Annotated in this window: 61 protein-coding genes, 4 tRNA genes and 1 pseudogene (1 of these 66 running past the window's edge); 57 read left to right on the forward strand and 9 right to left on the reverse strand. The window is 55.7% G+C overall.

Annotated elements, in window-relative coordinates:
* Positions 1–151 precede the first annotated feature (151 nt).
* The 49 genes from birA to bfr all read left to right on the forward strand — a co-directional run bounded on the left by birA (position 152) and on the right by bfr (position 35,472).
* Complete coding sequence (gene birA / locus RYA97_RS04820) at positions 152–1,111, forward strand: bifunctional biotin--[acetyl-CoA-carboxylase] ligase/biotin operon repressor BirA (RefSeq protein ID WP_005781957.1); 960 nt, start codon at positions 152–154, stop codon at positions 1,109–1,111.
* Complete coding sequence (locus RYA97_RS04825; RefSeq protein WP_016982029.1) at positions 1,101–1,850, forward strand: pantothenate kinase; 750 nt, start codon at positions 1,101–1,103, stop codon at positions 1,848–1,850. The genes birA and RYA97_RS04825 overlap by 11 nt, the downstream gene beginning before the upstream one ends.
* A 7-nt stretch (positions 1,851–1,857) precedes the next feature.
* Entirely contained in the window at positions 1,858–2,286 is a 429-nt protein-coding gene (locus tag RYA97_RS04830) for a hypothetical protein (protein WP_005745989.1), read from the forward strand.
* Positions 2,287–2,428: 142 nt separating this feature from the next.
* Positions 2,429–2,513: transfer RNA gene (locus RYA97_RS04835), tRNA-Tyr, on the forward strand.
* Positions 2,514–2,537: 24 nt separating this feature from the next.
* Positions 2,538–2,611 (forward strand) — tRNA-Gly (locus tag RYA97_RS04840).
* 26 nt (positions 2,612–2,637) lie between these two features.
* A tRNA-Thr gene (locus RYA97_RS04845) sits at positions 2,638–2,713 on the forward strand.
* A gap of 165 nt (positions 2,714–2,878) precedes the next feature.
* Positions 2,879–2,954: transfer RNA gene (locus RYA97_RS04850), tRNA-Trp, on the forward strand.
* Positions 2,955–3,000: 46 nt separating this feature from the next.
* Positions 3,001–3,369 carry a preprotein translocase subunit SecE gene (gene secE, locus RYA97_RS04855; protein WP_002555502.1) on the forward strand — a complete coding sequence of 123 codons (369 nt, stop codon included), beginning with the start codon at positions 3,001–3,003 and terminating at the stop codon, positions 3,367–3,369.
* Between the two features lie 9 nt (positions 3,370–3,378).
* Positions 3,379–3,912: a transcription termination/antitermination protein NusG gene (gene nusG, locus RYA97_RS04860; protein WP_002555501.1), complete on the forward strand. Its 534-nt coding sequence runs from the start codon at positions 3,379–3,381 to the stop codon at positions 3,910–3,912.
* 118 nt (positions 3,913–4,030) lie between these two features.
* Positions 4,031–4,462: a 50S ribosomal protein L11 gene (gene rplK, locus RYA97_RS04865; protein WP_002555500.1), complete on the forward strand. Its 432-nt coding sequence runs from the start codon at positions 4,031–4,033 to the stop codon at positions 4,460–4,462.
* Positions 4,462–5,157 carry a 50S ribosomal protein L1 gene (rplA, locus tag RYA97_RS04870; protein WP_002555499.1) on the forward strand — a complete coding sequence of 232 codons (696 nt, stop codon included), beginning with the start codon at positions 4,462–4,464 and terminating at the stop codon, positions 5,155–5,157. Before rplK ends, rplA begins: the two co-directional genes overlap by 1 nt.
* Positions 5,158–5,358: 201 nt before the next feature.
* Positions 5,359–5,859 carry a 50S ribosomal protein L10 gene (gene rplJ, locus RYA97_RS04875; protein WP_002555498.1) on the forward strand — a complete coding sequence of 167 codons (501 nt, stop codon included), beginning with the start codon at positions 5,359–5,361 and terminating at the stop codon, positions 5,857–5,859.
* A 79-nt stretch (positions 5,860–5,938) separates the two neighbouring features.
* On the forward strand, positions 5,939–6,304 hold the full coding sequence (rplL, locus tag RYA97_RS04880) for a 50S ribosomal protein L7/L12 (RefSeq protein WP_002555497.1): 366 nt from the start codon (positions 5,939–5,941) through the stop codon (positions 6,302–6,304).
* 221 nt (positions 6,305–6,525) lie between these two features.
* Positions 6,526–10,599, forward strand: a complete 4,074-nt coding sequence (gene rpoB / locus RYA97_RS04885) for a DNA-directed RNA polymerase subunit beta (RefSeq protein WP_024659930.1) — start codon at positions 6,526–6,528, stop codon at positions 10,597–10,599.
* A 64-nt stretch (positions 10,600–10,663) separates the two neighbouring features.
* Entirely contained in the window at positions 10,664–14,863 is a 4,200-nt protein-coding gene (gene rpoC / locus RYA97_RS04890; protein ID WP_117139730.1) for a DNA-directed RNA polymerase subunit beta', read from the forward strand.
* A gap of 198 nt (positions 14,864–15,061) precedes the next feature.
* Positions 15,062–15,433: a 30S ribosomal protein S12 gene (rpsL, locus tag RYA97_RS04895; protein ID WP_002555494.1), complete on the forward strand. Its 372-nt coding sequence runs from the start codon at positions 15,062–15,064 to the stop codon at positions 15,431–15,433.
* 122 nt (positions 15,434–15,555) lie between these two features.
* Positions 15,556–16,026 (forward strand): 30S ribosomal protein S7, encoded by a 471-nt coding sequence (rpsG, locus tag RYA97_RS04900; protein WP_002555493.1) that lies wholly within the window; start codon positions 15,556–15,558, stop codon positions 16,024–16,026.
* A gap of 30 nt (positions 16,027–16,056) precedes the next feature.
* Positions 16,057–18,162, forward strand: coding sequence for an elongation factor G (gene fusA, locus RYA97_RS04905; RefSeq protein ID WP_004666356.1), 2,106 nt, complete (start codon positions 16,057–16,059; stop codon positions 18,160–18,162).
* A gap of 31 nt (positions 18,163–18,193) precedes the next feature.
* Entirely contained in the window at positions 18,194–19,387 is a 1,194-nt protein-coding gene (tuf, locus tag RYA97_RS04910; RefSeq protein WP_003369027.1) for an elongation factor Tu, read from the forward strand.
* Between the two features lie 141 nt (positions 19,388–19,528).
* The gene (rpsJ, locus tag RYA97_RS04915; RefSeq protein ID WP_002555491.1) at positions 19,529–19,840 is read left to right on the forward strand and encodes a 30S ribosomal protein S10; all 312 of its coding nucleotides are present in this window, start codon (positions 19,529–19,531) and stop codon (positions 19,838–19,840) included.
* 81 nt (positions 19,841–19,921) lie between these two features.
* Positions 19,922–20,557, forward strand: coding sequence for a 50S ribosomal protein L3 (gene rplC, locus RYA97_RS04920; protein WP_002555490.1), 636 nt, complete (start codon positions 19,922–19,924; stop codon positions 20,555–20,557).
* Between the two features lie 12 nt (positions 20,558–20,569).
* Positions 20,570–21,172: a 50S ribosomal protein L4 gene (rplD, locus tag RYA97_RS04925; protein WP_002555489.1), complete on the forward strand. Its 603-nt coding sequence runs from the start codon at positions 20,570–20,572 to the stop codon at positions 21,170–21,172.
* Positions 21,169–21,468, forward strand: coding sequence for a 50S ribosomal protein L23 (gene rplW / locus RYA97_RS04930; RefSeq protein ID WP_002555488.1), 300 nt, complete (start codon positions 21,169–21,171; stop codon positions 21,466–21,468). Before rplD ends, rplW begins: the two co-directional genes overlap by 4 nt.
* Before the next feature lie 14 nt (positions 21,469–21,482).
* Entirely contained in the window at positions 21,483–22,307 is an 825-nt protein-coding gene (gene rplB, locus RYA97_RS04935; protein ID WP_003317104.1) for a 50S ribosomal protein L2, read from the forward strand.
* Between the two features lie 16 nt (positions 22,308–22,323).
* Positions 22,324–22,599, forward strand: coding sequence for a 30S ribosomal protein S19 (gene rpsS, locus RYA97_RS04940; protein WP_002555486.1), 276 nt, complete (start codon positions 22,324–22,326; stop codon positions 22,597–22,599).
* A gap of 13 nt (positions 22,600–22,612) precedes the next feature.
* Positions 22,613–22,945 (forward strand): 50S ribosomal protein L22, encoded by a 333-nt coding sequence (gene rplV / locus RYA97_RS04945; protein ID WP_002555485.1) that lies wholly within the window; start codon positions 22,613–22,615, stop codon positions 22,943–22,945.
* A gap of 13 nt (positions 22,946–22,958) precedes the next feature.
* Complete coding sequence (gene rpsC / locus RYA97_RS04950) at positions 22,959–23,645, forward strand: 30S ribosomal protein S3 (protein ID WP_003176422.1); 687 nt, start codon at positions 22,959–22,961, stop codon at positions 23,643–23,645.
* A gap of 12 nt (positions 23,646–23,657) precedes the next feature.
* Complete coding sequence (rplP, locus tag RYA97_RS04955; protein WP_002555482.1) at positions 23,658–24,071, forward strand: 50S ribosomal protein L16; 414 nt, start codon at positions 23,658–23,660, stop codon at positions 24,069–24,071.
* A complete protein-coding gene (rpmC, locus tag RYA97_RS04960) occupies positions 24,071–24,262 on the forward strand; it encodes a 50S ribosomal protein L29 (RefSeq protein WP_002555481.1) in 192 nt (63 codons plus the stop codon). The genes rplP and rpmC overlap by 1 nt, the downstream gene beginning before the upstream one ends.
* A 2-nt stretch (positions 24,263–24,264) precedes the next feature.
* Positions 24,265–24,531: a 30S ribosomal protein S17 gene (gene rpsQ, locus RYA97_RS04965; protein ID WP_002555480.1), complete on the forward strand. Its 267-nt coding sequence runs from the start codon at positions 24,265–24,267 to the stop codon at positions 24,529–24,531.
* A gap of 23 nt (positions 24,532–24,554) precedes the next feature.
* Positions 24,555–24,923, forward strand: coding sequence for a 50S ribosomal protein L14 (rplN, locus tag RYA97_RS04970; protein ID WP_002555479.1), 369 nt, complete (start codon positions 24,555–24,557; stop codon positions 24,921–24,923).
* 11 nt (positions 24,924–24,934) lie between these two features.
* Positions 24,935–25,249, forward strand: coding sequence for a 50S ribosomal protein L24 (gene rplX / locus RYA97_RS04975; protein WP_002555478.1), 315 nt, complete (start codon positions 24,935–24,937; stop codon positions 25,247–25,249).
* A 20-nt stretch (positions 25,250–25,269) separates the two neighbouring features.
* Positions 25,270–25,809, forward strand: a complete 540-nt coding sequence (gene rplE / locus RYA97_RS04980) for a 50S ribosomal protein L5 (RefSeq protein ID WP_002555477.1) — start codon at positions 25,270–25,272, stop codon at positions 25,807–25,809.
* A 13-nt stretch (positions 25,810–25,822) separates the two neighbouring features.
* The gene (gene rpsN / locus RYA97_RS04985) at positions 25,823–26,128 is read left to right on the forward strand and encodes a 30S ribosomal protein S14 (protein WP_002555476.1); all 306 of its coding nucleotides are present in this window, start codon (positions 25,823–25,825) and stop codon (positions 26,126–26,128) included.
* A 214-nt stretch (positions 26,129–26,342) separates the two neighbouring features.
* Entirely contained in the window at positions 26,343–26,735 is a 393-nt protein-coding gene (rpsH, locus tag RYA97_RS04990) for a 30S ribosomal protein S8 (protein ID WP_002555475.1), read from the forward strand.
* A gap of 12 nt (positions 26,736–26,747) precedes the next feature.
* The gene (gene rplF, locus RYA97_RS04995; protein WP_316891973.1) at positions 26,748–27,281 is read left to right on the forward strand and encodes a 50S ribosomal protein L6; all 534 of its coding nucleotides are present in this window, start codon (positions 26,748–26,750) and stop codon (positions 27,279–27,281) included.
* A gap of 10 nt (positions 27,282–27,291) precedes the next feature.
* Positions 27,292–27,642 (forward strand): 50S ribosomal protein L18, encoded by a 351-nt coding sequence (rplR, locus tag RYA97_RS05000; RefSeq protein ID WP_002555473.1) that lies wholly within the window; start codon positions 27,292–27,294, stop codon positions 27,640–27,642.
* Between the two features lie 3 nt (positions 27,643–27,645).
* A complete protein-coding gene (gene rpsE / locus RYA97_RS05005) occupies positions 27,646–28,146 on the forward strand; it encodes a 30S ribosomal protein S5 (RefSeq protein ID WP_003317099.1) in 501 nt (166 codons plus the stop codon).
* Positions 28,147–28,148: 2 nt separating this feature from the next.
* Positions 28,149–28,325, forward strand: a complete 177-nt coding sequence (rpmD, locus tag RYA97_RS05010) for a 50S ribosomal protein L30 (protein WP_002555471.1) — start codon at positions 28,149–28,151, stop codon at positions 28,323–28,325.
* 3 nt (positions 28,326–28,328) lie between these two features.
* The gene (rplO, locus tag RYA97_RS05015) at positions 28,329–28,763 is read left to right on the forward strand and encodes a 50S ribosomal protein L15 (RefSeq protein ID WP_002555470.1); all 435 of its coding nucleotides are present in this window, start codon (positions 28,329–28,331) and stop codon (positions 28,761–28,763) included.
* Positions 28,764–30,098, forward strand: coding sequence for a preprotein translocase subunit SecY (secY, locus tag RYA97_RS05020; RefSeq protein WP_002555469.1), 1,335 nt, complete (start codon positions 28,764–28,766; stop codon positions 30,096–30,098).
* 28 nt (positions 30,099–30,126) lie between these two features.
* Positions 30,127–30,243, forward strand: coding sequence for a 50S ribosomal protein L36 (gene rpmJ / locus RYA97_RS05025; RefSeq protein WP_002555468.1), 117 nt, complete (start codon positions 30,127–30,129; stop codon positions 30,241–30,243).
* 130 nt (positions 30,244–30,373) lie between these two features.
* Entirely contained in the window at positions 30,374–30,730 is a 357-nt protein-coding gene (gene rpsM, locus RYA97_RS05030) for a 30S ribosomal protein S13 (RefSeq protein ID WP_002555467.1), read from the forward strand.
* A gap of 30 nt (positions 30,731–30,760) precedes the next feature.
* Complete coding sequence (rpsK, locus tag RYA97_RS05035) at positions 30,761–31,150, forward strand: 30S ribosomal protein S11 (protein ID WP_002555466.1); 390 nt, start codon at positions 30,761–30,763, stop codon at positions 31,148–31,150.
* Between the two features lie 18 nt (positions 31,151–31,168).
* A complete protein-coding gene (rpsD, locus tag RYA97_RS05040; protein ID WP_002555465.1) occupies positions 31,169–31,789 on the forward strand; it encodes a 30S ribosomal protein S4 in 621 nt (206 codons plus the stop codon).
* Between the two features lie 22 nt (positions 31,790–31,811).
* Entirely contained in the window at positions 31,812–32,813 is a 1,002-nt protein-coding gene (locus RYA97_RS05045) for a DNA-directed RNA polymerase subunit alpha (protein ID WP_002555464.1), read from the forward strand.
* Between the two features lie 41 nt (positions 32,814–32,854).
* The gene (gene rplQ, locus RYA97_RS05050; protein WP_002555463.1) at positions 32,855–33,241 is read left to right on the forward strand and encodes a 50S ribosomal protein L17; all 387 of its coding nucleotides are present in this window, start codon (positions 32,855–32,857) and stop codon (positions 33,239–33,241) included.
* Between the two features lie 166 nt (positions 33,242–33,407).
* A complete protein-coding gene (locus tag RYA97_RS05055) occupies positions 33,408–34,853 on the forward strand; it encodes a catalase (RefSeq protein WP_316891974.1) in 1,446 nt (481 codons plus the stop codon).
* Positions 34,854–35,007: 154 nt separating this feature from the next.
* Entirely contained in the window at positions 35,008–35,472 is a 465-nt protein-coding gene (gene bfr, locus RYA97_RS05060; RefSeq protein ID WP_002555461.1) for a bacterioferritin, read from the forward strand.
* A 94-nt stretch (positions 35,473–35,566) separates the two neighbouring features.
* On the opposite strand, the gene uvrA is transcribed toward bfr, so the two are convergent.
* Entirely contained in the window at positions 35,567–38,401 is a 2,835-nt protein-coding gene (gene uvrA, locus RYA97_RS05065; RefSeq protein ID WP_316891975.1) for an excinuclease ABC subunit UvrA, read from the reverse strand.
* Between the two features lie 129 nt (positions 38,402–38,530).
* Between uvrA and RYA97_RS05070 the strand changes: the two genes are divergently transcribed.
* The gene (locus tag RYA97_RS05070) at positions 38,531–39,925 is read left to right on the forward strand and encodes an MFS transporter (protein ID WP_316891976.1); all 1,395 of its coding nucleotides are present in this window, start codon (positions 38,531–38,533) and stop codon (positions 39,923–39,925) included.
* A gap of 9 nt (positions 39,926–39,934) precedes the next feature.
* Complete coding sequence (locus RYA97_RS05075; protein WP_002555458.1) at positions 39,935–40,498, forward strand: single-stranded DNA-binding protein; 564 nt, start codon at positions 39,935–39,937, stop codon at positions 40,496–40,498.
* 475 nt (positions 40,499–40,973) lie between these two features.
* Here the strand turns inward: RYA97_RS05075 and RYA97_RS05080 are convergent, their stop codons facing one another.
* Positions 40,974–42,005 (reverse strand): TauD/TfdA family dioxygenase, encoded by a 1,032-nt coding sequence (locus RYA97_RS05080; protein ID WP_316891977.1) that lies wholly within the window; start codon positions 42,003–42,005, stop codon positions 40,974–40,976.
* Between the two features lie 403 nt (positions 42,006–42,408).
* Between RYA97_RS05080 and RYA97_RS05085 the strand changes: the two genes are divergently transcribed.
* From RYA97_RS05085 to RYA97_RS05105, 5 genes and pseudogenes are all read left to right on the forward strand, one after another.
* Positions 42,409–43,242 carry a hypothetical protein gene (locus RYA97_RS05085; protein WP_316891978.1) on the forward strand — a complete coding sequence of 278 codons (834 nt, stop codon included), beginning with the start codon at positions 42,409–42,411 and terminating at the stop codon, positions 43,240–43,242.
* Positions 43,243–43,246: 4 nt separating this feature from the next.
* Positions 43,247–43,531, forward strand: coding sequence for a hypothetical protein (locus tag RYA97_RS05090; RefSeq protein ID WP_316891979.1), 285 nt, complete (start codon positions 43,247–43,249; stop codon positions 43,529–43,531).
* A gap of 137 nt (positions 43,532–43,668) precedes the next feature.
* A pseudogene (locus tag RYA97_RS05095) lies at positions 43,669–43,731 on the forward strand (hypothetical protein); the annotation flags it as partial.
* 117 nt (positions 43,732–43,848) lie between these two features.
* A complete protein-coding gene (locus RYA97_RS05100; protein ID WP_316892013.1) occupies positions 43,849–46,578 on the forward strand; it encodes an ATP-dependent helicase in 2,730 nt (909 codons plus the stop codon).
* Between the two features lie 182 nt (positions 46,579–46,760).
* Positions 46,761–47,021: a hypothetical protein gene (locus tag RYA97_RS05105; RefSeq protein WP_057458062.1), complete on the forward strand. Its 261-nt coding sequence runs from the start codon at positions 46,761–46,763 to the stop codon at positions 47,019–47,021.
* A gap of 288 nt (positions 47,022–47,309) precedes the next feature.
* Here the strand turns inward: RYA97_RS05105 and RYA97_RS05110 are convergent, their stop codons facing one another.
* Genes RYA97_RS05110 through RYA97_RS05140 form a run of 7 tightly spaced genes read right to left on the reverse strand, consistent with a single transcriptional unit; the run spans position 47,310 to position 54,129 of the window.
* Positions 47,310–48,422 (reverse strand): endo-1,4-beta-xylanase, encoded by a 1,113-nt coding sequence (locus RYA97_RS05110; RefSeq protein WP_005745978.1) that lies wholly within the window; start codon positions 48,420–48,422, stop codon positions 47,310–47,312.
* Positions 48,422–49,165: an inositol monophosphatase family protein gene (locus RYA97_RS05115; RefSeq protein WP_003431801.1), complete on the reverse strand. Its 744-nt coding sequence runs from the start codon at positions 49,163–49,165 to the stop codon at positions 48,422–48,424. The genes RYA97_RS05110 and RYA97_RS05115 overlap by 1 nt, the downstream gene beginning before the upstream one ends.
* Positions 49,162–49,923 (reverse strand): glycerophosphoryl diester phosphodiesterase, encoded by a 762-nt coding sequence (locus RYA97_RS05120; RefSeq protein WP_057452757.1) that lies wholly within the window; start codon positions 49,921–49,923, stop codon positions 49,162–49,164. The genes RYA97_RS05115 and RYA97_RS05120 overlap by 4 nt, the downstream gene beginning before the upstream one ends.
* A gap of 6 nt (positions 49,924–49,929) precedes the next feature.
* Positions 49,930–51,036 carry an ABC transporter ATP-binding protein gene (locus RYA97_RS05125; protein ID WP_005745976.1) on the reverse strand — a complete coding sequence of 369 codons (1,107 nt, stop codon included), beginning with the start codon at positions 51,034–51,036 and terminating at the stop codon, positions 49,930–49,932.
* Entirely contained in the window at positions 51,033–51,926 is an 894-nt protein-coding gene (locus RYA97_RS05130) for an ABC transporter permease subunit (RefSeq protein WP_005745975.1), read from the reverse strand. Before RYA97_RS05130 ends, RYA97_RS05125 begins: the two co-directional genes overlap by 4 nt.
* Positions 51,923–52,816 carry a carbohydrate ABC transporter permease gene (locus RYA97_RS05135; RefSeq protein ID WP_005745974.1) on the reverse strand — a complete coding sequence of 298 codons (894 nt, stop codon included), beginning with the start codon at positions 52,814–52,816 and terminating at the stop codon, positions 51,923–51,925. Before RYA97_RS05135 ends, RYA97_RS05130 begins: the two co-directional genes overlap by 4 nt.
* Positions 52,813–54,129, reverse strand: coding sequence for an extracellular solute-binding protein (locus tag RYA97_RS05140; protein ID WP_004667316.1), 1,317 nt, complete (start codon positions 54,127–54,129; stop codon positions 52,813–52,815). Before RYA97_RS05140 ends, RYA97_RS05135 begins: the two co-directional genes overlap by 4 nt.
* Before the next feature lie 165 nt (positions 54,130–54,294).
* On the opposite strand from RYA97_RS05140, the gene RYA97_RS05145 reads away from it, so the two are divergent.
* On the forward strand, positions 54,295–55,307 hold the 5' portion of the coding sequence (locus tag RYA97_RS05145) for an ROK family transcriptional regulator (protein WP_005745972.1). It continues 118 nt past the right edge of the window; the window shows 1,013 of its 1,131 coding nt (coding positions 1–1,013); it begins with the start codon at positions 54,295–54,297; its stop codon lies beyond the right edge, outside the window.

The raw sequence follows: 55,307 nt of genomic DNA on the forward strand, positions 1-55,307 counted from the left end.
TCAAGATTAAATTCCAGAAACCCTCATCGCTTACGCGTTGAGGGTTTTTGTTTTTCTGCTGCACAAAAACTGCCATGAAAATACGTTTTCGTTTCTATGCAGCATGCCTCTGCGTGGCTATTATGCGTGCCTCATTGCCGGGCGACTCCAAATGCTGACCTTGTTAAAGCTTCTTGCCGATGGTGCATTTCATTCTGGACAGGTATTAGGCAATGCCCTCGGCATAAGCCGCAGTGCGGTCTGGAAGCAGCTTCAGCAGCTTGAAGCTGACCTGGGCATAGAGGTGCATAAAGTGCGCGGACGGGGTTATCGACTGGCAACGCCTATTTCGCTTTTAAGCCCCGCTGGCATAGCTCAGTGCGGATTCCCCGCCAGCTGGTCTGTACGCACTTACGACACTATCGACTCAACCAATGCAGAGGCCACGCGTCTGATTGCTCGCGGGGCTCCCATGCCTTTACTGGTGGTGGCCGAGCAGCAAACCTCGGGAAGGGGGAGGCGGGGTCGAAAGTGGGTAAGTCCATTTGCCGAGAACCTTTATTACAGTCTGGTCCTGCGCATTGATGGTGGAATGCGTCAGCTGGAAGGTCTCAGCCTTTTGGTCGGATTGGCTGTGATGAACGTACTGCGCGACATTGGGGTTCAAGGCGCGGGCCTGAAATGGCCTAATGATGTGCTGGTCGGAAGACAGAAGATTGCTGGCATTTTGCTCGAGCTTGTTGGGGATCCGGCAGACGTTTGTCATGTGATCATCGGAATAGGGGTGAACGTGAACATGCGGTCATCGAGCGAAGTGGATCAGCTATGGACGTCGATTCGACTCGAAACGGGCAGCCTTGCTGATCGGAATCGGATTGCAGCCCTTATAAGCAGTCAGCTTGAGTCTCTTCTGGCAGTTCATCGCAAAGAAGGCTTCGTGGCTTTTCAGGATGAGTGGGAGCGCGGACATTTGTGGCAGGGAGCTGCTGTCAGATTGCTTTCAGGCGCTGAGGCAGTTGAAGGGGTAGTGTTGGGGGTCGACTCGCTTGGAGCGTTGCGTTTGGAAGTGAATGGGGTAGAGAAGAGCTTTAGTGGTGGCGAGCTCAGCCTGAGGTTGCGAGATGATTCTTGAGCTCGACTGTGGCAACAGCTTCATCAAGTGGCGGATAACTGCGAAGAACGATGCGGCAGTGATTAGCGGCGGCGTTGTGGACTCCGATGCTGCCTTGCTGATGCACTTGAGTAATCTGCCTGACACATCATTCACTGACTGCCGTCTGGTGAGTGTGCGTAGTGCCGAAGAAACGGCGAGGCTTGTCTCTTTGCTGGCTGACACCTTTTCCGTTGCGCCTGTCTGCGCCGAACCTGCTCAAGAGCTTGCTGGCGTGATAAATGGCTATGACGACTTCGCGCGTCTGGGGCTGGACCGCTGGCTGGCTTTCGTAGGGGCTTACCATCTCGCCAGAAGCGCGTGCCTGGTGATTGATCTGGGAACTGCTGTGACGTCTGATTTTGTCGGCGCCGGTGGTGCGCATCTCGGTGGCTTTATCTGTCCTGGAATGCCCTTGATGCGCAATCAGTTGCGTACCCATACCCGTCGCATCAGATATGACGACACAGAGGCTGAAAAAGCCCTTGCCCGTCTTGTTCCCGGGCGTGCAACTGCAGAGGCTGTAGAGCGCGGCTGCTCGTTGATGCTTCGTGGGTTTGCATTGACTCAGATTGAGATAGCACAGGGGTACTGGGGCAACGATTTTGCTATTTTTGTGACTGGCGGGGATGCTGCGCTGGTTGCGGATGTACTGCCGGGGGCTCGTATTGTTCCTGATCTGGTCTTCGTGGGTCTGGCTCTGGCTTGCCCTTTGCGTTGAGGTCTCTATGCGTTGGTTATTTCTTCTGCTGTTGATGCTTAATGCCTTTTATTACCTCTGGCATCAGCAGGAGGCTCCGCTCAGGGCTAAAGAGGTCATGCCATTGTCGTTGCATCGCGCTCCCCAGCAGGATATTCGCCTGCTTAGTGAGTCGGATGCGGGGCGCATGTCGCATGATGCCGACACGAAGTGCCTGTATGTCGGTGGCTTTGCGAGGCAAGAGGATGCTCGCCTGGTGGAGCAGCGCTTGAACAGTCTGGATATCCAGTCTCAATTTCAGTCGCTGCAAACGAATGGGGCGACGGCCTACTGGTTAAGGATTGCCCCGGAAAGCCGACGTCTTGTGGAGGCAGGTGTGATCAATCAATTGAGTCAGGATTTCCCACAATTAAAAAATCAAATAATGTCGTGCGAGGGCATTGCAACTGCTGAGTAGTTTACATAGAATGGCGCCCGCTTCGCAGCGAGGTGAAAGTCTCGCGAACGGGGTGGTAGTAGTCAACGCATGTAACCTCAGGTTTTTACTGAGAAAAAGGTTGACAGAAGGGCGGCATGAGTTGAGAATGCTGCCTCGCTTAGGAGGGGTTCCCGAGCGGCCAAAGGGATCAGACTGTAAATCTGACGTCTACGACTTCGAAGGTTCGAATCCTTCCCCCTCCACCAGATTTAGCGCGATCTGCAAATTGCGCGGGTATAGTTTAGTGGTAGAACCTCAGCCTTCCAAGCTGATGATGCGGGTTCGATTCCCGCTACCCGCTCCAGGTTTGTGGTTCATGCATTGTGTTTTGCTCTTGTAGCTCAGTTGGTAGAGCACACCCTTGGTAAGGGTGAGGTCAGCGGTTCAAATCCGCTCAAGAGCTCCATTGCTAAAGGCAGATATGAAAATATCTGCCTTTGTTTTAGGTGGTTGCGCTGTGCGTGATCCGCTTGAAGCTTGTTCGGAGTGCGTCACCTGTAAGGCGCTCCCTGAATAAGGTGTTGAAAAACTCTCGTCAGGTCCGCATAATGGTCGGCCTGATTTTGCTTTTAGGTCAGTAGCTCAATTGGCAGAGCGACGGTCTCCAAAACCGTAGGTTGGGGGTTCGATTCCCTCCTGACCTGCCAGATTTCCTAGATGTAATCTGGCTTTCTTTTCACAGGATCTCCGTAGATGAATCCCAAGGCTGAAGCATCAGACTCTCGCTTTGATATGCTGAAGTGGCTCCTGGTAGTCGTTTTGGTTGTCGTGGGTGTTGTCGGTAATCAGTATTATTCTGCTGAGCCGATCCTGTACCGCGTTCTTGCTCTCCTTGTGATTGCTGCTGCAGCTGCGTTTGTTGCGCTGCAGACCGGTAAGGGTAAAGCCTTCTTCGTTTTGGCGAAAGAAGCTCGCGCTGAGATTCGTAAAGTCGTATGGCCTACTCGCCAAGAAACCACTCAAACCACGTTGATCGTTGTGGCAGTTGTGCTGGTTATGGCGTTGCTGTTGTGGGGGCTTGATTCCCTGCTCGGCTGGCTTGTTTCCTTGATAGTTGGCTAAGGGTGTCCCGTGGCTAAGCGTTGGTACGTAGTGCATGCTTACTCGGGTTACGAGAAGCATGTCATGCGCTCGTTGATCGAGCGTGTGAAGCTGGCAGGCATGGAAGATGGCTTCGGCGAAATTCTGGTTCCCACTGAAGAAGTGGTTGAAATGCGTAATGGCCAGAAACGCAAAAGCGAACGCAAGTTCTTCCCAGGTTATGTGCTTGTTCAGATGGACATGAATGAGGGTACTTGGCACTTGGTCAAGGACACCCCGCGTGTCATGGGCTTCATCGGCGGTACCGCAGATAAGCCTGCTCCGATCACTGACAAAGAGGCAGAAGCAATTCTGCGTCGCGTTGCTGACGGTAGCGACAAGCCGAAGCCGAAAACGCTGTTCGAGCCGGGTGAGGTTGTTCGTGTCACCGACGGTCCGTTCGCCGATTTCAATGGCACGGTTGAAGAAGTTAACTACGAAAAGAGCCGGATTCAAGTGGCGGTGCTCATTTTCGGACGCTCTACCCCGGTAGAGCTAGAGTTCAGTCAGGTCGAAAAGGCATAACTGAGCTGGAATCCCATACCCCGCAGCCCAAGGCTGTGGGGTTTTTTCGTCACTGGGATATACGCGTAAGTAACCGGGGAGCCTTTATTGGCGCTTGAACCCGTAATTGGAGTGCCTCATGGCCAAGAAGATAACCGCATACATCAAGCTGCAAGTGAAAGCCGCTCAGGCTAACCCAAGCCCGCCAGTTGGTCCTGCTCTGGGTCAGCACGGTGTGAACATCATGGAATTCTGCAAAGCGTTCAACGCCCGTACTCAGGGTATTGAGCCAGGCTTGCCGACTCCAGTGATCATCACTGTATACAGCGACCGTAGCTTCACTTTCGAAACAAAAAGTACCCCTGCATCGGTTCTGCTGAAGAAAGCTGCAGGCTTGACCAGCGGCTCGGCTCGCCCGAACACCGTTAAAGTTGGCACCGTGACTCGTGCTCAGCTGGAAGATATCGCTAAAGCAAAAAACGCGGATCTGACTGCAGCTGACATGGAAGCGGCCGTGCGTACTATCGCCGGTTCCGCTCGTAGCATGGGCCTTAACGTGGAGGGTGTGTAATGGCTAAGCTGACCAAGCGTCAAAAGGCAATCGCCAGCAAGATCGAAGCTGGTAAGTCTTACAATTTCGTAGACGCCGCAGCCCTGCTGACCGAGCTGTCGACCGTCAAGTTCAGCGAGTCTGTAGACGTTGCTGTTAACCTGGGTGTCGATCCTCGTAAGTCCGACCAGGTTGTTCGTAGCGCTACCGTACTGCCGCACGGCACTGGTAAAACTGTACGCGTTGCAGTGTTCACCCAGGGCCCTGCTGCTGAAGCTGCTTTGGCTGCCGGTGCTGATCGCGTTGGTATGGACGATCTGGCTGCTGAAATGAAAGCGGGCGATCTGAACTATGACGTCGTTATCGCTTCCCCGGACGCAATGCGCGTTGTGGGTCAGTTGGGTCAGGTTCTCGGTCCTCGTGGTCTGATGCCTAACCCGAAAGTCGGCACCGTTACTCCTGACGTGGCTAACGCCGTCAAGAACGCCAAGGCTGGTCAGGTTCGTTATCGCACCGACAAAAACGGCATCATCCACACTTCCGTTGGCAAGGTCGGTTTCGACGCTGTCAAGCTGAAGGAAAACGTTGAAGCCCTGATCGCTGACCTTAAGCGTATCAAGCCTGCTTCTTCGAAAGGTATTTACGTCAAGCGCATCACCCTGAGCACCACTATGGGCCCAGGCCTGGTCATCGACCAGGGTTCGTTGGAAGCGTAAGACAGAAGCGGTGCGGTTTTGACGCCGTACCGTTTGAAAGATTGGGGTCCCTGCCTGGCGGGGGCTATCCAAGACCGTAGGCGACGCAAGTCTTAAACCTCAAGCCTACGCAGATGGTGCTCCCGGTTCCTTACCGAATCAGACACCAAAACGACATCTGACTCCGGTCGGATGAAACGGTAACAAGCAGGAGTTAAACCCGTGGCAATTAAACTCGAAGACAAGAAGGCCATCGTCGCTGAAGTCAACGAGGCTGCCAAAGCTGGTCTGTCCGCTGTCGTGGCTGATGCCCGTGGTGTGACGGTCGGCGCTATGACCGGACTCCGTAAAGAGGCTCGTGAAGCTGGCGTTTACGTACGTGTTGTACGTAACACCCTGCTCAAGCGCGCTGTTGCTGACACTGAATTCAGTGTCCTCAACGACGTGTTCACTGGCCCGACCTTGATTGCGTTCTCCAACGAACATCCTGGCGCTGCTGCCCGTCTGTTCAAGGAATTCGCCAAAGGTCAGGACAAGTTCGAGATCAAGGCAGCTGCGTTCGAGGGCAAGTTCCTCGCAGCTAATCAGATCGATGTACTGGCAAGCCTGCCGACCCGTAACGAAGCAATTTCTCAGCTGATGAGCGTGATTCAAGGCGCTACCAGCAAGTTGGCTCGTACTCTGGCGGCTGTTCGCGACCAAAAAGAAGCAGCTGCAGCCTAAGGCTGAGTCAGATCTTTTCGCGTATTTTTGTTTATTTTGATGGTCGCGTAGGCCGTCCCCCAATTCAGGAAATTGAGTCATGTCCATCTCTCAAGACGATATCCTTAACGCCGTAGCTGAAATGTCCGTTCTGCAGGTTGTAGAGCTGATCAAGGCGTTCGAAGAGAAGTTCGGCGTTACCGCTGCTGCCGGTTCGGCTGGTCCAGCTGTTGCTGCTGCTGTTGTTGAAGAACAAACTGAATTCAACGTCATGCTGCTGGAAGCTGGCGAGAAGAAAGTTAACGTGATCAAGGCAGTACGTGAACTGACCGGTCTGGGCCTGAAAGAAGCCAAGGCAGTCGTTGACGGCGCGCCAGCAATGGTTCTGGAAGCTGTTGCCAAAGACGCAGCTGACAAAGCCAAAGCTACTCTGGAAGAAGCAGGCGCTAAAGTCGAGCTGAAATAAGCATCGACTTTGAGTGTCCAGCCCACGCGATTAGCGAAAGGCTGATGGCTGGTGGCTTTTGCCACCGGCCTTTTTCCGTTATAGACGATTGGCGCTGTCAACGTTTGTAATGTGCTGTATCCACCGATGGCGGTGGCGCAAACCAAGGGGTTTGCAAGATTTTCTGGCTGCTTCCGTCGGGAGGGAGCCAAACAAGCAGGTGACCAAGCTGGGGAACGCTGATGGCTTACTCATATACTGAGAAAAAACGTATCCGCAAGGACTTTAGCAAGTTGCCGGACGTAATGGATGTGCCGTATCTCTTGGCCATCCAGCTGGATTCGTATCGCGAATTCCTGCAGGCGGGAGCGACCAAAGATCAGTTCCGCGACGTCGGTCTGCATGCAGCCTTCAAATCCGTTTTCCCGATCATCAGCTACTCCGGCAATGCTGCGCTGGAGTATGTAGGTTATCGCTTGGGCGAACCGGCATTTGATGTCAAGGAATGCGTGCTGCGCGGTGTGACTTACGCAGTACCTCTGCGGGTCAAGGTCCGTCTGATCATTTTCGACAAAGAATCGTCGAACAAAGCGATCAAGGACATCAAAGAGCAAGAAGTCTACATGGGTGAAATCCCCCTGATGACTGAAAACGGTACCTTTGTAATCAATGGCACCGAGCGCGTTATCGTGTCTCAGCTTCACCGCTCGCCTGGCGTATTCTTCGACCACGACCGTGGCAAGACGCACAGCTCCGGTAAGCTGCTTTACTCCGCTCGTATCATTCCTTACCGCGGTTCGTGGCTGGACTTCGAGTTCGATCCGAAAGACTGCGTATTCGTCCGTATCGACCGTCGTCGCAAGCTGCCTGCATCCGTACTTCTGCGCGCTCTGGGTTATACCACCGAGCAAGTGCTCGATGCTTTCTACACCACCAACGTATTCCATGTGCGCGGCGAAAATCTGAGCCTGGAACTGGTGCCTCAGCGCCTGCGTGGTGAAATTGCCGTTCTGGATATTCTGGACGACAAGGGCAAGGTCATTGTCGAGCAGGGTCGCCGTATTACCGCTCGTCACATCAACCAGCTGGAAAAAGCCGGGATCAAAGAGCTGGAAGTACCTCTGGACTACGTCCTGGGTCGTACTACTGCCAAGGTCATTGTGCATCCGGCAACCGGTGAGATCATTGCCGAGTGCAACACCGAGCTGAACACTGAAATCCTGGCCAAGATCGCGAAGGCTCAGGTCGTTCGCATCGAAACGTTGTACACCAACGACATCGACTGCGGTCCGTTCGTCTCTGACACGCTGAAGATCGACTCCACCAGCAACCAACTGGAAGCGCTGGTCGAGATCTATCGCATGATGCGTCCTGGCGAGCCGCCAACCAAGGATGCCGCTGAAACACTGTTCAACAACCTGTTCTTCAGTCCTGAGCGTTACGACCTGTCTGCTGTAGGCCGGATGAAGTTCAACCGTCGTATCGGTCGTACCGAAATCGAAGGCTCGGGCGTGCTGTGCAAGGAAGACATCGTAGCGGTCCTCAAGACCCTCGTTGATATCCGTAACGGCAAAGGCATCGTCGATGACATCGACCACCTCGGTAACCGTCGCGTTCGTTGCGTTGGCGAGATGGCCGAGAACCAGTTCCGTGTTGGTCTGGTCCGTGTCGAGCGCGCTGTCAAAGAGCGCCTGTCCATGGCAGAAAGCGAAGGCCTGATGCCTCAGGACCTGATCAACGCCAAGCCTGTTGCGGCGGCGGTCAAGGAATTCTTCGGTTCCAGCCAGCTTTCCCAGTTCATGGACCAGAACAACCCGCTGTCCGAGATCACTCACAAGCGCCGTGTTTCTGCACTCGGCCCTGGCGGTCTGACTCGTGAGCGTGCTGGCTTTGAAGTTCGAGACGTTCACCCGACTCACTACGGCCGTGTTTGCCCGATCGAGACGCCTGAAGGTCCGAACATCGGTCTGATCAACTCCCTGGCGGCCTATGCCCGCACCAACCAGTACGGCTTCCTCGAGAGCCCGTACCGTGTGGTCAAGGAAGGTCTGGTCACCGAAGAAATCGTCTTCCTTTCGGCGATCGAAGAAGCGGACCACGTCATTGCTCAGGCTTCGGCTGCAATGAACGACAAGCAAGAGCTGATCGACGAGCTGGTTGCTGTGCGTCACTTGAACGAATTCACCGTCAAGGCACCAGCCGATGTCACCCTGATGGACGTTTCGCCCAAGCAGGTTGTGTCGGTAGCCGCATCGCTGATCCCGTTCCTCGAGCACGATGACGCCAACCGCGCATTGATGGGTTCGAACATGCAGCGTCAGGCTGTACCGACCCTGCGTGCCGACAAGCCGCTGGTAGGTACTGGCATGGAGCGCAACGTTGCTCGCGACTCCGGCGTTTGCGTCGTGGCTCGTCGTGGCGGCGTGATCGACTCTGTCGACGCCAGCCGTATCGTTGTTCGCGTTGCCGATGACGAAGTAGAAACAGGTGAAGCAGGTGTAGATATCTACAACCTGACCAAATACACCCGTTCGAACCAGAACACCTGCATCAACCAGCGTCCGCTGGTCAGCAAGGGTGACCGTGTTCAGCGTAGCGACATCATGGCCGACGGTCCGTCCACCGATATGGGTGAGCTGGCTCTGGGTCAGAACATGCGCATCGCGTTCATGGCCTGGAACGGTTTCAACTTCGAAGACTCCATCTGCCTCTCCGAGCGTGTAGTTCAAGAAGACCGCTTCACAACGATCCACATTCAGGAACTGACCTGTGTGGCTCGTGACACCAAGCTTGGGCCTGAAGAGATCACCGCCGACATCCCGAACGTGGGTGAAGCGGCTCTGAACAAGCTGGACGAAGCCGGTATTGTTTATGTAGGTGCCGAAGTTGGCGCCGGCGACATCCTGGTGGGCAAGGTCACTCCGAAAGGCGAGACCCAGCTGACTCCGGAGGAAAAACTGTTGCGCGCGATTTTCGGTGAGAAAGCAAGCGACGTTAAAGATACTTCCCTGCGCGTGCCGACCGGCACCAAGGGTACTGTCATTGACGTTCAGGTCTTCACCCGTGATGGCGTCGAGCGTGATGCGCGTGCCCTGTCCATCGAGAAGTCGCAACTCGACGAGATCCGTAAGGATCTGAACGAAGAGTTCCGTATTGTCGAAGGCGCTACTTTCGAACGTCTGCGCTCTGCGCTGGTGGGTCGTATAGCCGAAGGCGGTGCTGGCCTCAAGAAAGGTCAGGAAATCACCAACGAAGTGCTTGATGGTCTTGAGCATGGTCAGTGGTTCAAACTGCGCATGGCTGAAGATGCTCTGAATGAGCAGCTTGAGAAAGCTCAGGCCTACATCGTTGATCGTCGCCGTCTTCTGGATGACAAGTTCGAAGACAAGAAACGCAAACTGCAGCAAGGCGATGACCTGGCTCCAGGCGTTCTGAAAATCGTCAAGGTCTACCTGGCAATCCGTCGTCGCATCCAGCCGGGCGACAAGATGGCCGGTCGTCACGGTAACAAGGGTGTGGTCTCCGTGATCATGCCGGTTGAAGACATGCCGCACGATGCCAATGGCACGCCGGTGGATATCGTCCTCAACCCGCTGGGCGTACCTTCGCGTATGAACGTTGGTCAGATTCTCGAAACTCACCTGGGCCTCGCGGCCAAAGGTCTGGGCGAGAAGATCAACCGCATGCTTGAAGAGCAGCGTAAAGTTGCTGAGCTGCGTAAGTTCCTAAACGAGATCTATAACGAAATCGGTGGTCGTCAGGAGTCTCTGGAAGACCTCACCGACAACGAGATTCTGGACCTCGCGAAGAACCTGCGTAACGGCGTACCGATGGCTACCCCGGTTTTCGACGGTGCCAAGGAAAGCGAAATCAAGGCAATGCTCAAGCTGGCAGATATGCCGGAAAGCGGCCAGATGCAGCTGTTCGACGGTCGTACCGGCAACAAGTTTGAACGTGCTGTAACGGTTGGCTACATGTACATGCTGAAGCTGAACCACTTGGTGGACGACAAGATGCACGCGCGTTCCACTGGTTCGTACAGCCTGGTTACCCAGCAGCCGCTGGGTGGTAAGGCACAGTTCGGTGGTCAGCGTTTCGGGGAGATGGAAGTGTGGGCGCTGGAAGCATACGGCGCGGCGTACACTCTGCAGGAAATGCTCACAGTGAAGTCGGACGATGTGAACGGTCGTACCAAGATGTACAAAAACATCGTGGACGGCGATCACCGTATGGAGCCGGGCATGCCCGAGTCTTTCAACGTGTTGATCAAAGAAATCCGTTCGCTCGGTATCGATATCGATCTGGAAACCGAATAACACGTGACGCGAATCGGGGGCAGGGCGGTATTGCCTGCTCCCTGCTCCGCCAGGAGGAAAAGCCTTGAAAGACCTACTGAATTTGCTGAAAAACCAGGGTCAAGTCGAAGAGTTCGACGCAATCCGTATCGGACTTGCATCGCCTGAGATGATCCGCTCTTGGTCGTTCGGTGAAGTTAAAAAGCCGGAAACCATCAACTACCGTACGTTCAAGCCTGAGCGTGACGGTCTGTTCTGCGCCAAGATCTTTGGCCCGGTAAAAGATTACGAGTGCCTGTGCGGTAAGTACAAGCGCCTGAAGCACCGCGGTGTCATCTGCGAAAAATGCGGTGTTGAAGTAGCACTGGCCAAGGTTCGTCGCGAGCGCATGGCTCACATCGAGCTGGCTTCGCCGGTTGCGCACATCTGGTTCCTGAAGTCGCTGCCGTCCCGTATCGGCTTGCTGATGGACATGACCCTGCGTGATATCGAGCGCGTTCTCTACTTCGAGAGCTATGTCGTTATCGATCCAGGCATGACTACCCTTGAAAAAGGTCAGCTGCTGAACGACGAGCAATACTTCGAAGCCCTCGAAGAGTTCGGTGATGACTTCGACGCCCGCATGGGTGCCGAGGCTGTCCGTGAACTGCTGCACGCTATTGATCTGGAGCACGAAATTGGCCGCCTGCGTGAAGAAATTCCGCAAACCAATTCCGAAACCAAAATCAAGAAGCTGTCCAAGCGTCTGAAGCTGATGGAAGCCTTCCAGGGTTCCGGCAACCTCCCTGAGTGGATGGTGCTGACCGTTCTGCCGGTTCTGCCGCCAGATCTGCGTCCTCTGGTTCCGCTTGACGGTGGCCGTTTCGCGACGTCCGACCTCAACGATCTGTATCGTCGAGTGATCAACCGTAACAACCGTCTGAAGCGTCTGCTGGATCTGTCTGCTCCCGACATCATCGTGCGCAACGAAAAGCGCATGCTGCAGGAAGCGGTCGATGCGCTGCTCGACAACGGTCGTCGCGGTCGTGCGATCACGGGTTCGAACAAGCGTCCTCTGAAGTCCCTGGCTGACATGATCAAGGGTAAGCAGGGTCGTTTCCGTCAGAACTTGCTCGGTAAGCGCGTTGACTACTCGGGCCGTTCGGTAATTACCGTAGGTCCGACCCTGCGTCTGCACCAGTGCGGTCTGCCGAAAAAAATGGCTCTCGAGCTGTTCAAGCCGTTCATCTTCGGCAAGCTGGAAATGCGTGGCCTGGCCACGACCATCAAAGCTGCCAAGAAGATGGTCGAGCGCGAGCTGCCAGAGGTCTGGGACGTTCTTGCTGAAGTAATTCGCGAACACCCGGTGCTTCTGAACCGCGCGCCAACTCTTCACCGTCTGGGCATCCAGGCGTTTGAACCAGTACTGATCGAAGGTAAGGCTATTCAGCTGCACCCGCTGGTCTGTGCTGCGTACAACGCCGACTTCGACGGCGACCAGATGGCCGTTCACGTACCCTTGACGCTGGAAGCTCAGCTCGAAGCGCGCGCACTGATGATGTCTACCAACAACATTCTGTCGCCAGCCAACGGTGAGCCAATCATCGTTCCTTCGCAGGACGTTGTACTGGGTCTGTATTACATGACTCGTGAAGCGATCAACGCCAAGGGCGAAGGTCGTGTGTTTGCGGACCTGCAGGAAGTCGACCGCGTATTCCGCGCCGGCGAAGCGGCTCTGCATGCCAAGGTCAAGGTTCGTATCCACGAAACGGTCAACGACCGTGACGGTGGCAGCGTCAAGAACACCCGTATCGTCGACACCACTGTCGGCCGTGCGCTGCTGTTCCAGGTGGTTCCGGCCGGCCTGTCCTACGACGTCGTCAACCAGCCCATGAAGAAGAAGGCGATCTCCAAGCTGATCAACCAGTGCTACCGCGTGGTTGGTTTGAAAGAGACCGTGATCTTCGCTGACCAGTTGATGTACACCGGTTTTGCCTACTCGACCATTTCGGGTGTTTCCATCGGCGTTAACGACTTCGTTATCCCGGATGAAAAAGCTCGCATCATCGACGCGGCCACCGAAGAAGTTAAAGAGATCGAAAGTCAGTACGCCTCCGGCCTGGTAACCCAGGGCGAGAAGTACAACAAGGTGATCGACCTCTGGTCCAAGGCCAACGACGAAGTGTCCAAGGCAATGATGTCGAACCTCTCGAAAGAGAAGGTCATCGATCGTCATGGCGTCGAAGTTGACCAGGAATCCTTCAACTCGATGTACATGATGGCTGACTCCGGTGCGCGTGGTTCTGCTGCCCAGATTCGTCAGTTGGCTGGTATGCGTGGTCTGATGGCCAAGCCTGACGGCTCCATCATCGAAACGCCGATCACTGCGAACTTCCGTGAAGGTTTGAGCGTACTTCAGTACTTCATCTCCACTCACGGTGCTCGTAAGGGTCTTGCGGATACCGCACTGAAAACCGCTAACTCCGGTTATCTGACTCGCCGTCTGGTAGACGTTGCTCAGGATCTGGTCGTTACCGAGGTGGATTGCGGTACCGAGCACGGTCTGCTGATGACTCCGCACATTGAAGGCGGTGACGTTGTAGAGCCGCTGGGTGAGCGCGTACTGGGTCGAGTTATCGCCCGTGACGTGTTCAAGCCGGGCACAGAAGAGGTCATCGTTCCTGCTGGCACACTGGTAGACGAGAAGTGGGTCGAGTTCATCGAGCTGAACAGCATCGACGAAGTGATCGTTCGCTCGCCAATCAGCTGTGAAACGCGCTACGGCATCTGTGCCAAGTGCTACGGTCGCGACCTGGCTCGCGGTCACCAGGTTAACATCGGTGAAGCTGTCGGCGTAATCGCTGCACAGTCGATCGGTGAGCCGGGTACCCAGCTGACAATGCGTACGTTCCACATTGGTGGTGCGGCAAGCCGGACCTCGGCAGCCGACAGCGTTCAGGTGAAGAATGGCGGTACTGTCCGTCTTCACAACCTGAAGCACGTTGAGCGTGTTGACGGTCACCTGGTTGCGGTATCCCGCTCCGGTGAACTGGCCATCGCTGATGACTTCGGTCGCGAGCGTGAGCGTTACAAGCTGCCATACGGTGCAGTGATTTCGGTGAAGGAAGGCGACAAGGTCGACGCTGGTTCGATCGTGGCCAAGTGGGATCCGCACACTCACCCAATCGTCACCGAGATGAAAGGTACTGTTACCTACGTCGGCATGGAAGAAGGCATCACGATCAAGCGTCAGACAGACGAATTGACCGGTATGACCAACATTGAAGTGCTTGACGCCAAAGACCGTCCGGCTGCCGGCAAGGACATCCGTCCCGCTGTGAAGATGGTCGGTCTGGATGGCAAGGATCTGCTGTTGCCGGGTACTGACGTACCTGCTCAGTACTTCCTGCCGGCCAACGCCCTGGTCGGTGTGGCTGACGGTGCGCAGATCGCGATCGGTGATGTTATCGCTCGTATTCCGCAGGAAACTTCGAAGACTCGTGACATCACCGGTGGTCTGCCACGTGTTGCCGACCTGTTCGAAGCCCGTCGTCCGAAAGAGGCGTCGATCCTTGCAGAAGTCAGCGGTACCATCGCATTCGGTAAAGAGACCAAGGGCAAGCGCCGTCTGGTCATTACCCCGAACGACGGTAGCGATCCGTACGAAGAGCTGATTCCGAAGTGGCGTCACCTGAACGTCTTCGAAGGCGAACAAGTGAACCGCGGCGAAGTTATCTCCGACGGTCCTAGCGATCCACACGACATCCTGCGTCTGCTGGGTGTGAGTGCGCTGGCCAAGTACATCGTCAACGAGATTCAGGATGTATACCGTCTGCAAGGCGTGAAGATCAACGACAAGCACATCGAGACGATTCTGCGTCAGATGCTGCGCAAGGTTGAAATTGCCGAGTCTGGCGATTCCAGTTTCATCAAGGGCGACCAGATGGAATTGACTCACGTACTGGTAGAAAACGAGCGTCTGAGCACGGAAGACAAGTTTGTCTCCAAGTTCACTCGCGTGTTGCTGGGTATCACCAAGGCATCGCTGTCCACCGAGTCGTTCATCTCCGCGGCCTCCTTCCAGGAGACAACCCGCGTGCTGACCGAGGCGGCTGTGACTGGCAAGCGCGATTATCTGCGCGGCCTGAAGGAAAACGTGGTTGTGGGTCGTCTGATCCCGGCCGGTACCGGTCTGGCTTATCACAGCGAGCGCAAGCGTCGTCGTGAAATGGACAAACCGACCCGTGTCAGCGCGAGCGAAGTAGAAGCCGCTCTGACTGAAGCGTTGAACTCCAGCGGTAATTGAGACTAAAGCCTCGGCATTTTCATCTGGCAGACAGCACGTTTTCGTGTCGTTTGCCTCTTGAGGATGTCGGGGCTTTGTCTTGACTGGGGGCGGGATCCTCTTTAGACTCTTGTACCCCTAAATTTGGCGGGGCTTGTGCCCTGTCATTTGCTTTTCTTGTAAGACAATAGCGTCGCAAGACAACAGTGGAGCTAGTAGATGGCAACTATCAACCAGCTGGTACGTCAGCCGCGTAAGCGTATCGTCGAGAAATCCGACGTGCCTGCGCTGCAGAACTGCCCGCAACGTCGCGGTGTGTGCACTCGTGTGTATACCACCACGCCGAAAAAACCTAACTCGGCATTGCGTAAAGTCTGCCGTGTGCGCCTGACCAACGGTTTCGAGGTTTCCTCGTACATCGGTGGTGAAGGTCACAACCTGCAAGAGCACAGCGTGGTACTGATCCGTGGCGGTCGTGTAAAAGACTTGCCAGGTGTTCGTTATCACACCGTTCGTGGTTCTCTGGATACTTCCGGCGTTAAAGGCCGGAACCAGGGTCGCTCGAAATACGGTACCAAGAAGCCTAAGTAGTTTTTGGCTTCTGTGTGAAATTGCAGATTTCTATTTTTCTGAGTCGATAAGAGTAAGGTCGGGCGCATCCCTTGCAGGATGGTGGTCCCGAGCTAACCTGAAGACCGTTTGAGGGCTTATCCATGCCAAGAAGACGCGTAGCAGCCAAGCGCGAAGTGCTTGACGATCCAAAATACGGCAGCCAGATCCTGGCCAAGTTCATGAACCACGTTATGGAAAGCGGCAAGAAAGCCGTTGCCGAGCGTATCGTTTATGGCGCGCTGGAAAAGGTTAAAGAACGCAAGAACAGCGACCCCCTGGAAATCTTCGAGAAAGCTCTCGACGCCATCGCTCCGCTGGTCGAAGTAAAGTCGCGCCGTGTAGGCGGTGCCACTTACCAGGTTCCTGTCGAAGTTCGTCCGTCCCGTCGTAATGCTCTGGCAATGCGTTGGCTGGTAGACTTCGCGCGCAAGCGCGGTGAGAAGTCAATGGCGCTGCGTTTGGCTGGCGAACTGCTGGACGCCGCCGAAGGTAAAGGTGCTGCGGTCAAGAAGCGTGAAGACGTGCACCGTATGGCTGAGGCCAACAAGGCTTTCTCGCACTACCGCTTCTAATTTCAGCGTCACTAATTTTGCGAGGGCTTTATGGCTCGTACTACTCCGATTGGCCGCTACCGTAACATTGGTATCGTTGCTCACGTGGATGCTGGTAAAACCACCACCACCGAGCGCGTCCTTTTTTACACCGGCAAAAGCCACAAAATGGGCGAGGTGCATGACGGCGCCGCGACCACGGACTGGATGGTTCAGGAGCAGGAGCGTGGTATTACCATTACTTCTGCTGCTATTACTGCCTTTTGGCAGGGTTCCGAGAAGCAACACAAAGACCAATACCGTTTCAACGTTATTGACACCCCGGGCCACGTTGACTTCACCATTGAAGTTGAGCGTTCCCTGCGTGTACTCGACGGCGCGGTCGTTGTGTTCTGTGGCACTTCCGGTGTAGAGCCGCAGTCCGAAACCGTATGGCGTCAGGCCAACAAGTACGGTGTTCCACGTATCGTTTACGTGAACAAGATGGACCGTGCTGGTGCAAACTTTCTGCGCGTGATCGCTCAGATCAAGCAGCGTCTGGGCCACACCCCGGTGCCGATTCAGTTGGCCATTGGTGCCGAGGACAACTTCCAGGGTCAGATCGATCTGATGTCCATGGAAGCTGTTTACTGGAATGATGCCGACAAGGGTATGGTTCCACGTCGTGAGCCTATCCCTGCTGAACTGCAGGAACTGGCTGACGAGTGGCGCAGCAACATGGTTGAGGCTGCTGCCGAAGCCAGCGAAGAGCTGATGAACAAGTACCTCGAAGGTGAAGAGCTCACCAACGAGGAAATCAAGGCCGCTCTGCGTCAGCGTACTATCGCTGGTGAGATCGTTCTTGCTGTTTGCGGTTCTTCCTTCAAGAACAAGGGTGTTCCCCTGGTTCTCGACGCCGTGATCGACTACCTGCCGGCTCCGACCGACATTCCAGCTATCAAGGGTTCCGATCCTGATAACGAAGAAGTCCTGATGGAGCGTCATGCAGACGACAACGAGCCGTTCTCGGCTTTGGCGTTCAAGATCGCTACCGACCCATTCGTGGGTACCTTGACTTTCGTCCGCGTTTACTCGGGCGTGTTGGCATCCGGCGACGGCGTGATCAACTCGGTGAAAGGCAAGAAAGAGCGTGTGGGTCGTATGGTGCAAATGCACGCAAACGCCCGCGAAGAAATCAAGGAAGTTCGCGCTGGTGACATCGCGGCCTTGATCGGCATGAAGGACGTCACCACTGGTGAAACCTTGTGCAACGCTGACAAGCCAATCATCCTGGTTCGCATGGACTTCCCGGAGCCGGTTATTTCGGTTGCCGTTGAGCCAAAAACCAAGGATGACCAGGAAAAAATGGGTATCGCTCTGGGCAAACTTGCTCAGGAAGACCCTTCTTTCCGCGTCAAGACTGATGAAGAGACTGGTCAAACGATCATCTCTGGCATGGGCGAGCTGCACCTGGACATCCTGGTTGACCGGATGCGCCGTGAGTTCAACGTCGAAGCCAACATCGGCAAGCCTCAGGTTTCCTATCGTGAGCGCATCACGAAGAATTGTGAAATCGAAGGCAAGTTCGTTCGTCAATCCGGCGGTCGTGGCCAGTTCGGTCACTGCTGGATCCGTTTTGCACCTGCTGACGAAGGTCAGGAAGGTCTGCAATTCGTAAACGAAGTGGTAGGTGGTGTTGTTCCCAAGGAATACATCCCGGCTATCCAGAAGGGTATCGAAGAGCAGATGAAGAACGGCGTTGTTGCCGGCTATCCGCTGATCGGCCTGAAGGCTACCGTGTTTGATGGTTCCTACCATGACGTCGACTCGAACGAGATGGCGTTTAAGGTGGCTGCTTCCATGGCGACCAAGCAACTGGCCCAGAAGGGCGGTGGTGAGTTGCTTGAGCCGATCATGGCGGTAGAGGTTGTTACGCCTGAAGACTATATGGGTGACGTGATGGGCGACCTTAACCGCCGTCGCGGCATGATCCTGGGTATGGAAGATACGGTTTCCGGCAAAGTAATTCGTGCCGAGGTTCCGTTGGGTGAGATGTTCGGTTATGCGACCGACGTTCGCTCCATGTCTCAGGGTCGCGCAAGCTACTCTATGGAATTCAAAAAATACAATACAGCTCCGTCGCACATCGTCGAAACTGTAACCAAAAAACAAGGCTGATTCAGCGCCTTTAGGCTAGGAGTTATTTGTCGTGGCTAAAGAAAAATTTGATCGTTCCCTCCCGCACGTCAACGTTGGCACCATTGGTCACGTTGACCACGGTAAAACCACGCTGACCGCTGCTCTGACTCGCGTCTGCTCCGAAGTTTTCGGTTCGGCTGCTGTTGAATTCGACAAGATCGACAGCGCACCGGAAGAGAAAGCTCGTGGTATTACCATCAATACCGCGCACGTTGAATACAAATCGTTGATCCGTCACTACGCTCACGTTGACTGCCCAGGTCACGCTGACTACGTGAAGAACATGATCACCGGTGCTGCCCAGATGGACGGCGCGATTCTGGTTTGTTCGGCCGCTGATGGTCCGATGCCACAAACCCGTGAGCACATCCTGCTGTCCCGTCAGGTTGGCGTTCCGTACATCGTGGTTTTCCTGAACAAGGCTGACCTGGTAGACGACGCTGAGCTGCTGGAACTGGTTGAGATGGAAGTGCGCGATCTGCTGAGCACTTACGACTTCCCAGGCGACGACACTCCGATCATCATCGGTTCTGCTCGTATGGCTCTGGAAGGTAAAGACGACAACGAAATGGGCACCACTGCCGTTCGTAAACTGGTTGAAACACTGGACTCCTACATTCCAGAACCAGTTCGTCTGACCGACAAGCCGTTCCTGATGCCAATCGAAGACGTGTTCTCGATCTCCGGTCGCGGTACTGTTGTGACTGGTCGTATTGAGCGCGGTATCGTCAAGGTTCAGGATCCACTGGAAATCGTTGGTCTGCGTGACACTACCGTCACCACCTGCACCGGTGTTGAAATGTTCCGTAAGTTGCTCGACGAAGGTCGTGCTGGCGAGAACTGCGGCGTTCTGCTGCGTGGTACCAAGCGTGACGACGTTGAGCGTGGCCAGGTTCTGGTCAAGCCAGGCACCGTCAAGCCGCACACTCAGTTCGAAGCTGAAATCTACGTTCTGAGCAAAGAAGAAGGCGGTCGTCACACTCCGTTCTTCAAAGGCTACCGTCCACAGTTCTACTTCCGTACTACCGACGTAACTGGTAGCTGCGAACTGCCGGAAGGCGTAGAAATGGTTATGCCAGGTGATAACGTTAAAGTTTCCGTTACCCTGATCAAGCCAATCGCAATGGAAGATGGTCTGCGTTTCGCAATCCGTGAAGGCGGTCGTACCGTCGGCGCTGGCGTCGTGGCCAAAATCATCGCGTAAGCGTTGATTCCCAAAAAGAGCCCCCGCAACGCGGGGGCTTTTTTATTGGGTTGACACCTAGTGAGGTCGTCTATAGAATTGCGCCTCCTTTTAACGGGCGTATTGCGCTCGGTGGGAACAGCAATCTGGAGTCTGAATCCAATGCAAAACCAGCAAATCCGTATCAGGTTGAAGGCTTTTGACCATCGCCTGATCGACCAATCAACCCAGGAAATCGTGGAAACCGCGAAACGTACTGGTGCACAGGTGCGTGGTCCGATTCCACTGCCGACTCGTAAAGAGCGGTTCACCGTTCTGGTTTCTCCGCACGTCAACAAAGACGCGCGCGACCAGTATGAGATCCGTACTCACAAGCGTGTTCTGGACATTGTTCAGCCAACGGAAAAAACCGTTGATGCGCTTATGAAGCTTGATCTTGCGGCCGGTGTGGAAGTTCAGATCAGCCTCGGCTAAGACTTGGGTCTTAGTCGTGTAACGCTCTGAAATGGGCGGCCATAGCGGGTGAAAGCCCCGTACACTCATGAGGTTTACAACATGACTATTGGTGTAGTCGGTCGTAAATGCGGTATGACCCGTATTTTCACCGAAGAAGGTGTCTCCATTCCGGTCACGGTCATTGAGATCGAGCCGAATCGCGTCACTCAGTTCAAAACCGAAGAAACCGATGGCTATCGTGCAGTGCAAGTCACTGTCGGCGAGCGTCGCGCTTCGCGTGTTACAGCCGCTCAGGCTGGCCACTTCGCTAAGGCGAACGTTGCCGCCGGTCGTACTGTCATGGAATTCCGTCTTGAAGAAGGCGACTACCAGGCTGGCGATCAGATCAACGCTGAAATCTTCGCCGCTGGTCAACTGGTTGATGTAACCGGTCAGTCCAAGGGTAAAGGCTTCCAGGGTACGATCAAGCGTTGGAATTTCCGTGGTCAAGACAATACCCACGGTAACTCCGTCTCCCACCGCGTCCCAGGCTCTATCGGCCAGTGCCAGACTCCTGGTCGTGTATTCAAGGGCAAAAAAATGTCCGGTCATATGGGCGCTGAGCGCGTGACCGTGCAGTCCTTGGAAGTAGTGCGCGTGGACGCTGAACGCAATCTGTTGTTGGTCAAGGGTGCTGTTCCTGGCGCTACTGGCGGCAACCTGGTTGTACGTCCGGCAGCCAAGGCTCGCGGTTAAGGGGAAGCTGACATGCAATTAAATGTAAATGACGCTCAGGCAATCGAAGTTTCCGAACTGACATTTGGCGGCGAATTCAACGAGACGCTGGTTCACCAGGCAGTCGTGGCCTACATGGCTGGCGGTCGTCAGGGCAGCAAGCAGCAAAAGACCCGTTCCGACGTTCGTGGTGGCGGTAAGCGCCCTTGGCGTCAGAAAGGTACTGGCCGTGCTCGTGCCGGTACTATCCGTAGCCCAATCTGGCGTGGCGGCGGTACCACTTTCGCAGCTCGTCCTCAGGATCACACTCAGAAGCTCAACAAGAAGATGTATCGCGCTGCTTTGCGCTCCATCCTTGCTGAACTGGTTCGTACTGATCGTCTGGTCGTGGTTCAGGACTTCGCTGTTGAAGCACCGAAAACCAAAGATCTGCTGAACAAGCTGACTGGCATGGGCCTGACTGACGTCCTGATCGTGTCTGACGCTGTTGACCAGAATCTGTACCTGGCTGCTCGTAACCTGCCACACGTTGATGTACGTGATGTTCAAGGTTCCGATCCAGTTAGTCTGATCGCATACGACAAGGTGTTGATCACCGTGTCGGCCGTGAAGAAATTCGAGGAGCTGCTGGGATGAACCAGGAACGCGTATTTAAAGTTCTGCTTGGCCCGCACGTTTCCGAAAAGGCTACGGTTCTTGCAGACAAAAAAGGTCAGTTCGTTTTCAAGGTTGCTACTGACGCAACCAAGCTGGAAATCAAGAAGGCCGTCGAAAGCCTGTTCAGCGTGAAAGTAGAGCGTGTTACTACCCTGAACGTTCTGGGTAAGAGCAAGCGCACTGCTCGCGGTCTGGGCAAGCGTAATGACTGGAAGAAGGCAGTTATCTCCCTTCAGCCAGGCCAAGATCTCGATTTCAGCAGCAGTGCTGAGTAAGGAAGGGGTGCATCATGGCAATCGTTAAATGCAAACCGACTTCCCCTGGCCGCCGTTTTGTGGTCAAGGTGGTCAACCAGGAGCTGCATAAAGGCGCTCCTCACGCACCGCTGCTCGAGAAAAAATCGAAGTCTGGTGGTCGTAACAACAATGGTCGTATTACTACCCGTCATATCGGTGGTGGCCATAAGCAGCATTATCGTCTGGTCGACTTCCGTCGCAACGACAAGGATGGCATCGCTGCCACCGTCGAGCGTATCGAATACGATCCAAACCGTACTGCTCACATTGCTCTGCTGCTTTACGCAGACGGCGAGCGCCGCTACATCATCGCCCCTAAAGGCGTGAGTGCTGGCGACCAGCTGATTGCAGGTGCTCTGGCGCCAATCAAGCCGGGCAACGCTCTTCAACTGCGCAACATTCCAGTTGGTAGCACCGTACACGGCATCGAACTGAAGCCAGGTAAAGGCGCACAGATCGCTCGCTCCGCTGGTGCCTCGGCACAGCTGATCGCTCGTGAAGGCGTGTACGTAACCCTGCGTCTTCGCTCCGGTGAAATGCGTAAAGTACTGTCTGAATGCCGTGCAACGCTGGGCGAAGTCTCGAACTCCGAGCACAGCCTTCGTTCGCTGGGTAAAGCTGGTGCCAAACGCTGGCGTGGCGTTCGCCCAACCGTTCGTGGTGTTGCCATGAACCCGGTTGACCACCCACATGGTGGTGGTGAAGGTCGTACCTCTGGTGGTCGTCATCCGGTATCGCCGTGGGGCTTCCCGACTAAGGGCGCGAAGACTCGTGGTAATAAGCGTACCGACAAAATGATCGTCCGTCGTCGCAAGTAAATAGAGGGATACGACAGTGCCACGTTCTCTGAAAAAAGGTCCTTTTATTGATCTTCACCTACTGAAGAAGATCGAAGTGGCGGCGGAAAAGAACGATCGCAAACCAGTTAAAACCTGGTCGCGTCGTTCGATGATCCTGCCACAAATGGTCGGTCTGACCATTGCAGTGCATAACGGTCGTCAACATGTTCCAGTTCTCGTGAACGAAGACATGGTCGGCCATAAACTAGGCGAGTTTGCCGGTACCCGCACATATCGTGGGCACGTGGCAGACAAGAAAGCCAAGCGTTAAGGGGTAAGGAACGATGGAAGTAGCCGCTAAGTTGTCGGGCGCTCGAATCTCCGCCCAGAAAGCCCGCTTGGTCGCCGACCAGATCCGCGGGAAGAAGGTGGGCGAAGCGCTCAACCTGTTGGCTTTCAGCAGTAAGAAAGCCGCCGAGATCCTGAAGAAAGTGCTGGAGTCGGCTGTAGCCAACGCCGAGCATAACGAAGGCGCAGACGTTGATGACCTTAAGGTCTCCACCGTTTTCGTCAACGAAGGGCGTTCGCTGAAGCGCATCATGCCACGTGCTAAAGGCCGTGCTGATCGCATCGTCAAGCGGTCTTGCCATATCACTGTCAAGGTTGCTGACAAGTAACGGAGTCGAAGAGATGGGTCAGAAAGTACATCCCATTGGCATTCGCCTGGGAATCGTCAAGGAGCACACCTCCGTCTGGTACGCAGACGGTCGGACTTATGCGGACTATTTGTTCGCTGATCTGAAAGTGCGTGAGTACCTCCAAGACAAATTAAAAAGCGCGTCCGTCAGCCGTATCGATATCCATCGTCCGGCTCAGACAGCACGTATCACCATCCACACCGCTCGTCCAGGTATCGTTATCGGGAAGAAAGGTGAAGATGTTGAGAAACTGCGTCAGGACCTGACCAAGCAAATGGGTGTGCCTGTGCACATCAATATCGAAGAGATCCGTAAGCCGGAGCTCGACGGTATGCTGGTTGCGCAGAGCGTAGCTCAGCAGCTGGAGCGTCGTGTAATGTTCCGTCGCGCTATGAAGCGCGCTGTTCAGAACGCCATGCGCATTGGTGCCAAAGGCATCAAAATCCAAGTGAGCGGTCGTCTCGGCGGTGCTGAAATCGCACGTACTGAATGGTATCGCGAAGGTCGTGTGCCACTGCACACCCTGCGTGCCGACATCGACTATGCCAACTACGAAGCTCACACCACTTACGGTGTGATCGGTGTAAAGGTTTGGATCTTCAAAGGCGAAGTAATTGGTGGTCGCCAAGAAGAACTGAAACCACAAGCACCAGCGCCTCGTAAAAAAGCTGCTAAGTAAGGGGTACGCCAAATGTTGCAACCAAAGCGTACGAAGTTCCGCAAGCAGATGACCGGCCACAACCGTGGTCTGGCACTGCGCGGTAGCAAAGTCAGCTTCGGCGAGTTCGCGCTGAAGTCTGTTGCTCGTGGTCGTCTCACCGCTCGTCAGATCGAGTCAGCGCGTCGTGCTCTGACCCGTCACGTTAAACGTGGCGGCAAGATCTGGATCCGTGTGTTCCCGGACAAGCCTGTTACCAAAAAGCCACTCGAAGTTCGGATGGGTAAAGGTAAGGGTAACGTGGAGTACTGGGTTGCCCAGATTCAGCCAGGCAAAGTCCTGTATGAAATCGAGGGTGTTACTGAAGAGCTGGCGCGTGAGGCTTTCGCCCTGGCTGCTGCAAAGCTGCCGCTCGCCACCTCCTTTGTTAAGCGGACGGTGATGTGATGAAAGCGAATGAACTTCGTGAAAAATCAGCACAGCAGCTGAACGAGCAACTGCTCGGCCTGCTGCGCGACCAGTTCAATCTGCGTATGCAGAAAGCAACTGGCCAGTTGGGGCAGTCTCATCTGCTCTCGCAAGTTAAGCGTGACATCGCTCGCGTGAAAACTGTGCTCAACCAGCAGGCAGGTAAGTAATCATGGCTGAAGCCGAAAAAACTGTCCGTACGCTGACTGGCCGTGTTGTCAGCGACAAGATGGACAAGACCATCACCGTTCTGATCGAGCGTCGCGTAAAGCACCCGATCTACGGTAAATACGTTAAGCGTTCGACTAAGCTGCACGCGCACGACGAAACCAACCAATGCCATATCGGCGACAAGGTCACGATTCGTGAAACTCGTCCGGTAGCCAAGACCAAGTCTTGGGCGTTGGTTGATATCCTCGAACGCGCTGTGGAAGTCTAAGGGCTAGGGGTCGGAGAAATTATATGATTCAGACTCAATCCATGCTCGATGTGGCCGATAACAGCGGCGCACGCCGCGTTATGTGCATCAAGGTGCTGGGTGGCTCCCATCGTCGTTACGCTGGTATCGGTGACATCATCAAAGTGACCGTCAAGGAAGCAATTCCGCGCGGTAAGGTGAAAAAAGGCCAGGTGATGACTGCAGTTGTAGTCCGCACTCGCCACGGTGTTCGTCGTGCAGACGGCTCCATCATCCGCTTTGACGGCAACGCTGCTGTTCTGTTGAACAACAAGCAAGAGCCGATCGGTACCCGTATCTTTGGGCCAGTGACCCGTGAACTTCGTACTGAGAAGTTCATGAAGATCGTCTCGCTCGCCCCTGAAGTGCTTTAAGGAGATCCGACATGCAAAAGATTCGTCGTGACGACGAGATCATCGTGATCGCCGGCAAAGACAAAGGTAAGCGCGGTAAGGTGCTCAAGGTTCTCGCTGACGACCGTCTGGTCGTTGGTGGGATCAACCTGGTGAAGCGTCATACCAAGCCAAACCCGATGTCGGGCGTACAGGGCGGTATCGTCGAGAAAGAAGCGCCACTGCACGCTTCCAACGTCGCCATTTTCAACGGCGCAACCAACAAGGCTGACCGCGTTGGTTTCAAAGTTGAAGACGGCAAGAAAATTCGTGTCTTCAAGTCGACCCAAAAAGCGGTTGATGCTTGAACACTGCTAGGTAGAAGACCATGGCACGACTAAAAGAGATTTACCGGAAGGAAATCGCTCCGAAACTTAAGGAAGAACTTAAGCTTTCGAACGTGATGGAAGTTCCGCGCGTTACCAAAATCACCCTGAACATGGGTCTGGGCGAAGCGATCGGCGACAAAAAAGTCATCGAGCACGCTGTTGCTGACCTGGAAAAGATCACCGGTCAAAAAGTCGTTGTGACTTACGCTCGGAAATCCATCGCTGGCTTTAAAGTCCGCGAAGGTTGGCCGATCGGCGTCAAAGTGACTCTGCGCCGCGATCGTATGTATGAATTCCTGGATCGTCTGCTGTCGATCTCCCTGCCTCGGGTTCGCGACTTCCGCGGCCTGAATGCCAAGTCCTTCGATGGTCGTGGTAACTACAGCATGGGCGTGAAAGAGCAGATCATTTTCCCGGAAATCGATTACGACAAGATCGATGCTCTCCGCGGTCTGGACATTACCCTGACCACCACTGCCAAGAACGATGACGAAGGCCGCGCATTGCTGCGTGCTTTCAAATTCCCGTTCCGCAACTGATTGGAGTAGGAAAATGGCCAAGAAGAGCATGAAAAACCGTGAGCTGAAGCGTCAGCTCACCGTTGCCAAGTACGCCAAGAAGCGTGCAGAGCTGAAAGCTATCATCGTTGATCTGAACGCAAGTCCAGAAGCACGTTGGGAAGCGACCGTAGCCCTGCAGAAGCAACCACGTGACGCAAGCGCTGCGCGCATGCGTAACCGTTGCCGCATCACTGGTCGTCCACACGGCGTCTACCGCAAGTTCGGCCTCGGCCGTAACAAGCTGCGTGAAGCAGCAATGCGTGGCGACGTTCCAGGTCTGGTTAAAGCCAGCTGGTAAGGCGACACCTCTCGCTTCGTTCCGCCGGCTACGCAAGTCGCCGGTCGGGATGAGGCCTGAATTTGAATCAAGCCCCTTTTGGGGCTTGATTCATTTCCGGGGTAGGACTAGAATTGCCGGCTCGCCTGAGCCCGTGTTTTTACTTGCCCGGAAGTTCTCGGCGATCAAGCTGTAGCCGCAAGGCTAATTATTTTGTTTTAGGAGCGTCTAGCCCATGAGTATGCAGGACCCGTTAGCGGACATGCTAACTCGTATCCGTAATGCCCAGATGGCTGAAAAGCCCGTCGTAAGCATGCCATCTTCCACGTTGAAGGTTGCTGTAGCAAAAGTCCTGAAGGACGAAGGCTACATTGCGGGTTATCAGATCAGCAGCGAAGTTAAATCCTCGCTGTCCATCGAGCTTAAGTACTTCGAAGGCCGTCCGGTCATCGAAGAGGTTAAGCGCGTCAGCCGCCCAGGCTTGCGTCAGTACAAGTCCTCCGATGATCTGCCGAAAGTTCGTGGCGGTCTTGGTGTGTCTATCGTCTCCACCAGTAAAGGTGTGATGACGGATCGTGCTGCGCGCGCTGCCGGTGTCGGTGGCGAAGTGCTTTGCACTGTGTTCTAAGGGGGGATAAGCATGTCACGCGTCGCTAAGAACCCCGTTAAGCTGCCATCCGGCGTCGAAGTCAAACTCGTCGGCCAGCTGCTTTCGGTGAAGGGTCCCAAGGGCACTCTAGAACTGAACATCCATTCGTCCGTTGAGATTGTTGAAGAAGCTGGTGAGCTGCGTTTCGCTGCTCGCAATGGCGATCAACAAACCCGCGCAATGGCAGGCACCACTCGTGCACTGGTAAACAACATGGTCCAAGGCGTGAGCCAAGGCTTCGAGCGCAAGCTCCAGCTGGTCGGTGTTGGTTACAAGGCGCAAGCAAAAGGCACGGTACTGAACCTTGCACTTGGCTTCTCGCACCCAGTGGACTACGAATTGCCGAATGGCATCACCGCTGAGACCCCCAGCCAGACCGATATCCTGATTCGCGGTATCGATAAGCAGTTGGTTGGTCAAGTGGCCGCTGAGATCCGCGACTTCCGCCGTCCTGAGCCTTACAAAGGCAAAGGTGTGCGTTACGCAGACGAAGTCGTCCGCCGTAAAGAAGCCAAGAAGAAGTAGGGCATAGCAAATGACCGTCAAAAAAGTTACCCGACTGCGTCGCGCTCGCAAAGCACGCCTGAAAATGCACGAGCTAGAAGTCGTGCGTCTCTGCGTGCACCGCTCTTCGCAGCACATTTATGCCCAGGTCATCTCGGCCGACGGCAGCAAAGTCCTGGCAAGCGCCTCGACTTTGGACAAAGAACTGCGTGATGGCGCCACTGGCAACATCGACGCGGCCACTAAGGTTGGCAAGCTGGTCGCCGAGCGCGCGAAAGCCGCGGGTGTATCGCAAGTCGCTTTCGACCGTTCTGGCTTCAAGTACCACGGCCGTGTCAAAGCGCTGGCTGATGCTGCTCGTGAAGGCGGGCTGGAGTTCTAAGTTATGTCAAATCACGACCAAAAACGCGACGAAGGCTACATCGAGAAGCTGGTTCAAGTTAACCGCGTGGCCAAAACCGTAAAAGGCGGCCGTATCTTCACTTTCACTGCGTTGACCGTAGTGGGTGATGGTAAAGGGCGCGTTGGCTTCGGCCGTGGCAAGTCACGTGAAGTGCCTGCTGCGATCCAGAAGGCGATGGAAGCTGCTCGTCGCAACATGATTCAGGTTGATCTGAACGGCACTACCCTGCAGTACGCAATGAAGTCTGCTCATGGCGCCTCGAAGGTGTACATGCAGCCTGCTTCTGAAGGTACCGGTATCATCGCTGGCGGCGCTATGCGCGCAGTGCTGGAAGTTGCTGGTGTCCAGAACGTATTGGCCAAGTGCTACGGTTCGACTAACCCGGTAAACGTGGTTCACGCCACTTTCAAGGGTTTGAAGGGCATGCAGTCTCCTGAGTCGATCGCTGCCAAACGTGGCAAGCGTGTTGAGGAGATCATCTGATCATGGCTACCGTTAAAGTAACGTTGATCAAAAGCATGACCGGCCGCATCCCTAATCACAGATTGTGCATTAAGGGTTTGGGTCTGCGTCGCATCGGTCACACTGTAGAAGTCCTGGATACTCCCGAAAATCGCGGGATGATCAACAAGGCTTACTACATGCTGCGAGTCGAGGGTTAATCGATGAAACTCAATGATCTGAGTCCAGCGCCGGGTTCCCGTCGCGAAAAGCATCGTCCGGGCCGTGGTATCGGTAGCGGTTTGGGCAAGACCGGTGGCCGTGGCCACAAAGGTCAAAGCTCCCGCTCCGGTGGCACTATTGCTCCGGGCTTTGAGGGCGGCCAACAGCCGCTGCATCGTCGCCTGCCAAAATTCGGTTTCGTTTCCCTGAAAGCCATGGACCGCGCAGAAGTGCGTCTGTCCGAGCTGGCTAAAGTGGAAGGCGACATCGTAACTGTGCAGTCCCTGAAAGATGCCAACGTGATTAACCAGAACGTTCAGCGTGTGAAAATCATGCTGTCGGGCGAAGTTACTCGCGCTGTCACTATCAAGGGTATCGCCGCCACCAAAGGTGCGCGTGCGGCTATCGAAGCAGCTGGCGGCAAGTTCGAGGAATAAATGGCTAAGCAAGGTGCTCTCTCTGCGCTCGGCAAAGGCGGTATGTCTGAACTCTGGGCTCGTCTGCGTTTTCTGTTCCTGGCGATTATCGTCTACCGAATAGGCGCACACATCCCGGTTCCAGGTATTAACCCTGACCGACTCGCAGAACTGTTTCGACAGAATGAGGGGACCATTCTTAGCTTGTTCAACATGTTTTCCGGTGGCGCGCTGGAACGGATGAGCATCTTTGCCTTGGGGATCATGCCGTACATTTCGGCATCGATCATCATGCAGTTGATGACCGCCGTCAGCCCGCAACTGGAGCAGTTGAAGAAGGAAGGTGAAGCTGGCCGTCGCAAGATAAGCCAGTACACCCGCTATGGCACCGTTGTCCTGGCTCTTGTTCAAGCTATCGGCATGTCCGTTGGCCTGGCGAGTCAGGGCGTCGCGTTTTCTGGGGACCTGGGTTTCCACTTTGTGGCCGTAACTACCTTCGTGGCAGGTGCGATGTTCATGATGTGGCTGGGCGAGCAGATTACCGAGCGCGGTGTCGGCAACGGTATCTCGATGTTGATCTTCGCAGGTATCGTCGCTGGTCTTCCGAGAGCAATTGGGCAGTCTTTCGAGTCTGCGCGTCAGGGTGATATCAACATCTTCGCTCTGGTTGCTATCGGTTTGCTGGCGGTAGCGATCATCGGTTTCGTGGTGTTTATTGAGCGTGGTCAGCGTCGTATCGCTGTTCACTACGCCAAGCGTCAGCAGGGCCGCAAGGTCTTCGCTGCACAGACAAGCCACTTGCCGCTGAAAGTGAACATGGCTGGCGTTATTCCAGCCATTTTCGCGAGCAGCATTTTGCTGTTTCCGGCTTCGTTGGGTTCCTGGTTTGGTCAGTCTGAAGGTCTGGGCTGGTTGCAGGACATCTCGCAGTCGATCGCTCCTGGTCAGCCGTTGAATATTCTGCTGTTTAGTGCAGGGATTATTTTCTTCTGCTTCTTCTATACGGCGTTGATGTTCAATCCGAAAGACGTAGCGGAAAACCTGAAGAAGTCCGGTGCCTTTATTCCGGGTATTCGTCCAGGCGAGCAGTCGGCGCGCTATATTGATGGCGTTTTGACTCGCTTGACCATGTTCGGTGCTCTATATATGACGGCCGTGTGCCTGCTTCCCCAGTTTCTGGTGGTTGCGGCAAACGTACCGTTCTACCTTGGCGGGACCTCGTTGCTGATCGTGGTCGTGGTTGTGATGGACTTTATGTCGCAAGTGCAATCTCACCTCGTTTCGCACCAGTATGAATCCCTGATGAAGAAAGCCAACCTGAAGGGCTACGGTGGCAGCGGCGGTATGCTGCGCTGAAGCACCCCTAAGGTTCGAGGAGTTGGTGATGAAAGTTCGTGCATCGGTGAAAAAGCTGTGCCGTAACTGCAAGATTATTCGCCGCGAAGGTGTGGTTCGAGTAATTTGCAGCGCGGAACCACGTCATAAGCAGCGCCAAGGCTGATTGTGATTTGTGCTTAAGCCCAGCAGCTAGTGCGCTGCTGGGTTGATTATTTGTTACTACAGCGATATTATCTCGCGCCCTATTTCTTGGCTTCCGGGGCGTAGGTAGCTGTCAATTGGAGTCCCACTGAATGGCCCGTATTGCAGGCGTTAACATTCCAGATAACAAGCATACTGTTATCTCGCTGACCTACATCTATGGTGTTGGTCGCACCACTGCACAGAAAATTTGTGCAACCACCGGTGTAAACCCGGCGGTGAAAATCAAAGATCTGAGCGACGAGCAGATTGAACAGCTGCGTGGCGAAGTGGCGAAGTTCACCACTGAAGGTGACCTGCGTCGCGAAATCAACATGAAAATCAAGCGCTTGATGGACCTGGGCTGCTACCGCGGTCTGCGTCATCGTCGTGGTCTTCCAGTACGCGGTCAGCGTACCAAGACCAACGCGCGTACTCGCAAAGGTCCGCGTAAGCCGATCCGCAAGTAATCGCACCAGCGCAACGACAGGAATTTAGTCATGGCAAAACCTGCTGCTCGTCCTCGTAAAAAAGTTAAAAAGACAGTGGTTGATGGCATCGCCCACATCCATGCGTCGTTTAACAACACAATCGTCACCATTACCGATCGTCAAGGTAACGCTCTTTCGTGGGCTACCTCCGGCGGTTCGGGTTTCCGTGGTTCGCGCAAGTCCACCCCGTTCGCTGCTCAAGTAGCTGCTGAGCGTGCTGGTCAAGCTGCGCTGGAGTACGGTCTGAAGAACCTCGACGTCAATGTCAAGGGTCCAGGCCCAGGTCGTGAATCCGCTGTCCGTGCATTGAACGGCTGTGGCTATAAGATCGCCAGCATCACCGACGTGACGCCAATCCCGCACAACGGGTGCCGTCCGCCGAAGAAGCGCCGCGTGTAATCCAGGAGACTGTAAGAAATGGCTCGTTACATTGGTCCAAAATGCAAACTTGCTCGTCGTGAAGGCACCGATCTCTTTCTGAAGAGCGGCGTTCGCGCTATCGAATCCAAGTGCAACATCGAAGCAGCTCCAGGTATCCACGGCCAACGCCGCGGTCGCCAGTCCGATTACGGTACTCAGCTGCGTGAAAAGCAAAAAGTCCGTCGTATCTACGGCGTTCTCGAGCGTCAGTTCAGCGGCTACTACAAAGAAGCCGCCGGCAAGAAAGGTGCAACAGGCGAGAACCTGCTGCAACTGCTCGAATGCCGTCTGGACAACGTTGTATACCGCATGGGCTTCGGCTCGACGCGTGCCGAATCCCGTCAATTGGTTTCGCACAAGTCGGTCAGCGTAAACGGCAAAACCGTTAACGTTCCTTCTTATCAGGTTCGTGCTGGCGACGTTGTTGCTATCCGCGAAAAAGCTAAGAATCAGCTGCGTATTGTCCAGGCTCTCGATCTGTGTGCCCAACGTGGCCGCGTAGAATGGGTAGAAGTAGACACTGAGAAGAAATCGGGCGTTTTCAAGAACGTTCCAGCTCGCAGTGATCTATCCGCCGACATCAACGAAAGCCTGATTGTCGAGCTCTACTCCAAGTAAGGGCTAGAAAATAGGTGCATCCATGCAGATTTCGGTAAATGAGTTCCTGACACCCCGCCATATTGATGTGCAGGTTGTCAGTCCAACCCGCGCCAAGATCACTCTCGAGCCTCTCGAGCGTGGTTTCGGCCATACCCTGGGCAACGCGCTTCGCCGCATTTTGTTGTCCTCCATGCCCGGCTGTGCAGTAGTCGAGGCCGAGATTGACGGTGTACTCCATGAGTACAGCGCCATCGAAGGTGTACAGGAAGACGTCATTGAAATCCTGTTGAACCTTAAAGGTCTGGCTATCAAGCTGCACGGTCGAGACGAAGTTACGCTGACCTTGTCGAAGAAGGGTTCGGGGGTGGTTACCGCTGCCGATATTCAGCTGGATCATGATGTCGAGATCGTTAACCCCGATCACGTAATCGCTAACCTGGCGTCTAACGGCGTCTTGAACATGAAGCTCACCGTAGCTCGTGGTCGTGGTTATGAGCCGGCAGACTCGCGTCAAAGCGATGAAGACGAAAGCCGCAGCATTGGTCGCTTGCAGCTTGACTCTTCGTTCAGCCCGGTTCGCCGTATCGCATACGTGGTGGAAAACGCCCGTGTCGAGCAGCGTACTAACCTGGACAAGCTGGTTATTGATCTGGAAACCAACGGTACTCTGGACCCTGAAGAGGCTATCCGTCGCGCTGCAACCATCCTGCAACAGCAGCTGGCTGCGTTCGTGGACCTCAAAGGCGACAGCGAACCAGTGGTAATCGAACAGGAAGACGAGATCGATCCGATCCTGCTTCGTCCGGTTGACGATTTGGAACTGACCGTGCGTTCGGCCAACTGCCTTAAGGCGGAGAACATCTACTACATCGGCGATCTGATTCAGCGCACCGAAGTAGAGCTGTTGAAGACTCCGAACCTGGGCAAGAAATCCTTGACCGAGATCAAGGACGTTCTGGCTTCTCGTGGTCTCTCCCTCGGCATGCGCCTCGACAACTGGCCGCCGGCAAGTCTTAAGAAGGACGACAAGGCTACGGCCTGATCGTCGTAATCACCGAACGCGAGTTTGGTAAGGAATGAACCATGCGTCATCGTAAAAGTGGACGTCACCTGAGCCGTACCAGCTCTCACCGTAAAGCCATGTTTCAAAACATGGCGGTGTCGCTGTTCGAGCATGAGCTGATCAAAACTACCCTGCCGAAAGCCAAGGAACTGCGTCGCGTTGCCGAGCCGCTGATCACCCTGGCCAAGGAAGACAGCGTTGCTAACCGTCGTCTGGCTTTCGACCGTACTCGTTCGAAAGAAATCGTCGGCAAGCTGTTCAACGATCTGGGCAAGCGCTATGCAACCCGTCAGGGCGGCTACCTGCGTATCCTCAAGTGCGGTTTCCGCGCTGGCGACAACGCGCCAATGGCGTACGTCGAGTTGGTTGATCGTCCTGTCGGTGGCTCTGTAGAAGCCGCTGAATAAGACATCTGTTTGAACAAGAAACCGGGCCTTGCGCCCGGTTTTTTGTTGTCTGGGATTAAAAAAACCTATCGATAGTCATGGTTTAATGAATTCGACGCTGCAATAGTTTTCCACAATACTTCCTCTCAAGCCAATCAACCGGCTATACAACCAGAGGAAGACTTACATGAGTCAGAAGACCCTTACGACCGCCAGCGGTGCACCAGTCGCCGACAATCAGAATTCTCGCTCGGCAGGCCCGCGTGGTCCTTTATTGCTCGATGATTTCCACCTGATCGAAAAGCTCGCTCATTTCAACCGTGAGAATATTCCGGAGCGTCGTGTCCACGCCAAAGGATCGGGTGCTCATGGAACGTTCACCGTTACCCGTGATATCAGCCAATACAGCAGCGCCAAGCTGTTCGACACGGTCGGCAAGCAGACCCCGATTTTTCTGCGTTTCTCCACTGTAGGTGGTGAGTGTGGTTCGGCGGATACTGAACGTGATCCGCGCGGCTTTGCAATCAAGTTTTACACCGAGGAAGGTAACTGGGACATCGTGGGTAACAACACGCCAGTGTTCTTTATCCGTGACCCTTTGAAATTTCCTGACTTCATCCACACCCAGAAACGTCTTCCGCAAACCAACCTGAAAAGCCCGCAAATGATGTGGGATTTCTGGTCGCATTCGCCTGAAGCGCTGCACCAGGTCACTATTCTGTTCTCGGACCGAGGCATTCCGGACGGCTATCGTCACATGCACGGTTTTGGTAGCCATACGTACAGCCTGATCAGCGCAGCAGGTGAGCGTCATTGGGTGAAGTGGCACTACAAGACCCGGCAGGGCATCAAGAATCTCACGCCAGCCGAGGCTGCGCGCATTGCGGGTACTGATTCCGATTACGCCCAGCGCGATCTGTTCACTGCTATCGAGAGGGGTGACTTCCCCAAGTGGCAGGTCTGCATTCAGCTGATGAGCGAAGCCCAGGCTGCGAACCACCACGAGAACCCGTTCGACGTGACCAAGACCTGGTCGCAGAAGGAATATCCGCTGATTGAAGTAGGTGAACTGGAGCTGAACCGTAACCCGCTCAACTACTTTGCCGAGGTTGAGCAAGCAGCGTTTGGTCCCAGCAATATGGTGCCCGGGGTTGGCTTGTCACCGGACCGCATGCTGCAAGGGCGGGTGTTTGCTTACGCCGATGCACATCGCTATCGCGTAGGTACCAATCATCAGCAATTGCCGATCAATGCACCGAGAAACCCAGTGCATAGCTACCAGCGTGACGGGTCGATGGCCTTCGGTACCAATGGCGGGGCGGCTCCGAACTATGAGCCAAACAGCTATTCGGATGCGCCGAAGGAAGATCCCCGCTACGCAGAACCTGCGCTGGCTTTGAGTGGTGCCGCAGGTCGTCATGATCATCGCGTGGACGGCGATTACTACAGTCAGGCGGGCAAGTTGTTCAACCTGATGAGCGCTGATCAAAAAGCGCTGCTGATCAGTAACATTGCCGGCGCGATGGGGGGTGTTTCCAGTGACATCGTGCAGCGTCAGTTGCAGCATTTCTACAAGGCTGACCCGGCCTACGGGGAAGGCATTGCCAACGCTCTGGGTATAAAACTGGGCTGAGTCGAAGTGAGAAACAGAACCGCCCTCATTTGGGCGGTTTTTCGCTTCTTAACGGCGTAATTTCGCCACTTTTCGTCGGTTTATTGCGTTTTTCTCAGTGACCTTGCGCGGCGCTTGGTTCAAACTATCGGCTTTGAAGCAGGAGTCTGGTGCGATGCAAGGCCACCCCGAAGTAATCGATTATCTCAACACGTTGCTCACGGGCGAACTGGCGGCTCGTGACCAATATTTCGTTCACTCACGCATGTACGAAGACTGGGGCTTTTCGAAGCTCTATGAGCGTATCAACCACGAGATGGAAGAAGAGGCACAACACGCTGATGCGCTGATGCGTCGTATCCTGATGCTTGAAGGCACGCCACGCATGCGTCCGGATGATCTGGACGTCGGCACCACAGTGCCTGAGATGCTCGCCAGCGATCTGCGTCTGGAATACAAGGTTCGTGCTGCGCTGTGCAAGGGCATCGAGCTCTGTGAGCTGCACGGTGACTACGTGACCCGTGAAATCCTGCGTGTGCAACTGGCCGATACGGAAGAAGACCACACTTATTGGCTTGAACAGCAGATGGGCTTGATCAAGTCCATTGGCCTGCAGAACTACCTGCAATCGCAGTTCTGACTCGGCAGCCATAAAAAAAGCTCCTGCACTTGCGTGACAGGAGCTTTTTTGTACTTGGGTCTCACCGAAACCAGGCCCGTTTTCGCAACGCCGGTTAAGCCTTGTCTCTGATCAACAGAGGCTTCAGGTAATGCCCGGTGTACGACTGCTCCATCTCGGCGACCTGTTCAGGTGTGCCGGTCGCAATGATCTGCCCGCCTCTTGAACCGCCTTCCGGCCCCAGGTCCACCAGCCAGTCCGCCGTCTTGATGACATCCAGGTTGTGCTCGATCACCACCACTGTGTTGCCGTGGTCGCGTAGGCGATGCAATACATCCAGCAACTGCTGAATATCAGCAAAGTGCAGGCCCGTGGTCGGCTCGTCGAGGATGTACAGCGTTTTGCCAGTGTCGCGCTTGGACAGCTCGCGTGACAGCTTGACCCGTTGCGCCTCACCGCCTGACAGTGTTGTCGCCGATTGCCCCAGCTTGATATAGGAGAGTCCTACATCCATCAGGGTTTGCAGCTTGCGCGCCAGTGCGGGAACGGCGTCGAAGAACTCACGCGCTTCCTCGATGGTCATCTCCAGCACTTCGTGGACGTTCTTGCCCTTGTACTTGATCTCAAGCGTTTCACGGTTGTAACGCTTGCTCTTGCACACATCGCAGGGCACGTAGATGTCCGGCAGAAAGTGCATCTCGACCTTGATCAGCCCGTCGCCCTGGCACGCCTCGCAGCGTCCGCCCTTGACGTTGAACGAGAACCGGCCCGGACCGTAGCCCCGTGAACGCGATTCCGGTACACCGGCAAACAGTTCACGAATCGGCGTGAACAGCCCGGTATAGGTCGCCGGGTTGGAGCGCGGCGTACGACCAATAGGGCTCTGGTCAATGTCGACGACCTTGTCCAGATGCTGCAGGCCATTGATGCTGTCGTGGGCGGCCGCCTCAAGCGTCGTGGCACCGTTCAACGCCGTAGCGCTCAGCGGAAACAGTGTGTTGTTGATCAGCGTCGACTTGCCCGACCCGGAAACACCCGTCACGCAGGTCAGCAGACCAATCGGAATATCGAGATTGACGTTCTGCAGGTTGTTGCCACGCGCACCTTTGAGCGTCAGCGAGAGCTTTTTGTTACGCGGCGTTCGCTTGGCGGGTACAGCAATCTTCACACGGCCCGACAGGTACTTGCCGGTCAGTGAGTCGGGATGTGACATCACTTCGTCCGGCGTACCTTCGGCAACGATATGACCACCATGCACACCCGCGCCCGGGCCGATGTCGACCACATAGTCGGCCAGGCGAATCGCATCTTCATCGTGCTCCACCACAATCACGGTGTTGCCTATGTCGCGCAGGTGCTTGAGCGTGCCCAGCAAACGATCGTTATCGCGCTGGTGCAGGCCAATGGACGGCTCATCGAGGATGTACATCACCCCGACCAGGCCCGCGCCGATCTGGCTGGCCAGGCGTATACGCTGAGCCTCACCGCCGGATAGAGTGTCCGCGCTGCGATCCAATGTCAGGTAATCCAGCCCGACATTGACCAGAAACTGCAGACGCTCACGGATTTCCTTGAGAATCTTGTCGGCAATTTCGCCGCGCCGTCCGGTCAGCTTGAGCGTCTCGAAGTAATGCGTGGCGTCGCCAATCGGCAGATTGGTCACCGCAGGCAAGGTCTTTTCACCTACCCACACATGGCGCGCCTCACGACGCAAGCGGGTACCTCGGCAATCAGGGCAGGGCTGCGTGCCCAGAAACTTGGCCAGCTCTTCACGCACAGTCGCTGATTCGGTTTCCCGGTAGCGACGTTCCAGATTCGGCACGATGCCTTCGAACGGGTGCGCGCGCTTGACGATATCGCCGCGGTCGTTCAGATAGCGGAAGTCGACACTCTGCGAGCCGCTGCCGTTGAGCAGAACTTTCTGCATGTCGGCCGGGATTTCTTTGAACGGCACTTCCAGACTGAAACCGTAGTGCTTGGATAGCGACCCCAGCATCTGGAAGTAATAGACGTTACGCCTGTCCCAGCCTCGTATCGCGCCTTCGGCAAGCGTCAACTCGGCATTTACCAGCCGCTTGATATCAAAGAACTGCTTTACGCCCAGACCGTCGCAGGTCGGGCATGCGCCGGCCGGGTTGTTGAAGGAGAACAGCTTCGGCTCCAGCTCACTGATCGCATGGCCACAGATCGGGCAGGCGAAGCGGGCAGAGAAAATCACTTCTTCGCCCGGTTCATCGTCCATGGGCGCGACCAGCGCAATGCCGTCGGCCAGCTTCAAGGCGGTTTCAAAGGATTCCGCCAGGCGCTGCTGCAGATCGGCGCGGACCTTGAAACGGTCCACGACCACATCAATCGAGTGCTTCTTCTGCTTGTCCAGCTTCGGCAGCTCATCCAGCTCACACAGCTTGCCGTTGACCCGCGCGCGAACAAAACCTTGCGCGCGCAGCTCTTCAAAGACCGACAGATGTTCACCCTTGCGCTCACGGATAACCGGCGCAAGCAGCATCAACTTGCTGCCTTCGGGCTGGGTCAACACGAGATCGACCATCTGGCTGACGGTCTGCGCTTCCAGCGGGATATCGTGGTCCGGGCAGCGAGGCTGGCCGACGCGCGCATACAAAAGACGCAGGTAGTCGTAGATTTCAGTGATCGTACCCACGGTCGAGCGCGGATTATGAGAAGTAGACTTCTGCTCGATAGAAATCGCCGGCGACAGACCTTCGATCGTGTCGACGTCCGGTTTTTCCATCATCGACAGGAACTGCCGGGCGTAGGCAGACAGCGACTCGACATAACGGCGTTGCCCTTCGGCGTACAGCGTATCGAAAGCCAGTGAAGACTTGCCTGAGCCGGAGAGCCCGGTGATAACGATCAGTTTGTCGCGGGGAAGTGTCAGGTCAATATTTTTCAGGTTGTGGGTTCGTGCCCCACGTATCAGGATCTTGTCCACTGCGGCCTCGCTTGGCGGGCATAAACGACGGAGTATAAGGCTCCGAGCCATTACGCGGCAAAGCGTCGCGTATGTGCTGTACAACGATGGGACTGGTAGAATCGCCGCCGGTTCACACGAGGTTATTCCATGCACGATACCCACAGCGAGCGTATGAGTAGCGGCGAGACCCGCGCAGCAGGCGGTCTGGCCCTGGTGTTCGCGTTCCGCATGCTTGGCATGTTCATGGTTTTGCCGGTTCTGGCAACCTACGGCATGGACCTGGCGGGCGCGAGCCCTGCATTGATCGGTCTGGCGATTGGCGCTTATGGCCTGACTCAGGCTGTGCTGCAGATTCCGTTCGGGATCATTTCCGACCGTATCGGACGACGACCGGTTATTTATCTCGGCCTGATCATTTTTGCGATTGGCAGCGTGGTGGCGGCAAATGCCGATTCGATCTGGGGAATCATCGCCGGGCGCATCCTGCAGGGTGCCGGCGCGATTTCCGCCGCCGTCATGGCCTTACTCTCTGACCTGACCCGCGAACAGCATCGCACCAAGGCCATGGCCATGATCGGCATGACCATTGGTCTGTCGTTCGCCATCGCCATGGTGGTGGGCCCGGTGATCACCGGTATGTTTGGCCTTTCGGGATTGTTCCTGGCCACAGGCGGTATGGCCTTGCTGGGTCTTCTGATCGTCGCATTTGTGGTGCCCAAGGCCAATGGCCCGTTGATGCACCGCGAATCCGGCGTCGCCAAACAGGCACTTGGGGCGACGTTGCGTCATCCGGACCTGCTGCGCCTGGATTTGGGTATCTTTGTGTTGCACGCCATGCTCATGTCCAGCTTCGTGGCCTTGCCGCTGGCGCTGGTCGAAAAAGCCGGTTTGCCCAAGGAAGAGCACTGGTGGGTCTACCTGACCGCCTTGCTGGTTTCCTTCTTCGCGATGATCCCGTTCATCATCTATGGCGAGAAGAAACGTCAAATGAAGCGCGTTCTGCTGGGCGCCGTCACAGTTTTAATGCTGGCTGAGCTATTCTTCTGGGCATACGGCGACACGTTGCGGGCACTGGTCATCGGGACAGTGGTATTCTTCACCGCGTTCAACCTGCTGGAAGCGTCGTTGCCGTCGCTGATCAGCAAGGTTTCACCGGCCGGCGGAAAAGGCACGGCAATGGGAGTTTATTCCACCAGCCAGTTTCTTGGTTCGGCCGCAGGTGGGATACTGGGCGGCTGGTTGTTCCAGCACGGTGGGCTCGATGTGGTGTTCCTGGGTGGTGCAGCCATGGCCGCCATCTGGCTCGCCTTTGCAGTGACCATGCGAGAACCGCCTTACGTGACCAGCCTACGTCTGCCGTTGTCGCCGCAGGCGCAGCGTGAAGCAGGCCTGGCAGAGCGTTTGATGTCCGTAGCAGGCGTGACAGATGCAGTGGTGGTTGCTGAAGAGGCGGCCATCTACATAAAACTCGACACAAAATTATTGGATCGCGCCTCTCTTGAAAAGCTGGTCAATCCAGCGTCAGAAGCGTGCGAAGCCTAGGAGAACGTTATGGCCCGTGGGGTTAACAAAGTCATATTGGTCGGTACATGCGGCCAGGATCCCGAAGTTCGCTACTTGCCTAACGGTAACGCCGTGACCAACCTGAGTCTGGCAACCAGCGAACAATGGACTGACAAGCAGAGCGGTCAGAAAGTCGAAAAGACCGAATGGCACCGTGTATCGATGTTCGGCAAAGTTGCCGAAATCGCTGGCGAATACCTGCGCAAGGGTTCGCAGGTCTACATCGAAGGCAAGCTGCAGACCCGCGAGTGGGAAAAAGACGGCATCAAGCGCTACACCACTGAAATCGTCGTCGACATGCAGGGCACCATGCAGCTGCTGGGTGGCCGCCCACAAGGCGACTCCCAACAAGGTCAGGGCGGTGGCAACTACAACCAGTCCGCACCGCGTCCACAGCAGTCGCGCCCACAGCAATCGGCGCCGCAGCAGTCCGCACCTCAGCAAAACTACAACCAGCAGCCGCCACAACGCGACTCGCGCCCGGCGCCGCAACAGCAAGCGCCGCAGCCAGCTGCTGATTTCGACAGCTTTGATGATGATATTCCGTTCTAACCCGGATAAAACTATTTCTTTGTAAAGCTTTTCGATTAAAGCTTTGGTTTTCGGAAGATATCGAAAAATTAACCTGTGCTTCTGTAAAGTCTCACAGGTTTTTTTGCCTCGATTTTGTAAAGGATGGGCAGAAAGCCGATAAAAGGCTCTGGTAATGTAGAAATGCTGCCCGAGTTCAATGTCAAGATTGGATGCTCATTGGCAATGTAGTGCCGCAGCACCTTAGGAGGTTCCCCTTGCGGGGGCAGTTTCAGGGTACTGGAGCTGAAGATCGGAGCTCTCTTGGATCATTGGGGATCCAGGCACACGTTGGGCGATGGTTAGGGATTTCCAGGCAAGCTTTGAGTAGGTATGTCCGGGGAAATGATCTGGTACTTTTTCCTGTGCGATACCATACGATTGGTTTTCGTCAAGTTGAGAGTGACGGCGGATCAAGCATGCCTTTGTAGCGTCTCAGATAAGTTGTCGTGCTCGCTCAAGGATAGAGAGTGTGTGAGCTGTCTTTATGCCATTGCGAAGCATCAAACCCTGTAGTATCTAGGCCATAGGCGCGCAATAACCAGCGTGATTTTGCTCCGTGTTCTTCGCCCACCTCTGCACGACCGTGGAGGCAGATCCTATTATTAACCAGAATTATATCGCCAGGTGCTAGTGAGTAGGCTTCCACACATAGCTTACATGCGGCCTCAAACGCATCCATGGCGGCCTTGGCATCTAGGCTTTGTTCCGAATCGGTCTGCGTCGAACTATGGCTGTATCTGATCCATGGCGAATCGCCAACCCAGAAAAGCAGCTGAGAGTCCTCTACAAGGAGATCGGCACCAAATAGCTCCTTCAGGCGCTTTTTAAAGGTGAACTGCGGGCCGATAATGTACTGAGGCTTAGCCAACTCGTGAAGCTGATCTTCGTTCAGATGGTTTAGCACTTTTCGCAGGGGCATTATTGTTGTTGGTACTTGCTTTGGGTTGCGCAAGCCAGCGAGACAGACGAAATCTGGCGAGGGGGAGATATGCATACCGTAAGGGTGTTGCTCGCCGCGCACTGGCAGCCATACGCCATCTGTATGTCCTTTCATGGATCCTTGAGATTTTTCTGCCTCATACCCTTCGCCTGGTTTCACCACGAGATTGACGAACAGCGCCCCTTCATTTTCAGCGCCATACGAAATGGTATGAGATCCGAGGGCGGCGTTGGCGGCAATCACTGAAGCCCGCGCGATGATCGTGGCCTCAGTATCTGGAACTGGCAAGAAATCCACAGGTGTATCAGCGCCAACATCAGCGTCGAAGGCCCCAACCAAGTGAATGCATGAAGCTTCCCAGGCATGCGCGATGAGATCAGTTTGGGCAACGCCGAATTGGGAGAGGGAGTGGACAACTTCATCCAACAGTAACTGCCCCAGCGCAGCCGGGTCACTCAGTTGATGCTTAGCTTCGTCGAAGCTAAGCGGGCCTCGCCATGCAGCGACGACTGTACGAATGGCCGCAGAAAAATGAGCGTTGATCAATTGTGTCCCTACCATTGGCGGTGATATAAAGTTGATATGGATGCGGCGTCATTCGTAACGCTCCCCATTGACCAAGTCTTCCCGACCGGCCCTCATCTGAGATTTCATGAAAAATCACACTGTTACAGCTTCCGATTGTCTCAAGCGCTGGGCCCATTGGCTAGACGGTCTCGCTGATCATTTGGTCGCCCAAGCTAAAACCAACCACTGGGAATGTGGGTTGGGGTTGCCGTCGGGGCATAACATAATCGGTAGAGGGCACGACGCGTCACTTGCAGTTCGAAATCTCATCAAGGATCTGGTCGAACAAATCCCTGCTCCACTCGTTCCTTGTGAACGTGAAAACGTGAGAGGTGTCTCACTCCCGATGCCTGCTGTGCAGCCGGGGAGACAGGAGAAGCCAATGCATAATAAGGATGAGGTCAAGCGTATGGACACTAAGCCCCGCCGTGAAACGATTGGGGTTACAACCAAGAGGTCTTTTCATACGACTCTCACGTTATTGGCGGAAGATCGAGGTGTAGCGAAAGCGGAGTTTGCTCGCGAATTGCTTCAGCAGGGCTTGGAGCGATTTGAGTGCTCTATGGAGACCAAGAATCCCTCCAGCCTGCTTCGTACATATGAGCAAGCTGCGCAATCGTACGAAGGTGAAAGCGAACAGTGGTCACTTAGGCTTGATCGACCACTAGCCAAGTGGGTGCGGATGACTGCAAAAGAATTTGAAAAATCATCGTCGCAGATTGCATCGTTCTTGTTAGCAGAGTCGCTTCAGCGCGAAGGGTTATCCCCTATCGTGGCTGCGGCCATTTCTACATCCGATATCAGTGCTGCTGAGGCGAGCAATTCTCACCATCCTTCCAGATGGGTCGACTATTCATCCACTGAATTCGATGAGGCATTGTCAGTTATCAACTCTTGGCAGCGGCCAAAGAGGGCGCGAGAGCTGAGTGAGAGGGCTGGCCTTGGAGGGCAGCGAGACCTTTTATGTCAGATATTGCAGGGAGAAACTATGGCTCCCCCCGTTGTTTTAGGGGCGATAGCCAATCATATCCAGGTACCTATTGAGCTGCTAGTAGCTAGTTTTTCAAGCAACTATCAATCCCGGTCGGTGCCAATGTTCAAATCCACTCAAAGAAAACCGCAGTTAACCATGCACCCTCGTTCATGGAGTGAAGCTGTGAAGGCGTTAAATCTCCCTGCTGAAGAAGAACAGGCCCTATTAGCGTTGGAGAGCTGAGACCTTGAATCCATTTGACAGGGCTCGCCAGCAGGCCAACGACGTTAGAAATATTATGGCCGGCGAATTCCTGTCGGATCAGCTCACAAGCAAACAGCTCTTGGACTTCTCCACGATCGAAGAAGAGTTTGACGTGGCTATCCTGCTTTTGCCACCCAGCCACTTCACCTTGGCAGGTGCAGATGGGGTTTTGGTGCGCGAGAAATTTACCGCTTACGTCCGAAACGACAAATCGTGGGCTGAAACTGCATATCTGATAGCTCACGAATTAGGCCACTGGTTCCTTTAGGCCACTGGTTCCTTGATGCCGACAAGCCTGCGATATCGGTGGCGAGTCTCTCATCAATTACTGCCCCACATGGCACTCCAGCTGTTCTAACCGTCGAGGCATACGGTGCTAGGGAGCGCCAAGAGCTCCAAGCAAACGTGTTCGCCCGAGAGCTTTTGCTGCCCCGAACAGCCGCGCGCTCCCTGTGGGCCAGTGGACTTAACGCTCGGGCTATAGCCAATTTTCTTCAAGTCCCCCTAGAGGTGGTTAGACTACAGCTGTTTGATGCGCTTTTACTCCCGGAGCTACCGATACAGCCTACGTCTGGCCTTCCGAGCATGACGCTTGCCCAGACTAATGCCGCGCATGCGACTGAGAGGTTTGTGAACGTAGTAGCGGGCCCTGGTACTGGCAAAACCACAACGCTGGTGCATCGTATCAAGCACCTTATAGAGCATGGGGTAAGCGCTAATAAGATATTGGTGCTTACCTTTACGAATAAGGCGGCTAATGAACTAGTTGAACGGATGCGCGCTTCTGGTATTTCAGGGGCTTCAGATGTCTGGGCAGGAACCTTCCATTCGTTCGGGTTAGAATTTCTACGCAAGTATCACGACGTGTTTGGGCTTCATGCTGAGATCGCCATGGTTGATAAGCTGGCGAAAGTGCGGCTCATGATCAAATTACTTCCCACAATTAAGTTGCAGTACTACGTTCGCCTCCAGGATCCCTATGAGTGGCTGCCTAAAGTCTTGGACTACATTGACCGGCTGAAGGAGGAGTTGGTTTCTGTCGACGAGTACCGGATACGCCTTGCTGCACTGCCAATGCCAGCCTCAGACGTCGTGCAACAGCAGGCTGATATCGCGTCGGTGTACGAAGCCTATGAGACTGCGCTGCGCTCCAACCACTATGTCGATTACACCGATCTGGTGGCGTTGCCCACGCTACAAGCTCGAAAAGACCGCACGGTTGTGAGCCAGCACATCAACCATTTCGATCACATTTTGGTCGATGAGTATCAAGACGTAACACATGTCATGGTGGAGTTCGTGCGTGAGCTAGCTATGAGCGCCAAGTCGGTGTGGGTAGTCGGCGACATTCGTCAAGCGATCCACCACTGGCGAGGCGCATCAATCCAGAGCTTGATGAAATTTGACACAGCGTTCAGACGCGGTTCCCCGGGAGCCTCTGTGGCCACCCACCACCTTGATGTAAACCGTCGCAGTACCCCTGAGATCCTCAAACTCTTCAGCCACACGGGACGCGTCCATTCGTTGCAAGGTAGATTGCCACTGCAAGCAGTGACTGCATACCGCCCCTCTATGAGTATCAGGCCGATCCTGTACGAATGTGCCTCTCCGGAAAGCCAGTCCCATACGCTTGCGTCAGTGATCGACAACCTTGTAACAATGGGTGTGGGCTACCGAAACCAAGTCGTTATTAGTCGCAGTACGGCAGATATTGAAAGCGCTGCAGAGTACCTATCTGCACGTGGGATTCCTTGCTTGTATATTGGTGACGTCTACCAACGCCCCGAGATCAAGCGGCTTGTCTGCCTTATGCAGTTGCTATGCACCCGTCAACCTCGCTCAATGATTGGTTTGCTTCAGGACCCAACACTGGCGATGTCCGCGACTGACATGAAGACACTTATGGCATGCACTTCACCAGGTACCGGTGTCACTCTGCAGCGGGGGAAGTGGCTTGGTGCTCTTGGGCTGGGTCTATCAGCAGCGGGGGAGTCGGTGAGCACGGAATTGGCTAGGCTACTGGCCGGATTCAACCGGCATACCAATCCTTGGGAGTTCGTTTGTACACTGCTGCTTGATCGCGGCTATGGGCTACCAAATCCCGCTGATACGAGCATACGGGCTCATACAGAGCGCCTTGCACTATGGCTATTTGTGTATGCCGTGCGCAATAGTGACGGCAGTGCCAAAGAAGCCAGGCTATCTGCGTTCCTTGTGCGCGAGGACTTACGCCGCCGAATCAACGAGAAGTTAGCTGACCGTAATGCACCACCTGAGGCCCGCGCGTTGAATGCTATCACGCTGATGACCGTTCATGGGAGCAAAGGGCTTGAGTTCGAGGCTGTCCATCTGACGGACGTGAATAAGGGAGCCTATGGGAAAGACAAACCTTGGGATTACGACCCGCGCTCGACGCAACTTATTCCGCCCGAGGTACTTAACAGTACTCAGGCGGAGCATGAGTTCGAAGAAGCTGTAGAGCGAAACAACCTTCTATACGTTGCTTTATCCCGTGCTAGGAACCAGCTTTTTCTCTACGAGACAAATTCCCGAGATAGACCTGACTCCATGACCAGTGCAACTGTTCTCCTTGATCGCCACTTAGGTTTGGCCCCTCCTGCGGCTAGCGTGCATGCCATTGTGCACATGGTAGCCGCAGCTCCTTTGGCCATCGACTACAGTGCTTTTGAGTCCTACGTGAGCTGCCCGCTGCATTACCACTATAGGTATGAGCTCGACTTCACCGCTGAACAGGTTATTGATATATCCATCCGGGCTCGGTGGGCTGTGATGGAGACACTTCAATCCGCTCTCAAAGGTTCCTCTGCGCAGACGGCGTTTGATAGAGCATGGTCGAAGCATGACCTGCCGGCCTTCAATCTGGATCAGGCGTTGTACTCGGATGCTGTCAAAGCCTGTAAAAAGGGCTTGCAGATCATTCAGGATACCGGCAGCACGATCATCGAGGGGCTATATGCGGATATACATGGTGTTCGCATTGAATTGCCGTGGATGCTTCAGACAAAGACCCCACAGGGTGTTGAGCTTCATTGGCTACGCACGCACGCAGGCGTAGAAACAACCTCACGCCACTTCCGCCCGCTGATGTTGGCAATGAAAACGCTGAAAGCAAAATCTGGCACCGTGCACTCACTGATCAGCGAGAAGGCCAAGAGGGATACGCCCTCTAAAGCACCCCAAAGCACAGCCTTGCACAAAATGGCACCGCTGTTTACATCAGGGTATCGAGGAGCTAAGAAGGGCTGGCTTTGTCGTCGCTGCCCCTACCTGAGCATCTGTGAGAATCGGCTATAGGACCGGTGCTCTTGGTCTTTCGGCGAACTCTGCACACGCGGGGTTCGTTTAAGCGTGATGGCGGTGGCTAGCTGAGCCGTATAAATGTTTGTTGGCAAAATGCCTGTATTGAGTTAAAAATTCTGATTAGGGCTGACATCAAGGAAGCGACAGACTCTACCGACAGCACAAGGAGCAGGAAATTGGCAACGGTTCAAGAGTTTGAAGAGCAGGTATGGGGTCTTGAGGGGATTCGTCTGGTGATTCGTGCGCCCGAGGGTGCTGCGCTTACTGAATACGAATATAAAAATGCAGCCCAAAGCAATATCAGTCTCACCAAGTGGATAAACACTCGAATTAATCCAGCGCTCAACGGTTATGAAGCAACCGTGATTCAAGGTAATGGCGAAGAGCCGCACGGCAGAAACCTCTTGAGAAAAATCCGTGCGACCTACGGGGATTAACCTTACTCTCAGATCATAAGCCTCCCAAGGTGCCAGAACGAATGCCATTGCATCGGCTTAGGGCACCTGGAAGCTTGCTTGGCCAAGACAACGGAGCTGCTACGGGACGTGAGCAGTGTTTATAAACGTCGTCGCACATTCAACGTATTCTCGTCTTAGGACTTACTTGGACCCTGCTGTTCAGGTCCAGACCCGGAGCCCCCGTTTATCGGGGGCTTCATCGTTTTCAGGCGTCAAAAAGCGCTGAACCACTTTGGCTGCACTGCTGCCGTGGGAGCCGCTGAGCACCTAAAACAGCTCATCCTTCTGTGTTTGCGCGTTTTCGAAACAATGCGCGATCACCCAGCTCGCCGGCTTCACCTCACCTCGCGGGCCAAACGCTAATGCCCGCTGTGCCAACGGCCCGTTGCTGGCCGTGGCGCCTGCAACATGCGGGCTGTCCCAAACACCCCACGTAACAACGGTAGATACCGAGCGCGTGGCAAGCACTACGTCGAGATACCGCTTATAAGTCGCTGCAACTGATCCATCGCGTTCTGCGATAGGCCCCGTCAAGTGGCTGTCGTCGACGTCGAGTTCCGTGATGTGGATCGACAACCCCATATCACGCACTGCAAGAATAAAGCGGGAAAGGCCCGGACCAAATGTGTCGCCTGCACGCAGATGGGACTGAATGCCCAAGCCGTGTATCGGAATGCCGCGCTGCTTGAGCCCGCGCAGCAGGGCGAGCACGGCAGTGCGTTTGCTTTCGCCGTAATGGGTATCCTTTTCCAGGCCGTAATCGTTGTAGCAGAGCAGGGCGTCCGGGTCGGCCTTGTGCGCAGCCTTGAAGGCTATGTCCAGATAGCGAGGCCCGAGCATCTGATACCAGAATGAATTGCGCAGCCCGTCAGGCTGGCCGTCCTCCAGCTGGATGGCTTCGTTGACGACGTCCCATGCGCTGATGAGACCGCGATAATGGTTGGCGACGGTACTGATGTGCGCCGTCAGCACCGCTTCGGCGTTCGTCGGGGTGACGGTTTGGTGAACCCAGTCGGGTAAAGAGCGATGCCAGCAGAAAGTGTGGCCGCGCATACGCTGTTCATGCGCTTTCGCAAACCCCGCGATTGCGTCGGCGGATGCGAAGTTGTAACGCTCTGGTTCGGGGTGGACGGTCTGCCACTTCAAGGCGTTTTCTGGCACTACGATGCTGGCCTGACGGGCGACCAGTTGCCGATAGGCCGCATCGTCATTCAGCTTTACCGGATCAACCGCAAAGCCGAACCGGATACCTTTCTCGGCTGCAGGCTGGCGCAATGCGGGAAAGGTTTCTGCCGCCAGCAGCCTGCTGTTGGCGAAGGGCAGGCACGCCAGCAGGCGAACAAACGCAGTCAGAAAACTGCGTCGACTAGCCCGGCGCATTACGCACCAAAGATCTCCATCAACTCCTCACGCCCGACCATCACAGTCATTGACCCTTGCTTCTGCTCGCCTTCGATCGTGCACAGCAATCCAGCTTCTCGACAAATCACTGCGCCTGCCGCGATGTCCCACAGGCTGGTGAATTTCTCCATGTACCCATCCGTTTGCCCCAACGCGGCGAACGCCAGGCCGATGGTTGCGCAGCGATAGCCTGCCAGGCCCCAGCCCTGTCGGCGCAGGCTCAGGTGCAGTTTGCCCATCTCTTCGGCGTCCCAGCGGGTGTTTTCGCCGACGCCGGCGATGCGCAGGTGCTCGGGTGGTTGAGGGCGGACAAAAGGGACGCCGTTGCGCAGCAAGCCATCACCCGTGCGGGCTGCCAGGGTGTAGCCCAGTGCCGGGTAGGCGACGACGCCGATTTCGGGTTCACCTGCCGACATGTACGCCACCGCGATTCCCCACAATGGAGTGCCGCGCAGGTAGTTGCCGGTGCCGTCGATGGGGTCGATGACCCAGCCGTCGGTGATGAATTCGCCGCCCATTTCTTCGCCGAGGATTGTATCGTCGGGGAAGTGTTTGCTCAGTTCTGCACGTAGCAGTTGCTCCACTTCGAAGTCGGCGCGGGAGACGAGGTCTTGCGCGCTTTTGGTGGTGATGTCGAGGGTGTGGCGGTCGTTGAAATACGCCATGGCCAGGCCAGTGGCCTTTTCTACAGCTTGCATGGCGACGCTGAGTCGGTTGTTCATTGCAGACAGCCTCCGTTCGGCAGGTTCAACAAGTCCGGGTAATCACTGAGAATCGACTGCGCGCCGTGTTCCAGCAGGTAACGCGCGCGTTTCGGGCTGTTGATGGTAGCCACGGCGAATTCGACGCCGCTGTTTTTCAGGCGAACAAGGTGATGGTCATCGAGCATGTCGTCAAGTACGTGAAGTATTCGGCAGTCATATTCGGCCAGCAAAGCGACCGGGTCAGCAGGCGCGACCACCGAGGCGATGGCCAGTGGTACGTCGTTCCACAAGCGGCGGGCGGCAGTTAGCGAGCGCACCGAAAAGCTGGAGACGAACAACCGATCATTGTCGGCGGGCCACAGGCTTTTGAGGATTGGCATCACCACTTCCGCCGTCTCGATATCGTCGCCAATGGTCGGTTTGAGTTCGACTTGCAAACCCAGATTGAGGCGCAGCGCGCAGGCCACGATCTCTTCGAAGGTCGGGATCTGCAGGCCCGCGAATTCAGGCGCGAACCAGCTGCCTGCGTCCAGTTTGCGGATGGCCTCAAGTTCGTGAAGCACGACAGCGCCGCGCCCGTTGGTGGTGCGGTCCAGCAAATCGTCGTGAATCACGACAGGCTGGCCATCGCGGGTCAGCTTCACGTCGATCTCGACCCACTCGGCGCCGCACTCGGCGGCTTTCTCCAGGGCCAGCAGGGTATTTTCCGGCACGTAAGCCTTGGCACCACGATGGGCAATCAGGGACGAGCGGACGAGGGGCGCAGGTTTGAGCATGGCGGGTCACTTGGTGGTTTGGGAGAAGGAAACGAGCTGGCGTTGGCCACTCTCGATATCGAACAGCAAGGGCGCGGGATGGATGGCAAGTCGAATCTGGGTGCCGGGCATCAGATGCTGCCGTTCGGCGAGACTGACAACACAGCGTGTTCCGGCCAACTGGCAATACAGCAGGCTGTGGCTGCCGAGATTTTCGGAGGACTCCACGGTGGCGGTGACGCCTGTCTGGCCGAGCACGACGGTCTCGGGGCGCAGGCCCATCAGCCATTTGCCTGTCCGGTTGCTGGCAATGCCGAGTTTGATGGGCAGGCGTTGTCCGTCGGCCAGTATCAGAACATTGTCGTCCAGGCAGTGCACAGGCAGCAGGTTCATGGGCGGGGTGCCGATGAAGCTGGCGACGAATATGCTGGCGGGTTGATCGTAGATGTCGGTGGGCGTGCCGATCTGCTCGACATGGCCCTTGTTGAGAATCACCACACGCTCTGCGAGGGTCATGGCCTCGGTCTGATCGTGGGTGACATACAGAATCGTCGCACCGGTCTGCTGGTGCAGGTTACGAATCAACAGGCGCATTTCATGGCGCAGCGCGCTGTCCAGATTGCACAGCGGTTCATCGAATAGCAGCACCGGCGGTTTGCGGATCAGCGCCCGACCGATCGCGACGCGCTGACGCTGACCGCCGGAAAGCTCTCCGGGCTTGCGTTGCAGCAACTCTTCCAGCCCCAGCGAACTGGCACACTCGCGAATACGCTGTTCGCGCTCCGTGCGTGAGATGCGTGCCAGCTTCAGCGCGTAACCGATGTTGTCGGCGACGCTCATGTGCGGGTAGAGCGCGTAGTTCTGAAACACCATGGCGCAGCCGCGTTCTTTGGGCGGCAGACGCGTCACGTCGCGGCCACCCATCAGAATCTGCCCTTTGCTGACGTCCTCCAGCCCGGCGACCATGCGCAGCAACGTGGACTTGCCACACCCGGACGGGCCGAGGATGACGTTAAGCTCGCCCGCCTTGAAAACCAGATCGAGCCCATGAAGGATGTGCCCTGAGCCATAGGTTTTGTGCAGGCCCTTGAGGACGATATCCGGCGCGCAGGCAATAGGGGTGAGCGCGTTCATTTACCGACTCCGATCAGGCCTTTGACAAACCATCGCTGCATGAGCGCAATGACGAGGAGGGGGGGTAGCATGCTGACCACGGCGGCGGCCATCAGCAGGTTCCATTCGGGGACCTGGGTTGCATCGGTCGGCAGAAAGCTGGCGACGCCCAGCACCAGCGTGCGCATGTCCTCGCGATTGGTCGCGACCAGCGGCCACAGGTAGTCTTTCCACGCGCCGATGAACACCAGCGTGCCGAGCGCTGCGAAGTTGGTCTTCGACAGCGGCAGCAGAATGTCGACAAAAAAACGCCAGGGCCCGGCACCGTCCATACGTGCGGCCTCGACCAGTTCGGCGGGCAGCGTCTGGTAAAACTGCCGGAACAGAAAGGTGCCGGTGGCTGAGGCAATCAGCGGCAAGGCGAGCCCGGTGTAGCTGTCGAGCAGGTTGATGGTCGGCACCGGCAGCCACTGGATGCCCAGCCATTGCAACAGGTTGCGTAGCGGTCCGAGCAGGTCGCTGGCCACCGCATACGTGGGGATGATGCGTACCTCCAGCGGCAGCAGCAGAGCGCCCAGCACGGCAAAGAAGATCACCGAGGTGTAGCTGCTGCGAAAGTACACCACGGCAAATGCTGTCAGCGCCGAAAGTGTCAGCTTGCCGATTACCACCAGCGTGGCGACCAGCAGGCTATTGCCCAGCAAGCGCAGCAGGTCGAGGCGTCGGGTGACTTGTTGCAGGTTCTCCAGCAGTTGGTCGCCGGGTATCAGCGCAAGGCCGTGGGCGAACAGTTGTGGGTTGCTGACCGTTGCCGAGCAGACTGCGACGTACAGCGGCCCCAGGGCGAACACCAGCCCGAGCGTCAGCAGCAGGTAAGCGCCCGCGTCGATCAGCCGGTGACGCTCGATCATGCTTTCACCCCACGGCGCTGGAAGCGGGACAAGAGTTTGAACTGAGCGATGCTCAGCGCTACAACTGCCAGCAACATAAGCACTGACAGTGTCGACGAACCTGCCAGATCCAGGCCCATGAAACCGTCGGTGTAAATCTTGTAGGCCAGTACGTTGGTGGTATCGCCGGGCCCGCCGTGTGTGAGGGTGTCGACCAGTCCGAAGCTGTTCGACAGGCTTTCCAGCAGGTCGATGACAAACACGAACAGCAGATAGGGCGCAATCAGCGGCAGCTGTATGTCGAGCATGCGTCGCAACGGGCCTGCCCCGTCCAGTGCGGCGGCGGCGAGGTAGTCATCGGGGACGGATTTCAAGCTGGCGACCAGCATCACGAAGTTGAACGGCACCAGGCACCAGGCATAGGCCACGATCAGCAACAACATGCTCTGCATCGGGCTGGCGTAGGGTGCCCAGGTGCCGGGGGCAATCGCGTTAAGCCAGGCGAAAATACCCATCACCGGATTGGCCAGCACGTGAAAGACAATGCCGATGGTGGCGCCCGATACCGCGTAGGGCCAGATCAGCAGATTGCGAAACACTGCGTTGCCGCGCAGTTTCAGTTCAAGGCACAGCGCAAGCACCAGTGCGATGAGGATCGAAAGCACAACGCTCGACAGGCTGAACACCAGCGTCGAGCCTAGCGACGCGAGCACGCCAGGGTCTCTCAACACTCGCCAATAGTTGCTCAGGCCGACAAAGATTTCGTTACCGCCGAAGGGCGGCACCAGATGAAACGACCACCAGATTGCCTGGACTGCAGGCCAATAAAAGAACAACCCGAGTGCCAGCAATTGGGGCAGGGCAAACAGCAGCGCCAGGCGCGGTTGCGGAAAATGCGCCCGAGGTTTCATGGCGTTGCCCCGTCTGACTCGTTGCTGGCCTGGGCCTGATGCATCTGCTGAAACAGACTGAGCAATTCGTTGGCGCGCAGCGTTGTCTGACGCAGGGCGTGTTCAACGCTCTGGCGACCGGCGAGCGCGTTTTCCATTTCCTGCGACCAAACAAGACGCATCAGCGTGATAAAGCCGCAGCGCAAAGGCGTAGAAGGCTGGCCGTCAATGTCGTGAAGTGCCGCAAGCCCGACCATTACGGCCGACGGCTCTCTGCCTGCGGATTGCAACCGTGCCGCTGCCGCCTGAGTAACTGGCAGGTAGCCGGTCCGGGCACTGAACACCAACTGATTATCCGGTTGCAGTACGAACGCCAGAAACTCCGAGACCAGCCGGTAATCCCGCGCGGCATGCCCACGCATCACCCACAGCGAGGAACCTCCGGGAGCGTTGGTACGGCGTTGGGTGTTGGCGTAAATCGGCAGTGCTGTGACATCGATATCGGATTTGAGCGTGCTGTGCACGATATTCCAGGCACCGGTGGAGTCGATCAGCATGGCGCAGTCGTCGGTGGCGAAAGCCAGCGCCTGTTGACCGCTGCGGGTCGAATCCTCGTGCACCACCAGACCTTCGGCGGTCCATTGCGCCAGGTCGTTCATCAAGCGCAGGTGGGCACCTTTGTCGAACTGATAGCGTTCGGTGCCAGCGGCGCGAACCGCAACTTCGGTGCCTTGCGCTGCACTGGTCTGCTCCAGCCAGATCCACGGCGAAAATTCGCTGACGACAGGGCATGCGTGGCCGTTTTTCTTCAAGGCCCGCAAGGCTGTAGCAAATGCTTCCCAAGTGGCGGGGGGCTCGCTGATACCTGCCGCGGCCAGGGCATTTCGGTGCGTGTAGAGCACGGCGGTGGACGCCGCAAAAGGCTGGGCCGCCAGAGCGCCGTGATCATCGGAGTAATAGCGGCGCAAGGCTGGCAGAAAGGTGTCGTCGGAATAGGCCCTTTGATGACCGGCCATGATGGCCTCGACAGGCAGAGTGGCACCGCCCAGTAGCATGTCAGGCGTGGCCACGTCGTAAATTTCGACCAGAGCCGGGCCTATGCCTGCGCGGTACGCTGCGACGGTCTTCTGCAGCGTCTGCTCATAACTGCCTTGGCGGATACAGTGCAGGCGATCCCCATCCTCACGCTGTGCATTGAAGCTTCTGCACAAATCTGCGATGGCACTTCCGGCCGCGCCGCCGTGGCTATACCAGAACTCGGCGGGGGCGGCGAAGACCTGAGCAGCGAACGGCAGCAGCGCCAGCATGGAAAGCGTCTTACTGATGAAAGGCATGAGGACACCCACAAGAACTCAGTGCCATTTAATACAGCTTGTGTGTAGTATTTGTGACCTGCGCGACTTTTATTAAATTTTCATGATGGAAGTGTGCAATGGGTGGCGGGCGATACACTGCTTTACACGCCCACTGTTTTAATCCTCCCCTGATTTGTAGATTCCATGCCCCTCGACCTCGATACGCCACTTCATGCGCACCAACCGCTGAGCCTGAATGAACGCAAATTGCTGGATATCCTTCGCCGTCGAGGTGTGATCACCCGCGCCACGGTTTCGACCGAGATGGACCTGGCTCAGCAGTCGGTGCACCGCCTGATCGAAGAACTGATCAGCCGAGGCCTGCTGCGCAGCGGCGAGCGAGTGAAGAACGGCCGTGGTCAGCCCAGCCCGCGCATTGAGCTGGTCAACGAGGCGGTGTATGTCATCGGCGTATCGATCAATACCGATTCGGCAGTGGTCTGCATCGCCGATCTGGGCTGCAATGTGCTGGAACAGGTCACCTTGCGTACGCCGCCGTTGAGCCGCAACAGCACGCTGGATTCGCTTGATCAGACCATCGAACGCATGCTTCAACGCAATGGCATCGAGGCGCAACGAGTAATTGGCATGGGCTTCGCCATCGCCGGTTTTTTTCTTGAGAACCGCCAGATCAATGCACCTGAACCGCTGCGCGATTGGTCATTGATTGACTTGCAACCGATACTCGAAGAACGCTTCGGCATGCCGGTCTGGCTGGAAAACAACGCCACCACTGCGGCCATCGGTGAAAGCCTGGTGGGCGTGGGGGCCTGGGCCAGCAACTTCATCTACCTGTCGTTCAACTTCGGTTTCGGCGCAGGCGTGGTGATCAACGGCAAACCGTATTTCGGCAGCCACGGCAACGCGGGCGAGATCACCCTCTACAACGACGAAGAGTCGATAAACCGTCCGGCCTTGCGTTACCTGCTGGATGAATTGCATCAGAACGGCGTACAGGTAGATTCAATCGAAGACCTGCGCCTGCGCTTCGACCCTGACTGGCCCGGCGTGGACACTTGGCTGGCACGCGTCAAACCAACCCTGGATCGTCTGGTTAACGCACTGGCGGGCCTGTTCGATCCACAGGCGGTAGTGTTTGGCGGGCAATTACCGCCAGAGCTGGGCAGACGCCTGATTGCGGCAACGACTTTCTGGGG

The organism is Pseudomonas syringae group sp. 26L6 (assembly GCF_032587815.1).
Classification (GTDB): domain Bacteria; phylum Pseudomonadota; class Gammaproteobacteria; order Pseudomonadales; family Pseudomonadaceae; genus Aquipseudomonas; species Aquipseudomonas amygdali.

What these genes read in the sequence shown, in the direction of transcription:
- rplP (WP_002555482.1), top strand. Translation starts at nt 23,658, where the DNA reads ATGTTGCAACCAAAGCGTACGAAGTTCCGCAAGCAGATGACCGGCCAC.
- rpsD (WP_002555465.1), top strand. Translation starts at nt 31,169, where the DNA reads ATGGCTCGTTACATTGGTCCAAAATGCAAACTTGCTCGTCGTGAAGGC.
- RYA97_RS05110 (WP_005745978.1), bottom strand. Translation starts at nt 48,422, where the DNA reads ATGCGCCGGGCTAGTCGACGCAGTTTTCTGACTGCGTTTGTTCGCCTG.
- rpsQ (WP_002555480.1), top strand. Translation starts at nt 24,265, where the DNA reads ATGGCTGAAGCCGAAAAAACTGTCCGTACGCTGACTGGCCGTGTTGTC.
- RYA97_RS05140 (WP_004667316.1), bottom strand. Translation starts at nt 54,129, where the DNA reads ATGCCTTTCATCAGTAAGACGCTTTCCATGCTGGCGCTGCTGCCGTTC.
- RYA97_RS04825 (WP_016982029.1), top strand. Translation starts at nt 1,101, where the DNA reads ATGATTCTTGAGCTCGACTGTGGCAACAGCTTCATCAAGTGGCGGATA.
- RYA97_RS05070 (WP_316891976.1), top strand. Translation starts at nt 38,531, where the DNA reads ATGCACGATACCCACAGCGAGCGTATGAGTAGCGGCGAGACCCGCGCA.
- RYA97_RS05135 (WP_005745974.1), bottom strand. Translation starts at nt 52,816, where the DNA reads ATGAAACCTCGGGCGCATTTTCCGCAACCGCGCCTGGCGCTGCTGTTT.
- rplO (WP_002555470.1), top strand. Translation starts at nt 28,329, where the DNA reads ATGAAACTCAATGATCTGAGTCCAGCGCCGGGTTCCCGTCGCGAAAAG.
- RYA97_RS05100 (WP_316892013.1), top strand. Translation starts at nt 43,849, where the DNA reads ATGACGCTTGCCCAGACTAATGCCGCGCATGCGACTGAGAGGTTTGTG.
- bfr (WP_002555461.1), top strand. Translation starts at nt 35,008, where the DNA reads ATGCAAGGCCACCCCGAAGTAATCGATTATCTCAACACGTTGCTCACG.
- rpsL (WP_002555494.1), top strand. Translation starts at nt 15,062, where the DNA reads ATGGCAACTATCAACCAGCTGGTACGTCAGCCGCGTAAGCGTATCGTC.
- rpmC (WP_002555481.1), top strand. Translation starts at nt 24,071, where the DNA reads ATGAAAGCGAATGAACTTCGTGAAAAATCAGCACAGCAGCTGAACGAG.
- rplQ (WP_002555463.1), top strand. Translation starts at nt 32,855, where the DNA reads ATGCGTCATCGTAAAAGTGGACGTCACCTGAGCCGTACCAGCTCTCAC.
- RYA97_RS05045 (WP_002555464.1), top strand. Translation starts at nt 31,812, where the DNA reads ATGCAGATTTCGGTAAATGAGTTCCTGACACCCCGCCATATTGATGTG.
- rpmD (WP_002555471.1), top strand. Translation starts at nt 28,149, where the DNA reads ATGGCTACCGTTAAAGTAACGTTGATCAAAAGCATGACCGGCCGCATC.
- rpsK (WP_002555466.1), top strand. Translation starts at nt 30,761, where the DNA reads ATGGCAAAACCTGCTGCTCGTCCTCGTAAAAAAGTTAAAAAGACAGTG.
- RYA97_RS04830 (WP_005745989.1), top strand. Translation starts at nt 1,858, where the DNA reads ATGCGTTGGTTATTTCTTCTGCTGTTGATGCTTAATGCCTTTTATTAC.
- secE (WP_002555502.1), top strand. Translation starts at nt 3,001, where the DNA reads ATGAATCCCAAGGCTGAAGCATCAGACTCTCGCTTTGATATGCTGAAG.
- RYA97_RS05130 (WP_005745975.1), bottom strand. Translation starts at nt 51,926, where the DNA reads ATGATCGAGCGTCACCGGCTGATCGACGCGGGCGCTTACCTGCTGCTG.
- rplL (WP_002555497.1), top strand. Translation starts at nt 5,939, where the DNA reads ATGTCCATCTCTCAAGACGATATCCTTAACGCCGTAGCTGAAATGTCC.
- secY (WP_002555469.1), top strand. Translation starts at nt 28,764, where the DNA reads ATGGCTAAGCAAGGTGCTCTCTCTGCGCTCGGCAAAGGCGGTATGTCT.
- rplV (WP_002555485.1), top strand. Translation starts at nt 22,613, where the DNA reads ATGGAAGTAGCCGCTAAGTTGTCGGGCGCTCGAATCTCCGCCCAGAAA.
- RYA97_RS05115 (WP_003431801.1), bottom strand. Translation starts at nt 49,165, where the DNA reads ATGAACAACCGACTCAGCGTCGCCATGCAAGCTGTAGAAAAGGCCACT.
- rpsG (WP_002555493.1), top strand. Translation starts at nt 15,556, where the DNA reads ATGCCAAGAAGACGCGTAGCAGCCAAGCGCGAAGTGCTTGACGATCCA.
- rpsC (WP_003176422.1), top strand. Translation starts at nt 22,959, where the DNA reads ATGGGTCAGAAAGTACATCCCATTGGCATTCGCCTGGGAATCGTCAAG.
- rpmJ (WP_002555468.1), top strand. Translation starts at nt 30,127, where the DNA reads ATGAAAGTTCGTGCATCGGTGAAAAAGCTGTGCCGTAACTGCAAGATT.
- RYA97_RS05075 (WP_002555458.1), top strand. Translation starts at nt 39,935, where the DNA reads ATGGCCCGTGGGGTTAACAAAGTCATATTGGTCGGTACATGCGGCCAG.
- rpoB (WP_024659930.1), top strand. Translation starts at nt 6,526, where the DNA reads ATGGCTTACTCATATACTGAGAAAAAACGTATCCGCAAGGACTTTAGC.
- rplN (WP_002555479.1), top strand. Translation starts at nt 24,555, where the DNA reads ATGATTCAGACTCAATCCATGCTCGATGTGGCCGATAACAGCGGCGCA.
- RYA97_RS05125 (WP_005745976.1), bottom strand. Translation starts at nt 51,036, where the DNA reads ATGAACGCGCTCACCCCTATTGCCTGCGCGCCGGATATCGTCCTCAAG.
- rplE (WP_002555477.1), top strand. Translation starts at nt 25,270, where the DNA reads ATGGCACGACTAAAAGAGATTTACCGGAAGGAAATCGCTCCGAAACTT.
- rpsE (WP_003317099.1), top strand. Translation starts at nt 27,646, where the DNA reads ATGTCAAATCACGACCAAAAACGCGACGAAGGCTACATCGAGAAGCTG.
- RYA97_RS05055 (WP_316891974.1), top strand. Translation starts at nt 33,408, where the DNA reads ATGAGTCAGAAGACCCTTACGACCGCCAGCGGTGCACCAGTCGCCGAC.
- rplB (WP_003317104.1), top strand. Translation starts at nt 21,483, where the DNA reads ATGGCAATCGTTAAATGCAAACCGACTTCCCCTGGCCGCCGTTTTGTG.
- rplA (WP_002555499.1), top strand. Translation starts at nt 4,462, where the DNA reads ATGGCTAAGCTGACCAAGCGTCAAAAGGCAATCGCCAGCAAGATCGAA.
- rpsJ (WP_002555491.1), top strand. Translation starts at nt 19,529, where the DNA reads ATGCAAAACCAGCAAATCCGTATCAGGTTGAAGGCTTTTGACCATCGC.
- RYA97_RS05085 (WP_316891978.1), top strand. Translation starts at nt 42,409, where the DNA reads ATGCATAATAAGGATGAGGTCAAGCGTATGGACACTAAGCCCCGCCGT.
- rplW (WP_002555488.1), top strand. Translation starts at nt 21,169, where the DNA reads ATGAACCAGGAACGCGTATTTAAAGTTCTGCTTGGCCCGCACGTTTCC.
- rplC (WP_002555490.1), top strand. Translation starts at nt 19,922, where the DNA reads ATGACTATTGGTGTAGTCGGTCGTAAATGCGGTATGACCCGTATTTTC.
- rplD (WP_002555489.1), top strand. Translation starts at nt 20,570, where the DNA reads ATGCAATTAAATGTAAATGACGCTCAGGCAATCGAAGTTTCCGAACTG.
- rpsN (WP_002555476.1), top strand. Translation starts at nt 25,823, where the DNA reads ATGGCCAAGAAGAGCATGAAAAACCGTGAGCTGAAGCGTCAGCTCACC.
- birA (WP_005781957.1), top strand. Translation starts at nt 152, where the DNA reads ATGCTGACCTTGTTAAAGCTTCTTGCCGATGGTGCATTTCATTCTGGA.
- fusA (WP_004666356.1), top strand. Translation starts at nt 16,057, where the DNA reads ATGGCTCGTACTACTCCGATTGGCCGCTACCGTAACATTGGTATCGTT.
- rplX (WP_002555478.1), top strand. Translation starts at nt 24,935, where the DNA reads ATGCAAAAGATTCGTCGTGACGACGAGATCATCGTGATCGCCGGCAAA.
- RYA97_RS05120 (WP_057452757.1), bottom strand. Translation starts at nt 49,923, where the DNA reads ATGCTCAAACCTGCGCCCCTCGTCCGCTCGTCCCTGATTGCCCATCGT.
- rplK (WP_002555500.1), top strand. Translation starts at nt 4,031, where the DNA reads ATGGCCAAGAAGATAACCGCATACATCAAGCTGCAAGTGAAAGCCGCT.
- rplF (WP_316891973.1), top strand. Translation starts at nt 26,748, where the DNA reads ATGTCACGCGTCGCTAAGAACCCCGTTAAGCTGCCATCCGGCGTCGAA.
- rpsM (WP_002555467.1), top strand. Translation starts at nt 30,374, where the DNA reads ATGGCCCGTATTGCAGGCGTTAACATTCCAGATAACAAGCATACTGTT.
- rplR (WP_002555473.1), top strand. Translation starts at nt 27,292, where the DNA reads ATGACCGTCAAAAAAGTTACCCGACTGCGTCGCGCTCGCAAAGCACGC.
- rpsH (WP_002555475.1), top strand. Translation starts at nt 26,343, where the DNA reads ATGAGTATGCAGGACCCGTTAGCGGACATGCTAACTCGTATCCGTAAT.